Consider the following 57,671-nt stretch of genomic DNA (forward strand, 5'->3'; position numbering starts at 1 on the left):
CGTTTCGGGATCGATCAGCTCGTTCTTGAGATTGGAGATGGCGGTCGCGAGCAGTCGCGGCGAATACTTCTTCGGATCCAGATTCTGGTCGCGAATGATCATCGCCAGCAGGCGGCGCGAATCGTCGGCGTCGTAGATGGAGAAGTTGGAGTTCAACGCGCCGGGCAGCAGATTCGCCTGCATCCGCAGGATGCGCACACAGGAGGAGTGGAAGGTCGACACCCACATGGCGGCGGCGCGCGGACCGACCAGGTCCGTCACGCGCTCGCGCATCTCCGCCGCGGCCTTGTTGGTGAACGTGATGGCCAGGATCTGCCCGGGCGTGACGCCGCGTTCGGCCAGCAGATAGGCGATGCGCCGGGTGAGCACGGCGGTCTTCCCGGAGCCGGCGCCGGCCACGATCAGCAGGGGCGAACCCGCGTGCACAACCGCCGCCCGCTGCTGCGGATTCAGGCCCTCGAGCAGGCGCTGCGCCTGTTGATCGGCCTGCGCGGACCTGTCCGCACCTCGCGTTGCCGCCGTACCCACCGTTGCCGTCCCCGCCGCTGTTCCCGCCACCGTCGTCTCCATCGTCCATCCACGCTACCGGCGGCCACCGACATGCTGTAGTCCGGCGCGATCTCAGCGCATTCTCACCGACGAGAACTTTGCCTCACTTGCCCCACGTGGCAGACTGGCCACATGACCAGCGCGCTCACGACCTCTGCTGTTCAGGCGTACGAAGGTATTCGTAGTCGCCGATTTCGCACGTGAGCGCATACTCGACGGGGGACAATTCAAGGCCGAACAGGTCTGTTTCACGGTGGAGGAATCACATCGGTAACGGGGCAGGGCCGCACGCCGATCGAAGTTCTGACACGAGGAGAAGAAAGTATGAGCACCTCTACTGAGCCGATTGATCAGCCGGCGACCGGTTCCGATGCGACGTTGCCGAGTAGTGAGGCGGAGATCGAGAAGCTCCGCAAGGAGATCGATCGTCTCGACGCCGAGATTCTCGCGGCCATCAAGCGGCGCACCGAGGTCTCGCGCATCATCGGCCGCACCCGTATGGCCAACGGTGGCCCGCGCCTGGTGCACTCCCGCGAGATGAAGGTGCTGGAGCGGTTCAGCGAACTGGGTCAGGAAGGTCACACGCTGGCCATGCTGCTGCTCCGCCTCGGCCGCGGCCGGCTCGGCCACTGAATGCCGCATCGGCAGACTCACCGAGACCACGCGGCGATCGTCTCGACGAACTCCGCGACCCCAGGCCGCCCCGGGTGCTGATCCCCCGGGGCGGTCGTTTCGCATCCGGGGCCGGCCGGGTCAGGGCAGGGCGATGTACTTCGTCGACAGATACTCCTCGATCCCCTCGAAGCCGCCCTCGCGGCCGAATCCGGAGGCCTTGACCCCGCCGAACGGCGCCGCCGGATCGGAGATGACGCCGCGGTTGATGCCGACCATGCCGCTCTCCAGGCCCTCCGCGATACGCAGCGCACGATCCAGGTCGCGGGTGTAAACGTAAGCGACCAAACCGAATTCGGTGTCGTTGGCGGCGGCGAGGCCCTGCTCCTCGGTATCGAATCCGATGATCGGCGCGACCGGTCCGAACACCTCTTCGCTGAGAATCCGGGCCTGCTCGGGCACCTCGCACAGCACGGTCGCCGGGTAGTAGTACCCGGTCCCGCCCGGCGCTTTCCCGCCGATGCGCACCTCGGCGCCGCGTTCCACGGCGTCGTCGACCAGTTCGCTGACGGTGTCGAGCTGGTCCTGGTTGATCAGCGGGCCGAGGGTGGTCGACGGGTCGTCACCGGGGCCGAGTTTCACCTCCTGCATGGCGGCGACCAGTTTGTCGGTGAACTCCGCGCGCACCGAGTTGTGCACATGGAACCGGTTGGCGGCGGTACACGCCTCGCCGCCGTTGCGCAGCTTCGCCAGCATCGCGCCCTGCACCGCGGCATCGATGTCGGCGTCGTCGAAAACCACGAACGGGGCATTGCCGCCCAATTCCATCGAGGTGCGCAGCAGGCCGTTCGCGGACTTCTCCACCAGTTTCTTGCCGACCCCGGTCGAACCGGTGAAGGTGAGTTTGCGCAGCCGCGGATCGTTGATCAACGGCTCGGTCACCGCACCGGAACGGCTGGAGGTGATGACCGACAGCACCCCGTCCGGCAGCCCGGCCTCACTGCACAGTTTCGCCAGCAGCAGCATGGTCAGCGGCGTGGCCGAGGCCGGCTTGACGATCATCGTGCAGCCCGCGGCCAGGGCCGGGCCGATCTTACGGGTGCCCATCGCGAGCGGGAAATTCCAGGGTGTGATGGCCAGGCACGGCCCGACCGGCTGTTTGTGGACGACGATGCGGCCGGTCCCGGTGGGCGCGGTCTGGTAGCGCCCGTGCACCCGGACCGCTTCCTCGCTGAACCAGCGGAAGAATTCGGCGCCGTAGCGCACCTCGTTGCGGCTCTCCGGCAGCGCCTTACCCATTTCCAGGGTCATCAGCAGGGCGAAATCCTCGGTGCGCTCCACGATCCGCTCGTAGACCGCGCGCAGGATCTCGCCGCGTTCGCGGGCCGGGGTGGCGGCCCAGCTGTCCTGTGCGGCCACGGCCGCGTCGAGGGCGCGCACGGCGTCCTCGGGCGTGGCGTCGGCGACGTGCGCGAGGGGCTCTCCGGTCGCCGGATTCTCGACCGCGAAGATGGCGCCACCGGTGGCATTCACCGGCCCGCCGATCCAGAGTTGAGTGGGAACGGATTCGAGTAACTCGGTTTGCGACACCATGTGCTCAGGGTAGGCCGCGGTGGACGCGAGCGCGGGCAACTGCCGGTGGGCCGGGACTACCTGCGCGTAGCGGAACCGGTCTGTAATCTCGCGGGGGTGAGCAGCGACATCACCGCGACGGCGGCCTGGCGGAAACTGCACGATCACTATTCGGCCGTGGCCGACCGGCATCTTCGCGAGTTCTTCGCCGAGGATCCGGAGCGGGGACGCGAGCTGACCGTCGAAGTCGGCGATCTGCACATCGACTACAGCAAGCACCGCATCACCCGCGAAACCCTGGATCTGCTGCTCGATCTGGCGGAGACGGCGGGTGTGACGCGGCGCCGGGACGCGATGTTCGCGGGCGAGCACATCAACACCTCCGAGGACCGCGCGGTGGGCCATGTCGCACTGCGTCTGCCGCCCGGCGCCTCGATGACGATCGACGGCGCCGACGCGGGTGCGCAGGTGCACGAAGTGCTGCGCCGGATGGGCGATTTCACCGATGCGGTGCGCTCGGGGCAGTGGCGCGGCGCGAGCGGTGAACGCATCACCACGGTGGTGAACATCGGCATCGGCGGCTCGGATCTGGGACCCGCCATGCTGTATCAAGCCTTGCGCCACTACGCGGATGCCGGTATTTCGGCGCGATTCGTCTCCAATATCGACCCGGCGGATCTGACCGCGAAGCTCGACGGTCTCGATCCGGCGCACACCCTGTTCGTCGTTGCCTCCAAGACGTTTTCGACGCTGGAGACGCTCACCAATGCCACCGCGGCCCGACGCTGGCTGGTGGCGGCGCTCGGCGAGGACGCGGTCGCCAAACATTTCGTGGCGGTGTCCACCCATGCGCAGCGGGTGGCCGATTTCGGGATCGACACCGCGAACATGTTCGAGTTCTGGGATTGGGTCGGCGGCCGCTATTCGGTGGATTCCGCGATCGGGCTGTCGATGATGGCGGTGATCGGCAAGGAACGTTTCGCCGAATTCCTGGCCGGAATGCACAGTGTCGACGAACATTTCGTCTCCGCGCCGCCGGAGCGCAATGCGCCGATCCTGCTCGGACTGCTCGGGGTCTGGTACTCGAATTTCTTCGGCGCCCAGTCACGCGCGGTGCTGCCGTACTCCAACGATCTGGCGCGCTTCCCGGCCTATCTGCAGCAGCTGACCATGGAGTCGAACGGCAAATCGGTACGCCTGGACGGCAGTCCGGTGACGACCTCGACCGGCGAGATCTTCTGGGGTGAGCCCGGAACGAACGGCCAGCACGCGTTCTATCAGCTGCTGCATCAGGGCACCCGGCTGGTGCCGGCCGATTTCATCGGATTCGCCCGTCCCACCGACGATCTCGCGACGCGCGACGGATCCGGCAGCATGCACGACATTCTGATGAGCAATCTGTTCGCGCAGACGAAGGTGCTGGCCTTCGGCCGCACCGCGGCGGAGATCGAGGCCGAGGACGGTGGCACTCCCGATTTCGATCCGGCCCTCGTGCCGCATCGCGTGATGCCCGGTAACCGGCCTTCCACCGCGATCCTGGCGCCGCAGCTCACCCCGTCGGTGGTCGGACAGCTGATCGCGCTCTACGAGCATCAGGTCTTCGTCGAGGGCACCATCTGGGGGATCGACAGTTTCGATCAGTGGGGCGTGGAGCTGGGCAAACAGCAGGCGCTCGCGCTCGAGCCGCTGCTCACCTCCGCCGAAGATCCGGCACCGCAATCGGATTCGTCGACCGATGCGCTGATCCGGTGGTATCGCGGCCACCGCTGACCCGCCACCACGGAAAATACCTCGCCCGGACGCGTAATCGATCTCATGCCGGGAATGTGAGCAGGGCACTGCCATGGCCCGATGCCCCGTTGTAACGTCCGGAATATGACCTCGGTTGCACAACATCTGCTGTGGTTCCTGCCGATGCTGTGGCTCGGCATGGTGCTGGCCATCTCCTTCCTGGAAGCGCCGCTGAAGTTTCGCGCGCCGGGAGTGACGCTCGCCCTCGGGCTGGGTATCGGCCGGCTGGTGTTCAAGGCGCTGAACATCACCGAGGCCGTCTTGGCGGCGCTGTTGCTGATTTCGGCGGCCGTGGTAGGCCCGGACGGGGCGACCTGGGGATGGCTGATCGGCGCGGCGGTCGTGCTGGCGATACAGGTGGTGGCGGTCCGGCCGCCGCTGACCCGGCGTTCGAACCAGGTCCTGGCCGTGAGGACGGACCGCGCTCGACGGCGCACTACTGGTACATCGGGCTCGAGCTTCTGAAGGTGGTCGCGCTGATCGGCCTGGCCATCGCCGCCGCGCGCTGACATCGGCAATGACCACCGCGGCCGTATCTTGGCCTGCTCACCAGACCCGTTGACTTATGCAGGTAAATGCCTGCATAATTTTCCCGTGCAACCCGAACCGGATTTGGACGTGGCCTTCAAGGCGTTGGCCGACCCGACGCGGCGGCTGGTGCTGGATCGGCTTCGCGAGCAGAACGGGCAGACTCTGCGCGAACTGTGCGAGCGGGTGGAGATGGCGCGCCAGTCACTGACGCAGCATCTCGACATCCTGGTGCGAGCGGGACTGGTCACCGTGCTGCGACGCGGGCGGGAACGGGTGCACTACATCAATCCGGCACCTATCCACGACATCGAACAACGATGGATCTCCGTCTTCGACAGGCCGCGACTGGATGCGATCCGGGCCATCAGAAACCAGGCTGAGGAGTACGCCATGAGCACGACCGTGCCCACCTACGTCTACGTCACCTACATTCACGCCAGTGCCGAACAGGTCTGGAAGGCGCTGACCGACGCCGATCTCACCGCCCGCTACTGGGGACACGCGAATGTGTCCGACTGGCAACCGGGTTCGAGCTGGGAGCACCGCCGCGTCGACGGCTCGGGCGCCGTCGACGTCGTGGGCGAGGTGATCGAATCGGATCCGCCGCACCGCCTCGTGGTGACCTTCGAGGACATGCCGGATGCCGACCGGTCGCCGTCGCTGGTCACCTTCCTCGTCGAACCGCACCGCGATATCGTCCGGCTCACCGTCACCCACGAGAATCTGCCGAATCAGGAGATGCTGCAAGGCATTTCGAGCGGGTGGCCCGCCGTGCTGGCCAACCTCAAATCCCTCCTCGAGACCGGCGACGTACTGCCGCAGGCCCCGTGGGAGATGTCGAGCGAACCGGTGGGCTGAGCCGGATCGGGCGAATCCGGATCAGACGACGGCGCGCTGCAGGATCGCCTCGGTATCCACCCCGACCGGGAGGGTGCCGAAGGCGATCCCCCAGTCACCACCGAATCGGCTGGCGCAGAACGCATCCGCGACCGCGGCATGTCCGTGCCGCACCAACTGCGCGCCCTGCAGTACCAACGCCATCAGTTCGACCACGCGCCGGGCGCGGAACTCGATATCGCTGAGGTCGGTGAGCTCCTTGCCGATCCGGTCGATCGCGTCGTCGAGGTGGTGGTTCGCGCCGCGGGCCAGCGAAACCTCGTTGAAGTAGGCCTCGACCGTCTCCGGCTGACGGCCCATGGCGCGCAGGGCGTCCAGCGCCGCCACATTGCCCGAGCCCTCCCAGATCGACATCAGCGGCGCCTCCCGGTACAGCCGCGGCATACCCGATTCCTCGACGTAGCCGTTGCCGCCGAAGCATTCCAGCGCCTCGGCCGCGTGCGCCGGGGCACGCTTGCAGACCCAATATTTGGTGACCGCCAACGCGATTCGGCGCAGTGCCGCCTCGGCCGGGTCGGCCGCGGCGCGGTCGGTGGCACCGGCCAGCCGCATCATCACCGTCGTCGCGGCATCGGATTCGATTACGAGATCGGCCAGCACATTGCGCATGGCGGGCTGGTCGATCAGCTTGGCGCCGAACGCTTCCCGATGCCGTGCGTGGTGGGCGGCGTAGACCACACCGGTGCGCATGCCGGTCGCCGAACCGATCACACAGTCGAGCCGGGTCATGTTCACCATCTCGATGATGGTCTTCACACCCGCCCCCTCGGCGCCGACCAGCCAGCCGGTCGCGTTCTCGTACTCGATCTCCGACGACGCGTTGGACTTGTTGCCCAGCTTGTCCTTCAGGCGCTGCAGCCGCAGCGCGTTGCGGGTGCCGTCGGGCAGCACCCGCGGCAGCAGGAAGCAGGACAGGCCGCCGGGCGCCTGGGCCAGCGTCAGGAACATGTCCGACATCGGCGCGGAGGTGAACCACTTGTGCCCGACGATGCGGTAGGTGCCGTCGGATTGCGGTGTGGCCGTGGTGGTATTGGCGCGGACGTCGGAGCCGCCCTGCTTCTCCGTCATCGACATCCCGGCGATCAGCCCGGCCTTCGACGAGGGTTCGCGCAGGCCGAAATCGTAGGTGCGCGAACCGAGTAGCGGCTCGAAGCGGGCGGCCAGTTCGGGATTGTGACGCAATGCCGGAACCGCGGCATAGGTCATGGAGATGGGGCACATATGTCCGGCGTCGGCGATGCCCCAGGTGTAGAACTTCGCGGCGCGGGCGGCGTGCGCGCCGGGCCGCTCGTCGAGCCAGGGGCTGCCGTGCAGGCCGTGCCGCACCGCGACGTCCATCAGGTTGTGCCAGTAGGGGTGGAACTCCACCTCGTCGACCCGATTGCCGTAGCGATCGTGAGTGTGCAGCACCGGCGGGTACTCGTTGGCGAGCCTGCCCCACTCCTGCGCCTCGAAACTACCTGCCAGCGCGCCCAATTCGCGCACTTCGGCTTCCGCCCAGCCGGCGCCCTCGCGGTGCAGGCCCTCGATCAGGGCCGGATTGCGGGAGAAGTCGAACGGGGTGATCGGCGGGACCTGGTTGAACACTTCGTGGGTGGCCATATGAGTTCTCCTATTCGTGCGCGCCGAGGGCGCGCAGGGCGAAGGCGACGAGTTCGGGCACCACGGATTCGCTCTGCAACTGCTCGGCCAGCGGTCCGACCAGCACCTCACCGATGGCGCCCACCAAGGCGGTGGCGGTGGTGCGCGGATCCTGGGGCGGCAGTTGCCCGGCGCCGACACCGTCAGCGATCGCGGTCTCGAAGGTTTCGGCGAACGCCCTGCGGAAGCGCAGGCGTTCGGTGTCGACGCTCGCGTCCACGGGTTCGGCGAGCAGGACGTAGGCGAGTTTGGGATTCTTCAGCGCGCGCCCGGCGAAGGTCTCCACCGCGGCGGTGACGCGTTCGACCACACCACCCTCCGCCCCGGCCTGCGCGACCGCGGCGACCTCCCGGGTGACGACGTCCCGGAACACGGCGGTGACCAGTTCGGCCTTACCGCTGAAGCTCTTGTAGACGGTTCCGGTGGCGACCCCGGCCTCCGCGGCGACGGTGGCCATCGACAGCCCGGCGAAGCCCTGCTCCGAGAGCACCTTCATGGCCGCGTGCACGATGGCGCGCGACTGGGCGTCCAGTCGCGCCTGCACGGCGGGGGTTCTGCGGTACGCCACGCAAGAAGTGAATCACATATTCATTTCTTGACGCAAGGGCCGGGGCGGGCCGTATGGTCGAATTCGTGAGCGTACGAATCGAGCGCAGCGGGCCGGTCTTCACGGTGATCCTGGATCGTCCCGAGGCACGCAATGCCGTCGACGGACCGACCGCGCAGGCCCTGGCGGCGGCGTTCCGCGAATTCGATGCCGACGACACGGCGGCGGTCGCGGTGCTCTGGGGCGCGGGCGGCACCTTCTGCGCCGGGGCGGATCTGAAATCGCTGGGCACCGAGAAGTCCAACCGGGCGGCCGAGGACGGCGACGGGCCGATGGGCCCCACCCGCATGACGCTGTCCAAACCGGTGATCGCCGCGGTATCCGGCTATGCCGTAGCCGGTGGACTGGAACTGGCGCTGTGGTGCGATCTGCGAATCGCCGAGCAGGACAGCACATTCGGCGTGTTCTGCCGCCGCTGGGGCGTTCCCCTGATCGACGGTGGCACGGTGCGACTGCCGCGCATCGTCGGCCACGGCCGGGCGATGGACATGATCCTGACCGGCCGTGCGGTCACCGCACCCGAGGCACTGCAGATCGGACTGGTCAGCCAAGTCGTGGCCCCCGGCGAATCTCGGGCCGCCGCGGAGCGGCTCGCCACCGAACTGGCCGCGCTGCCGCAGACGTGCCTGCGGTCGGATCGGATGTCGGCACTGGAGCAGTGGGGGCTCGACGAATCGGAGGCGATGACTCGCGAGTTCCGCTACGGCTTCACCGCGCTGGCCGACGGCGCGCTCGAGGGTGCGCAACGGTTCGCCGGCGGCGCGGGCCGGCACGGATCGTCGGCCTGAGCGGCGATGGGCCGGCTCACCGTCGTCGACGAGATCTTCCTGCGCGCCCATCGCGGTCTGGGCACTCCCAGTGCGCTGCAAGGATTGTGGCGCACCGCCGATTCCATCGACCGCCGGCTGCTGGAACAGATCCACACCGCCCTGCGCGTCGGCCCGCTCGGCCGCCGTGTCGTCCGGCCGCGGGTGCCGGGGGCGCGGCCGTACTGGCGGCGCAACGACGGCGCTCATCCGTTGCGCATCGCCGGCGGCGGTATCACCACCGCTGATCTGCTGAGCTGGGCCGACGAACAGGGTTACGAGCTGGATCCGGAATTCGGACCGGGATGGCGGCTGTCCGCGGCGGCGCTGCGTGAGGGCGGTTCGGTGGTGGCGCTGACGTGTTCTCACGCCCTCGCCGACGGACGCGGCCTGGCACTGGCCGTCGACCACGCACTGTCCGGCACGCCGGTCACGGATTATGCCGCCCCACAGTCGGATTGGGCCGATGCCGCCCGGCAGTGGTCCACCGTGGCGTCCGGCACCGCGCGCGCCCTGCGCCACGGGGTACCGCGGGACTCCGGTGGCGGCACGGGCCGCAGCGCCGAGACGGCGGCGACCTCCGATGCGGTACTCCAATTTCCGGCGGCCGACTGGGAGCTGGCCGCGGCGGGGCGGGGCGGAACCGCCAACAGCCTTTTCCTTCATGTCGTCGCGAAAATACTGTGGGACAGCGGCTTTCCCGTTCCGACCATCACCGCCGCCGTGCCCGTCGACACCCGCGACGACCGCCGCGTCAACAACGACATGGCCATGACCGAAGTGACGGTCGAGCGCACCGACACACCCGCCACCCTCCGCGAGAAGTGCCGTGCGGCATACGAATACCGGATGTCCGGCCCGCCGGGCATGCCCGCGGAACTGCTCCAGGTGCTGCCCGCACGCGTGGCGCATCGGGTCTCCCGCGGCGCGGGCGAACGGGACATTTTGTGCTCGAATATCGGCACCCTCCCGGCCTCGCTGGCACAGCTGGGCTCCCATCGCTGCACCGGCGTCGCCGCCCGGGCCATCCATCCCGGACTGCAACCGACGGCGCTCCCCCGCACCCGACTCGCGGCCTATCTGTGCCGGATCGGGCACACGTACACCCTCGCACTGGTCGGCCTGGATCAGGAGCGGATGCGAACCTCCACTGCGCTGGCGGATTTCGCGCGCACGGTGATCGAGCGGCTGGAGGTGCCGGTCACCGTCTGGTGAGGACGGCGGACGTGAGCCCGAATCTCCTCACACCGACTGTGGAGCACGCTCGGTCCGTGCCGGATCCTCGCTCGGAGAATCCGTGCGCGCCCGCACGTGCGTGGGGATCCCACCCTCGCGTACGAGGTCGGGCGCCGGGATCGGGGTGCCGAAGGCATGGCGGACCGGAAGCAGACCCGCCCACGCGTCGCTGTTCAGGTCGGCGGGATCGTCGGAGGGATCGCCGGTACGGGTCTTCACCGAGGCTTCGGTGAGGTCGAGAGCCAGAACCAGGGTGGCCGCCAGTTCCTTCTTGTCGGGCGCACGCACGGTGTCCCAGGCGCCGGGGGCGGAATGTTCGACGATGGCGCGCAGCGCGCGCAACCGCTCCTCGGGATCGGTGACCTCGACCGGGCGCCCATGGATGACGGCCGAGCGGTAGTTCATCGAAAAGTGCATGGCCGCACGGGCGTACACGATCGCATCGACCAACGTCACCGCCACCGAGATCTCGCCGGTGAGGGCGGCGCGCATATTGCCGGCACCGGTCGATCCGTGCAGGTAGAGCGTGTCGTTCACCCGCCCGTAGGTGGTCGGCAGCACGACCGGGGCACCGTGCAGCAGCACGCCGATATGGCAGATCAGGCCGGCGTCGAGAACGTCGTCCAACGCCGCGCGGTCGGTCGCCGCGCGGTCCCGGTAACGACTGACCGTACTGCGGCGGGTGGGAGAAAGCGCAGGTCTGGGAACTGGCATGGCGGTCATGTGAACAGCATCGCGCGGCGAATGGCATGATGAAATGGCCAATACACCGGCTTTCGAGCAGTCCACTTCGAGCGGATCGGAGGGCAACCGTGGAGGAGCTGCCGCTCGCGATCGATCGATCGGACCGGCGTCCACTGTCGGTGCAGGTCGCCGACGAGCTGCGCAACGCCGCAACAGACGGACGACTCCGCGGCGGTGACCGAATGCCCTCCTCGCGAGCCCTCGCCGCCCGGCTCGGCGTCAGCCGCACCGTGGTCACCGCCGCCTACGACCAATTACATGCCGAGGGCTGGATCTGCGGGCGGCACGGATCCGGGACCTACCTCACCGCGGCACCCGATCCCGCCTCGAACCACGCGGCCGTTCAGGCGGATCCGGATTCCGCCGGGGAGCTGCTGGACCTCGCGCCCGGCGCCCCCTGCGCGGAGGCGATGGACACCGCCGCATGGCGGCGGGCCTGGCGCGCGGCCGGCGATCGTGGCCCCTCGGTGCGCAAAGAGCGCGCCGGCGATCCCGGCTATCGGGCCATGGTCGCCGAACATCTGCTGCGCCATCGCGGACTGCGCGTCGATCGACCGGCGCGAATCATCGCGACAGCCGGAACCAGTTCCGCCGTAGCCGAATTCGCTCGCGCGGTGCTGCGGCCCGGCGATGCCGTCGCCATCGAAGACCCCGGATACCAGCGCGCGGTCGGCGCCTTCCGTTCCGCCGGAGTCGAGGTGGTGCCGGTGCCGATGGACCGCGACGGAATCCTGGTCGAATCGATTCCCGCACATGTCCGCGCGGTGTATTGCACTCCGGCACACCAATTTCCACTCGGGGTACGGATGCCCGCCGGTCGCCGGGTCGAGCTCGTGGACTTCGCGCGGCGCACCGGCGCGGTGATCATCGAAGACGACTACGACGGGGAACTGCGCTACGACAGCGCACCGCTGCCCTTACTCGCCGGGCTCGCGCCCGACCTGGTCGTCCACCTCGGCACCACCTCGAAGATCCTTTCTCCCACACTGGGCGTCGGATGGCTGGTCGCCGCACCCTGGATCGTGGCGGCCGTACTGGAGCACCGCGAATCGACCGGCGCGTGGCCGGCCCCGGCCGGGCAGCTGGTGCTTGCCGAACTCGCCCGCCACGGCGATCTTGCCCGCCATCTGCGCCGATTGCGCCGGGAAGTGCCGCCCCGGCGCACCCTCACCGTCGCCGAACTCCGGCGCCACGGTCTCGATATCCGCGGTGACGACGCCGGATCACACCTGGTGGTTCCCCTCCCCGATGCGGTCGCCGAAAGCCGCGCGATCGAGCTCGCCCGCCGTCGCGGTGTCCTCCTCGACGGTCTGGCCCGCCACCACGCCGGACCTCGGCAGTCGTTCGGCATCGCGTTGGGATATACCGCCGTGCCCCGCGATGAACTGCCCCGCGCCCTCCGGATCGCCGCCGAATGCCTCGCGGCCGCCGCGCACGGAACGAACACCGATCCGAATCACTAGGCGAGTGCCCTCGGCGAACTCCGGATCCCGTGCGGCCCACTTACCAGGGCTGGCAATAGCAGCCCGGTTGCATGCGGGCCTCGGTTACGAAATTCTCGATCCGAATGCGGCCCTGACGAGCGATAGATCGAGGCGGTGGTGGGAATTGCTTCTGCTCCTCCCGAGGTCGAGGTGCGCAGCCGCGTACCGGTATTTCGTGGATCAGGGAGTGTGTGGTGATCGGGGCCGGGGCTGAGGATCTCGCGGACTCGGTGGACCGGATCACCGCGGGCTTGCGCGAGCTCGCGCCGCCGGGATGGCAACGGTTGGAGGCATCGTTCGCGGTGACCGTGGTCACCGAGTCGGCGTTGTTCCTGGTCGATGACGGTAGCGAACCGATCAGGTGTCAGGTGTCGGACGAGGTGTGGGCGTCGGTGCGGCGCCACCGGCAGATTTCGGCTGAGCTGACGAGCGAGCCGTGGTGGCGGATAGTGGTGCGCGCCGACGCGGAGGAAGCCGAGGTCGTCGTCGATCACGGGGCCGAGCCGTTTCCCGGTGAGCAACTGTTCGCACCCCAGGCGTATCTGGCCGACCTGGAACAACATCCGCGCCGTCGGCTGCCGGTGTGGTTGGCGGCGTACATCGGGCGCGGTGCGTCCCAGTCGAGGCCACCGCGCGCCGCCTGGGACGGAATGCGGGCGGACCGGAGTGCGAGCGTGCGGGCCGTGCCGGTCACCGGAGAGTTGCCGGACCTGCGAATACTGTGGGCACGGTGGGCGGTGCTGGCCGCGGCCTTCGTAGCGGTCGGCTCGGAACGGGGGCCACGAATCGGCCCGTCCGTGGGCATCTTCGAAAGCGCGGCCCACAGCGGCTCGACGTTGACGTTGCTTCCCGGGGATCGGGCGGTGCTGTCGGGCGGAGTATGGGAAGCCCCCGCTTTGGACGTCGCCTACAACGGGGGTGGCGCGATGCCGAATGTGTTTGCGGGAGCACCGGACTGGGTGGCCGACCCAGTGCTCAATCCGCGGGTGCTCACCGGCATGCTGTCGTTTTGTTACTGGTGGGAGGAGGGGCAGTGGTACCGGGGCGAATCCGCTCCGGTGCCGGAATGCGCGGCGGCGCTGCCCGCGGTGTGGACGGCCGACACGGTGGCGCGAGTAGTCGCCGATGTGGCGGAGAACCCGTCGCCGGATGCCGCCGAGTTGCTGGTATCGGCTGCGCAGGCCGGCGCGGTGACCCGTGAGGCGATCGTGCAGGTGGTCGGTGACGGCACCGGAGTCGACGTCGCCGGTGCGCTGTTCCAGTTCGTCCTCGCGGATCTGGTTGCCGGCGAGGTCGCCGGGATCGGCGAAGCGGAGGCGTTGAACCTGGTCCGCGATCACATCCGTGAGCGCGGGTACGACACTGCGGACTACCCCCTCTCGTCCTTGCGCGCCGACCGGGTCAGCGTGGGCTGGATGGTGCGATCGCCGGTGCCGGACAACGACATTGCCCTGGACCGCGCGGTCTTCTATGTCGCCGACGACGGTGTCGTGGAGCGCTCGAGTTCGTCCGTGCCCTTGTCGGTTTTCGTAACCGACTTCGAGCGACGGCTCCGCCTGCGGGTCGGCGGCCGGCGCTGACGGTTCGAGGCGGGATATGAGCGGCGAACTTCGGCTGGACCTGGCCGGCCTGCGCGAACGGGGTGCACGGCTGAGCGAACTCGCCGACCGGGTCGGGCAGACCTATGCGGGACTGCGGGATTGCCTGGATCAGGCTCGCGGTAGCTGGGGCGACGACTATATGGGCCGGCAATTCGCCGAGCAGTTCACACCGCACGCCGATCAGATGCTGGCCAATGTGCGGGCGATGGAGAAGGGCTTGCACAGCACGGCGTCCGGAATCATCGGTGTCGCAGATGAATTCGACGCCCAAGATGCCGGCAACGCCGCCCGGCTGACCGACGCGGCGGGTGATCAGGCTCCGGGAAGCGGGAGTTCGTCCACGCTTCGACCGGATGATGCGGCCGGCCCGCCGTCGCCGGCTGATACCGGCACCCAGGTCCCGTACGACCCCGCCGCGTCCTCCCCGGCGCGCAACCCCGCGGTCACCGACGGTCCCGCGCAGCGCGCCGGCGGGGCGCAGCGCGCCGAACAGCCTCCGGCCGGTGGCTCGCAGTCACCGAACGGTTCTCCGGGGCGGACCGTCCCGCAGGAGGGGGCGCAGTCCCGCTCGCCGTGGAATCAGGATCGGCCGACGTCCGATCCGTCCGGGCAGGACGGGCGGCGCCCGGCCGGTGACGCCGGTCGCCGGTCCTCCTCCGTTTCGGCGCCGCCGCCGTCCTCGTCGGCACCGCCTCCTGCCGACCGCCGCGCCGCGCCGCGAGCCACCGACGCCTCCTCCGGCGGCCGAGCGGCACCGACGAGAAGGGGCGACACCCCGTGGGGAGGGCAGCCGCCTCGCCCTTCCGGCACACCGGGAAGGACCGAATCTCCCGGAAAGCCCGGATCTCCCGGCCGGCCGGAGTCGAATCCCCGGCACGGTTCCCCGCCACGATCCGACCGTTCCTCCCGCGACAAGGAGCGTGGGAATGATCGGCGCCGCTCTCGCGAGCAGGGGGCGTCCGACCCGATGATCGGCTGGCTGGCGCGGACCGTGGCCGAGCGCCACGGTGTAGAGGTGACCGGGTTCGACACACCCGGCCTCCAGTTGTCGCCCATACGTGACTTTCTGGCAGCGGTGGACCGGGTTCTCACCGATTACCCGATGATCCAGCTGAATTCGGTCGCGGTGGCGGAGCTCGATGGTGAACACGGCACGGTGCGATGGAGTCGTGAACCGGGCGACGAGGGTGCCACCAGCTCGATGACGCTCGACCTGCGCACGGCGCAAGAGCCGGCGGCCGTCCCGGCCTCGGGACCCGGCGGCGAGCCGGTGCGATCGGACCTGTATCCGGCGACGCTCCGCGAGTTCGGCCGGGCCCTCGACGACGTCGGTGGCGGCGTGGCGCGCAAGCAGGCGCAGCGTGTCCTGATCGGGGAATACCTGCGCCGGGAGCCGCAGCCGGATCGCACGCTCGCGGAAGTGGTGAGCGGTTACCGGGACTGGCGAGCCGGTATAGCCGGGAAGTCGGCGGCCCCAGGCGAATTCGATGTGGGCCAGGCGCTCGGAACCGCGTTCGCCGAGGTGGTGCAGCACGGTGCGGAGGCGGGCATACAGGCGAGATTGCTGCATGCGGTGCTGGTCGCCGCGGCATCTCGACCGGCATAGGTGGTGCCGGTGGACGGTTCGTTGTTCAGCCCCGTCGTCGAGCTGCGGAACACTTTCGAAAGTCTGCCCGACATGCTGCGGCGCCCGATCGAGATGGTGGTCTTCGGCGGAGAACTCCCCCGCGCCGACATCTCCGAGATGCGCCGGATGGCCGCCGAGCTCCGGGCTCGCGGCGACGAGCTGGACGCGCATTCCAGGGAAATCAAAGCGGTTCTCGCGCAAGAAGATTCGGTGGGCGAGCTGGCCGACCGGCTGCGCGAGGCGTTGCATTCGTACGGAAAGGGCGCGGCCCAGCTCGGGAGCGACGCCGCCACCCTGGCCGACCAGGCGCAGGCGGCGGCCAACGACGCGGAGAAGTGGCTGTGCGTGATGTTCACGTTCGGTATCCACTTGGCGTGGCGCATCTTCGGTGTGGTGAGCAGCGCCGCGGCGGCGGGACCGGCCGGCTCGGCCGCCGCCGCGCCCACCGTGGATGCCATGCTCGTCGAGGGGCGCGGCGAAGTAACGGCCATGCGGGCGAGCCTGGAACGGGCGATCCAGGCCGGTGCGGCGAAGGCGGCTACTCGGCTGGCCGCGGCGGGACCGTTGCAGTTCGCCACCATGCTGGGCAAGGCGGCCGCGCTACCCGTGGGCGTGGACGCGGGGGTGCAGGCACTGCAGGTCGCCACCGGCGATCGCAGCGCCGACATCATCGGATCGGACGGTTCGAATCCGACCGGAATCGACCTGAAGTCGATCGAAGTCGCGGCCCTGGCGGGAATGGGTGGGGCGGCGGGCGGCATGCTCGCCGGAAAGTTCGCGCCGATGGTATTTCCCAAGATCGGCAGCAGTCGCCTGGCCATGGGCCTGGTGCACGGTACCGCCGGTGCGATATCGGGTCTGGGTGCGGCGTCGATGGTGGCCGGTTGGCCGCAGCATTACGACCAGGTACTCGCGCCGCTGCTCAACGGCGCGTTCGCCGGGGGCGTGTATTCCCGTGGCGGCGCCCCCGCGAGGACCGTCGACGGCGGCGGGGCCTTCACACCACCCGACGCGTTCTCGGCAGGCCGCGACGGGAACCCCGCGACGCCTCGACGGCCGGTCGAGGTGCCGGCGGAATCGAAACGGGCGTGGGAGGACGCGCAGAAGGCATGGGGCCCGGCCCCGGAGGCCACGAAGACCCCGGGTGAGCGCGGCGGGGCTCGCGCCGAGGTCAAAGAGGAGACCCCGGCAGCGGAACCACGCTCACGCAGCGAACGGGGTACGCCGACCGCAGCGGACGGAGCCGGTGGCCGCCAGTCCGGGCAGCAGGTCCGTCCCGCATCCTCCGACGCCGCCGCGGCCCGGTCGGGCTCGCATTCCGAGACCGCCGCTCAGGGCGAGCGGCCACCCGCCGAGAAAACGGCCGCCGCCGGGAAGGCGACCGCGCCCCGATCGGTGGAGGCGGTGGACGAAACCTCGCCGCCGCCCAAGCTCCCGGCAAGCCCCACGCCACGCCCGGTCGGCGAGGTCCACGAAAGGGCCGCCGCCCCAACCGAAAACCGTGCACCCGCGAAAGCCGGGCTGAACCCGACCGGAGAACACACCGCGGTCGCGGACGGCGCCGGCAACGAGACATCGGCACGACCCCATCCGGTAGCCGAGGGCGAAGCCGGTTCGCCGCCGGGCGCTCGCGACGAGCACGAATCCTCGGGTGGCGGAGAGCGTTCGGCCCCGCAGCGGGATGCGACCGCCGAGCAGTCCGGCGCGGAAAGTCCCGAGCACTCGGGCCGGACCGAGACGGACGGTGCCGAACCGCCAGTTGCGGAGGAACATTCGTCGTCGGTGCACGAGAAGCAGAGCGTTCCGACCGCCGATCACGACAACCCCTCCGATACCGCCGGTATGCCGCGCAGCGACCGCGACAAGGCGGTCGATCTGCTGATCGACTTCCACCAGGCCTCCGCCGAGCATGTTCCGGAGAGTCAACGCCTGTCCAACCTGCCGGACGACGTGCTGATGGCCGGCCTGCACAGCGGCGACGAGCACCAGTCGTTGCTGGCGACGATGGAGATCATCCGGCGCGGCACGATCAGCGAGAAGGTGCCCGGCGGCATGGTGCTGCGGGTCGAACAGGCCGAAGCCGTCTACGCGATGAAATCGCGTCCGGTGGAAATGAAACCAGGCCAGGGCAAATCGCTGGTATTCATGGCCGCCGCAATGCAACGGGCGGTGCAGCACAAATCGGTTCTGCTCGTCACCACGACCGATGGGCTGGCCAATCGCGAAGTCGACACGTATCGGAAGTTGCTGACCGACGATCGAGACGTCGCCGAAGTGCAGAAGTTGTTGGGCGACTTCGGGATCGACGTGTTCCGCGCCGATCAGCAGAACGGCTTCGGACCGATCACGGAGGGCCGGCCGGCGATCGTGGTCGCGACCGGCGAGACGGTCGGGCATCTGTGCAATGCCGGTATCAAGCCACCACGGCATGTGTTGATCGACGAGATGGACGGCATCATCGACCGCGGCGAGCGGCAGTTCCTCCGGTCGGAAGGTGCCGAGCAGGCGGCGCCGGAGGCAACCGCCAAGCAGGTATTCGATGCCCACGATTTCCTCACCGAGGCATTGGCGAAAGGGGCTCTGTCACACGAGGATTTCGGCCTCCGGCGCATCTCGGAGGAGATAGGACAGCATGCCGACGGGACACCGGAGGTCATGTACTGGTACGACGGTCAACCCGAACTCACGCCCGAGGGCCGGGCCAAGGTCGAGGCACTGCCCGGCGGAAAAGACTGGCTGGACGGAATGGGCGCCTCCCGGCTGGAGACCGCGGCCCACGCCGAATTTCTCGTCCGTGAAGGCGTCCACTACGAAATGGACGCGGGCAAGATCGTCATCATCGACCAAGCCGAACACGGTCTGCAACGAAACCCCAAGACCTCCAGCGAATCACGGTGGAGCGCGGAGCCGGGCAAGGCGAGTCTCGCCCAAGCCATCGAAGCCAAGGAGTTCCGGGCGGCCGAGGCCCGAGGAGAGAAGGCCGAGGCGCATCGGATCGTGGTGCGCGCGGATGCGGAGTCCGCCAAACGTATCGATTCGGTCGAAATCTACCGTGTCGGAGGCGAATCCTTCTTCGATGAAGTGACCGGTGCATCCGGCACGCTCACCGACCTGAACCCCGTACTGAACAAGATCTACGGTCTGCAGGAGGCCCACGAGGTCGCACGGTCGCAGACACATCGGCTGGTGGAGGGCCAGCATGATGTGGTCGAGAGCACCCATGCCAAACTGCGCGCGATCGCCGAATACGCGAACGAGATGCGGGCCGGAGGCGAGGGCCGGTTCCAGGAGATCCTGTGTCACCGCAACGATCTGGTTGCCCGGCAGGTCGAGGCACTGGTGCGCGCGGGAGTGCCCCGAGAGGCGATCGAAGCGGTCGACGCCAAGCGGATCATCGGCTGGGGCGCGGACTGGGAAGCCCAGTTGCAGAAGGTTTTCGACGAGGCCGGTGAGCAGGGCAAGATCCTGGTGATCAACCGGCAGGGCCAGCGCGGTGTCGACATCTCGGTGTCGGAGGCGGTGAAGGCCAAGGGCGGCATGCACGTCTGGATGACCGAGGCCCCCGAGCAGTCCTACATCCACGAACAGGCCAAGAATCGCACCGCGCGCAACGGCGACCGCGGTAGCGCGCAAGTGGTGATGTCGACGCAGGACGCCCTGATCCGCAATGCCATGCACCTGCGCGGGGTCCGTGAGGCGGTTGTTGTCTACGAACAGGCCGTGGCCGCCCATCAGGCCGATCCGACGCCCCAGACCCACGATGCGGTCGTCGCGGCGAGCCATGCCGTCCGTGAGATGGCGCCGGAACTGCAGCAGCGTGCGCTGCGGCACTCCACCGCGGAGTTCATCCGGCATCACGCCTTCTCGACCGGCAACGTCACCCTCACCCTCGCCGAAGCCGACACCGGGTCGTACGGCCAACCCGACTTCACCCGCCCGGATGAGTTGGCGGACCAGGCGACACGGCTGGCCGGATTGCTGGGAATCCCGGCTCCTGCCGTCACGAACCAGATTGCCGAACTCGAACGCAACGGTGTCACCGATCCGGTGCGCGAACTGCTGAATCGGGCCGGTATCGCGCCCGCCACGGCGGAGGCGCTGCAGCAACAAGTCGAGGCCACCGCCCCTGCGAAGGCGCGCGATCGTGCGGGCCTCAGCGATGTGGACGCGCTGATCGAGACGATGCCGTTGCGAAACCGGCTCGCCGACGAACTCCGTGTGCCGATCGCGGATATCAGCGGGGCCGAGGGCATGCGCGTGCTCGATCCGCTGCTGACCGAGGCGAGGGACACCCTCGCGGCAGCAGTGGGTTATCCGGCCGCCGGGATCACCCCCGTCATCGCCCGCGACATCCTGGGCGAAGCGGTCGCCGATCACTTGACTGCCACGAACGCCGGGCGATTCGCCGCCGGAAACGATATCGATTCCGCTGCGGCAGTTTCCGGACCCGTGAGCCGGGACGCCGAGAATACCGACACCCAAAGCGCGGACTCCCAGAATCCGGACATCCAAGCGACAGCCGTCCGGAATGCAGACGCCGCGAACGCGGATACCAGGGACGTCGCCGCAGGGACGGACGCCGACATCATCGCCGCCGCGTCACAGTATCTGGCCACCGCGGCCCTGCTCGATCTGGTGGTGCAGATCCACCGCCGCAGCCCTAACAGCTGCGTCAACAATGCGGTGACCGGCATGCGAGTGTTGTGTCCCGACAACGCCCGCCGTTTCGAAATGCCCGCCACCAGGCTGGGGGGCCACGGACGCGATGTGGTGCGAAAAGTGTTCGGCGCCGGCCTCGAGAAGGCCGAATCGCTGGAGCAGGTCGCCGAATCGTTGAAGTCCCGGCCGGGTGGGATCAGTGTCCTGGTCTACAAATGGAAGGACACCCGGGCGACCGGCAGCGCCGACGCCGACGACCATATGGTCTTGCTGGTCAACGACAGCGACTCGGTCGACGAACCGAACCTGGTCGTCGTCGACCTGGCGGTCTCACGGGACGGTGACACCGCAAACGACTACGGTCCCAGCGACCTGCGAAACCGCCGTGCGTTGCTGAACAAAGCCGTCGGATTCGATGAATGGCGCCGCGAGCAGAAGAAGTTCATCGATCGGATGCCGATGGAGAAGCGGCTGTTCGAAAGCATTGAGTTCGACCACGACGGCAACCTCGTCGCCGGTTCGCGCATGGGCGCCCCGGCCGCCGAGGCCCGACAGCCATCCCGGCAAGTCGTCGTTCCCGACACAACGATGGACGAATTCGATGCGATAGTCGCAGGGTTATCGGACCCGGGCGCGGCGATGCCGATCCGACTGGATGCCGCAGAGACCGTATCGAACGATCCGCGCCGCGACGAACGCGTAGAGGTCGGTCGTCGACCCTATGAGGGTCCGGACCCCATAGCTGCCGAAGACCAGACCGGTGCCGCACTGGGGAGCATCGGCAGCAGGCCGTCGGACAGCGCGGCAAATCAGCCGGCACCGAGCACCCGCAAGCAGTACATCGTGCGGGAGACCGGCACGGCAGTGGGCCCGTCCGGCCGAGAAGGCGAGCGATCCCGCACCAACGAAGTCGCAGCGGAACGTCACCGCCTCGAGGAACTGCTGAATCAATCGTTCGGCTGGCTGGACTCCGACGGCGTCGACATCGCGGTTATTCTGATGTCGGAACTGATGGCGAACTCCCTCGCCGATACCGACGGCAAGGTCGAGGTCGTCATCACCCAGACCGACACCGAGGCCGCGCGGAAACTGCGTTTCGAAGTTCTCGACGAGAGCACCTTCGCCCCTCAAATCGGCGATATGCCGGATGAATTCGCCGAACGCGGCCGCGGCCTGCCGATCATGGCGGCCGCCGCCGACGAGTCCGGCATCACCGTGTTCGACGACGGCTCAGGCAAATCGTCCTGGTTCGAACTACACCGGCCGCTACCGGCGAGTGATCAGGCCGCGCCGGCCGCCGGCACCGACACGAGCCGGACAGGGGCGGATCCGACCGACGACCGTATCGAGTCGATGGCCGACTGGCTCAGCGCCGACCGCGAACTTCGTGGTATCAGCCGACCGGATCTCGCGGCTCGCATGGGTCGTAGCAAGTACAGCGTGCAGAGCATCGAACTCGGGCGACGCCCTGTGACAGTTGCCTACCTGCGGGAATATGCTGCGGCTGTTGAAGTCCCGGAAGAGGTTTTGCGTTCCGCGGTTGCACGCTTCGAGCCCAGATTCGCAGACCATTTCGGTGAGTCGATCCCGCCACCGACCGACGACCGATTTCGGACCGTCGGCGAGTGGCTCGTCGCACTGCGCAACCACCGCGGGTGGACACCGCAGACGGTTGCGCAGCGTATCGGCTTCGAGGTCGAAACCGTTCGCAGGACGGAGAACGGGCGCTACCCGGTAACTCTCAATTATCTGCTTGCGGTGGGCACTGCATACGGATTGTCGAACGACGCACTGCGCACGGCTGCTCTTCGCTTTGCGCCCGACTTGGCGGACCATCTGGCCGATTCGGTTCCAGAACCGAACGATCCCCGATACCGCACGTTGAACGCGTGGATGACGGCGGCCCGGAAGCAACGGGGCTACACGAAAGGACAACTCGCCGAACGTATGAGTCGGTCCAGCGACACCGTACGAAAGGTTGAGGGCGGCGAGACGGTAACTCGGGACTATCTGCGTACGTTCGCGACTGCTCTTTCCCTGCCCGATGAGACGGTCCTGGTCGCCGAGCGGCGCTTCACGACCCCCGACCCGGCGGAGTTCGAGTCGATCGGCCACTGGCTCAGAGCTGTTCGGGAACGCCACGATCTGGATCAGCCACAGCTCGGCGCTCGTATGGGTCGCCATCGAACAGTGGTATCGATGGTGGAAACCGGAAATCGCCGCCCCGGTCTCGGTTATCTACGTGACGTAATCGATGTGCTCGGCATATCGGACGCCGAACTGTTATCCGCTCTCCTCCGTTTCGAACTCCCGCTGGCAGATCATTTCCGGGAACCTGTTCCAGATCCTGCCGAGCCGGAGTACCGGACACTGGGTGACTGGCTGCGCGCGGTGCGAGAACACCACGAGTGGACCCAGAAGAAGCTAGGCGCCCGAATGGGCTGGAGCCGTATAACAGTTTTGAAAGCAGAGAACCACCGTACGGTCGGGCCGAAGTATCTGCAGGACTTCGGCCGGGCGCTAGGAATTCCTCGCGTCACACTTCACGCAGCGGCACTTCGATTCGCGCCGCACCTAGCCGACGCAGTCAGCGCCGCCGCCCCTGACCCGAGAGACCAGCGGTTCGAGACGATCGGAGATTGGCTGACAGCCAACCGCCAGCGTCGAATCTGGACACAACAAGAAGTAGCCGACCGCGCCGGCGTTCACAAAACGCGTGTGTGGCGCGCAGAGCACAGTGAAAGCCTGCCCGAGGAGTTGTTGCGGCAGATCGCCGGCGCACTCGGCATTCCCGCGCAGATGATCGCGATCGCACAGCGGCGGTTCGCGGTGCCTGATCCGAACGATCCCGCATTCGATACCTTGGGCGACTGGCTCTGCGCCAACCGCGAGCGGCTCGGCTGGAACCGGCAGGAACTGGCGAACCGAACAAATGACCATCGCGTCGCAATTTGGGACGCGGAGGATACCAATCGCCCCATCGGTCCTCGGCTCCTGCGCGATCTGCGGGTAGCGCTGGGGATTCCGATCGAGACGATGCAAGCTGCCCTCCGCCGCTTTGCTCCCGAACTGCAAGACTATTTCGGCACATCGATACCTCGCACGCGCGACCGTGCATCGATCGGAGAATGGGTCACGGCGGTCCGGCAATATCACGGGCTGACCAAGAAGGACCTTGCCACCCGGATGGAACGTCATCAGCGGACGGTTGCCGACGTGGAAAACGGTGGTCGGGCAACGCTCGATTTCCTTCGAAGACTGCGCGATTCGGTCGGCATGCCACGGGAAATACTTCGCGAGGCGGTCGAGCAGTTCTTGGTTCGTGGCGCCCCGGAGGAAAAAGCGGAAGACACGCTCTTCTGGCAGCTGATAGACGCGCCGGTCGGGTCCTCGGATGAGATGCGGATCCGAAACGCGATCTTCGAGCAGTTCGACTGGATCGCCATCGCAGCCGCTCGACGCTGGAGTTCCCTGCCGGAATCTGCGGAGGATCTCACACAGCGGTTCCGAGAGGCGATACTCGGTGCGATCCGCAATCATGTGCCCGGTGGACCGCCGTTCGCCGCCCACGCCTGGGGCAGTGTCCGCGGCGCGATGCTTACTTCATACTTCGAATCCAGATTCCCCAACCTCGACAGACCGACACGACTATTGGTGGTCCGGGTCTACACGTTCGTCAATCGCCATGACGAAAAGACCAGTGGCCGTTTAGAAGTCGACCAGATCGCGGCGGCGCTGGATCTCGCACCCGCTGAGGTCAGAAGTGCACAGCAGCTCATCGCGGGAAAGACGTCATCGCTCGATGCCAACGCGCCTGGGCTGGATCGGCCGCGGCAGGTTGCCGACCCGACCCTTGCCACAGCCGACGTCGAGTTCGCGACCACCGTACGCGCGGCGCTGCAAGGCTTGCCGGACCCGGCAACCGCCGAACTCGTGGTGGGCGCTCTCATGCAAGGGCTTTCGCCCGACGAGGCGCAAGCACGACTGAACATCTCGCCCGAAGCTTTCCAGCAGCTGACGCTCGAAGTGAGTGAGGTACTCCGCACTGTCTTCGCCCGGCCCACCGAGGCGACCGGGGACGATCCGGTTGATCCGATCGGCAGTAGACCACACGACTCGGAAGGGGCGAACGCGGCCGGACCGGACATTTCCCGTTCCGCGACAACAGCACCCGACGGTTTCCGTACTGCGCTGATAACGAAGCTGTGGGGGCCGGGCTCGTCCATCTCGTCCGCCGACGCGGTGACGTCCGATTCGGAACCGGGCAACCATTCTCCGCGAGAGCGCAGCATGCTGGCGGTCCTCGACTACGTTGCCGGGGCAGCGTCCGGCTTCGTCGCCTCCGCAGTGAGCGAGGGTCTGGAAGCGTCGGCGCTCGAGGCGATTCGAGGGCTGGACCCGGCGGACCTCGAAGCCGTGCTTGTCGATCTCGGTGCGGCGCGCTCCGACGTCGAAGGCGTTGTGGCGCGGTTTATTCGGATCCAGATCCAGGGAGCGATCCCGGGCGCGGCACCGTCCACAGTGCCCGACGTCGACGACTATCTGGTGCGGGTCAGCGCCCCGGACGGTTCGGACAGCTGGCGAACCCGCCGGCTGGTGCGCCGGATCATGGAGAACTGGTCACACGCCGGCGAGGTGGGCTGGCCGGACTCCCGTCAGGTCGACTCGGCCGAGTTGCTGGTGTCGGAGTTGGCGGGCAACATCCCGCGTCACGCCGGAACTCACGGGTTCGTCATCGCGACGGTGACCGAAGACCCTGGCGGCCCGGTCATCCGGGTGGGAGTTCGCGACTACAACCGCACGCTCCCGGGGTGGCGCAACCCGGACGGTAATGCCGAGTCGGGCCGGGGTGGCCCGTTGTTGACGATGCTCGCGACCGAATACGGTGTCGTCGAGCATGTCGACGGGAAGACCGTGTGGTTCGAGATCCGCGGTGAGCGACCCGGCGGTGAAGACGGTCGAGCCGGCGACGATGACTTGGACCGTCTGAGCACACTGTTCCCCGACCTCGGCGACGATTCGCCAGACCCACCTTCCGGCGGCCCGGACGGCCGAATCGGGAGCGCGCCCCACAGCCCGCCCGCAACCAGGTTTCCGGCGCTTCTCACCGCGGGTCTGAACGCCGGTGTGGTCCGCCGGGAAGCGCTGACGAAAGCGCAAGGGGTCAGCGTCGAGCGGGTCACGTTCGGTAACGGCTACCGGAGCGACCGGGAGGTCTACGACAACGCCGGCGATGCCGCGAAACAATGGCTGACATCGCAGATCGGCGCTGCGATGGGCGCGCCGGTCACCGCCACCCACCCCGCGACCGACGACCCCCAGGTGCTGTACCGGGAAATCGTGCCCGGGGGCGCGGCGAATACCGTTCTGCCGCAGAGGATGTCACGTGCATACGATTTGGGATTGGTCGGCGACGATCCGGCGAGCGAAGGATTCGCGGCGTTCGGTCCGGTCGATCGCAGCTATCTGGATTCGGCTTCCGGGGAGCTGCTCGGCCTGCTGGATGCGGTAACCGGGACTCGGCGCAGCACACAGCACTGGAATATCGGCCCGGACGGCGAAGTGACAGGCGGGCGGACCGCACTCGACTCCGAGCAGGCCGTGCCGAGCCCGTTCGCCACCAAGTTCGTTCGGTATGTCGATGGTCGCCCGGTGTGGCAGGGCCACGGCTTCCCCCGCGCCGACATCACAGAGATGCGGGAACAGGTGTCCTACCTCGAAGACCGGCTGCGGGACTTCTCGAGTGAGCAGGAAGCCATGTTGCTCGACACGCACTCGCGGGTGATGACTGAGCTCGGCCGAGCCGAACGGTACGCGGTGCACACGCCGGAAGAAACCGCGCACATCGGCGGCTTGAGCGCTGACGCGCAGGCCAAAGCCCGGTTGGTCGAGGAGTTCAACCTCAACCATCCGTACTTCGTCATCGCCGGATTCGACCATCCCCGCGTCCCCGTCGACGCGGTGCGGGAAATTCTCGAGACACTGGACGACCTGCTCACCCGATACCGGCACGCCCCGGATCTGGTTGCGCACATGAGCAATATCCGTGAACTGCGCATCGATTTCCTGGCGGATCCCGGGGTCAACGCCGCGACCCTCAAACGGGGCACCCGGAGCAAGTGGATGACGCTGAACCTGTCCCGGGTGGCCGACCGAACTCAGGCACTCGAGGACGATCTGTACGACCGCTCGACCGGGTTTCACCCGGCCAGCGGACGGTCCTACCACGACGATGTCATCCATGAGTTCGGGCACGCGATCGACCACGCCGCGGGCAACCGGTTCAGCCAGGAAATCGAGGCCGTGCTGCGGCGCGCATGGAGGGCGCTGCGAATCACCGGCCTGATCGCCGAATCGTACGAAGAATGGCTACAGCGCCTTCCGGAGGCGGCCTTCACCGACGAAACGAAAACCACGCTCAGGCCGGCGGAGGCGGTCGCGGTGGGGTTCGCCGCTGTGGAGATCGACGGCCCCGACGTCGGCAGTCCGGAATGGGTGATCCATCACTATGTCACCACCGTGCGCCTACCGGAGATCTCACCGGACCTGGTCGTGAATCTTCCTCCCGGCGAAGCGAAATCGGGAACCGCCACCACAGCGGATCAGCCGGGATTCGGACCCGACGACGTCATCGGCAGCAGGCCCTCGGAGAACGAGGCAAATTCGCGATTCGACCCGATCGGCGCGAGACCGGCCGAAGCGGGGGCGGCATACGAGCGTTATCGGCATCGGCTCGGTGAGCAGTACCGGGACCTGGCCGGACAATTCGGTGCGGTGGCGGGCGGACGGCTGTGGACGGCCTTGCGGCCGGAGTTGCGGCCGGTGCTCGACCGCGCCGTCGATGTGAACGGGGACCCGAGTGTGCTGGCCGACGCCGACCGGCTCGTCCGGCTTGCCTGGCGTCTGCAATGCCTCGACGAGCTGGCGGGTCGCGTGTGGGCCGAGACGCGGGGCCGGTCCGGCGCCGACATTGCGGGCGCCGAGAGCCGACGAATACCGGTGCACCGCGTGGAATCGCTGACCGCGGCGCTGATCGCCCACGACGACGCATCGGCCGCGTTCGACAACGAATCCTCCGGGCTCACCGCACAACTGGACGATGAGCTGGCACAGCTCTTCGGTACGCCGCCCGGCTCACTGGCGACGGACTTTCCGCGCGACGCCACCGTCCGGGATATCGCGGGAATCGATATTCGCAGTGTGTCCGCCGTCCTGCCGCCCGACGCGGGCGCGCTGGTCAGGCATGTCGATGCGACCGGTGTCGAACGGTTTCTGATGGTGCGGGAATCTCCCCGTCCCAGTGGTATGCCGGGCGACTGGCGGTCGCCGACCGTAGCGGAGGCGGTGGCCTTGAATGTGCGGGCCACGGGGACTGCCGAATTCACCGATGCCGGCGTCGCGGTGATCGAAGCCGCCGTGCGTTTCGCCGCGGGGATCGGCGAGGGCCGGATCACCGACGCACGGTGGCTCACGGCCGGTGAACTGAAGTTCGAAGAAACCGAAGATCGGCTGCACTCGTGGTTCGTGGATACCTTCCCGGCCGCGCATCACGTATACGAGGAGGTGCCGCCACCGACCGATGCGGCCGACCGTATTGCGCGATCCGCCTCCCGGCTGTCGTTGGGCGCGAACGACATCGAACGCCTGGCCCGCATGGTGACCGCACGGCCGGTGACCGAGCACGACGATATCGTCGAGTTCTTCGATCAACTCGTCGAGTGGGTCGAGGCGATCAGGATGGCCGACGCGTCCGCGGCGACCGGCGATACCGAACTCCTCGACAGCCCGCACAAACAGCAGGTATGCATTACCCTCGCCACCCATCCGGACATCCTGGACGCGCTTTCCACGCCGATAGGCTACGAGACCGTGTCCGATTTCGTGCACACTCCCGGTTGGAGTATCGCCGGAATCGGTGCCAGAGTGGAGTTTTTGGCGAAGCCCGAGATCCGTGCCGCTCTGCGGCGTGTCGACGCGAATAATCCGGATTTCGCCCCCGTCACCCGCGGCAGTTTCGGACGCCCGCAGCTGGACGATCTCGACAGGCTCGGCCGGGAGTTGCGTCGCATCGCCGAAATACCGGCGGGGGTTCTGGATCAGAACTTGCTGAGCACGATCCGCCGATATGCGATGAAGAGTGCGGAATCCGAACCGACGAAAACAATTGATCCCCGCAGCGCGGCGATGGCTGCCGATTATCGAACCTGGAGTTATCTGGTCGCCCTCGACGACCATTCTTCGAGCGCAATCCGGCACAGCATTGCGAACGACTATCTGCGTTCGGGCCGGATCGCGGAATTTTCGAAGGAAATGCTCGGTGAAGTAACATTCACCGAGCAGCAGCTGCGCGCGGTCGAGGACCTCTACATCGACCGCGCGGAGGGTCTCGCTTTTTCCCGATATTTCACTCTGGCAGCTGCCCTGTCACCGAGGCACCGGCCGCCGACGATTCGCGCGGCCATGGAGTTGGTCGATGTAGTGCCAGTCGAACTCGCCCGATCGGTGCGAGCCATCATGGCCGATAACGGGTCCGATGGAGAGCGAGCAGTACTCGACTTGCAGGGCACCGGCGCGGCAGTGCTGCCGGAGTTGAAGGCTGTCGTCCGGGCCTTCGTGACCGAGGTGCAGGGGGCGCATCTCTCCCACGAGACGCTGGCGAAAGTGCAGTCGTCGGAGCTTCTCGCCGGTGTGCTCATGGCGCTTACCAATTTCACGACATCCGAGTGGCATCGCGGCGATATCGTGTCTTTGCGGACGTTGCTCGAGTATTTCGACCAGGCACAGACGGCGGGGCGTATCGCGGAGATGCCCGCGGCGTATAAGCCGAGCGAGGTAGTGAACGTCGCCAAACTGCGGACCGGAACCGCGCCGCAGTGGACCGAGGATCTGCTGACACGTTTTGCGCGGCTGGCGGCGAATCTACGCGAAGCGCATTCGGCGATGACGAGCACCCGGCGTCCGATCACCCATCTGCTCGGTGAGCTCGGGCATGGCATTGCCGAACACATCTCGGCATTGGAGCGGTCACTTGCCTCGGGCAGGCTTGCCAACGGTCTCGTCATGAACGACGTGGCGCGTCAGAAGATAAAAACTCTCACCGAGCAGCTGCGAAAGCTCGTCGCATCGGAGCCCGGCAGCGCCAACCCTTTTCCGGCGTTGCGTTCACTCGGGGACTTCGAGAACAATTTCCAGCTCCTGGCCGGAGTCGGTGAATTGCATGACCACTTGCGAACGATTTGTTTCGCTTGGGCGATGCAACAGTATCCGGAATGGATCGATCGACTGCGGGACATCGGCGCGGGAGAGCCGACTCTCGATGATATCGTTCTGGTCCGGGAATTTGTGGATCACATTACGAATCACGAGGTGTTCTCCCAGTATTTCTCGAGCAGGAAGGCAGCACGCGCGTTCCGTCGGATGACCAGCGCTATAGCACTGGAGGAGGCGATATCGCGCGCTCAGGGCGTCGGTGTCGCGAGCGAGACGACTCCGCTGCGGTTCATTCCGACACGAGGTCCGTTGCTCGAACTGTCCGGACATATCGCCAGCGCCTGCTGGGCAGGGAAATACCCCTCGGTCGCCGAAGCGATGCCGAATATGACGGCAGCTGTCATCGTCCGTAATCCCGACGAGCCGGGCCGTGCCAGGCTGGAGGGAGCCGGTCTGCTCATCGAAACCACCAGCACATCCGGTGTGCCGCTGCTCCTCATTCGCGGTCTCAACCCTTTGGAGACCTATATCAATCACGTGTCGGTCGATGATTTCTATCGAAAATTCATCGACTGGGCACAAGGCATTGCGGCAGCTCGCGGACGTCACCTCGCCATCGTCATCGACGGCCGCAGCGGCGCAGCCGCGACCAATCGCCCCGCCCTGTTCCGGTATCTGGACGAAATACGCGTGAAGCTGACTCCGGTCCAAGTGGAGATGGCCGACACGACTTTCAACGGCTACGACGTCAGCCGAGCGGCATACCTTGTCGGGCCGGCCGGTAGCGCCGACCAGCAGATGCCGTCCCAGCACGGCGACCGCATCGGCAGCAGACCGGCGGAGGAGCCCGGATCGCCGGACGGTGCTCTGCGATCGCTGTCGGAACCCGAGGCGGTTCTCGGATGGGTCCGATCCGCGCTGCCCGCCGCGGACAGCCGAAACTCCGATCGCCGGGCTCTCATCGATCACCTGCGCGACCGTGCCGCCTTCGCACATCCCGCCACCGGGCCGCGGGCACCGGACGGGTGGCTGACGGACAACCGGGACATGCGTCGCGACCACGCCGCGAAGGCGCGGGAACTCGCCGACCGATTGGAGTCCGATCCGTCGTATGGGTCGGCCGAGGCTCACGACGATGCTCGGTTGCACGCGGCCGAGATGCGCGAGGAGTACGACGGTTTCCGCTGGCAACTGGTCGTATCGGGCGCTGACGTATCGAATCCGGGCGCCCTGGCCGCCGCGGTCGCGTCCCGACTACCCGACGAGGACTCGAAGCCGACGCACCGGGACATCCTCGCCGCGGCGGCACGCCTGGCCGAACTCGCCCGGACCGCTGCCGGGGACGATGCCGCATTCGTTGTCACGTCGTCCCAGGACCCCGATGGCCGACACCGCTTGGTCGCCCAACTGGATTACACCCGAAGCGATCCCACCGATTCCGATCCCGGGCTGGCCGTCGAGGAGTTGCGTCGCGGACTGTCCGATGTGGACGGCCGTATCGATCTCGACACGGCCGAGCCCCTGCCGGAGGGGCAGGTCTGGCATCGGGCCCGGCTCGACCTCACCAGACAGCGAATTCTGGTGTGCTGCGCTCTGTGGGGGCGGGGCCGGACGGGTATGGGCACGTTGAACCTGGCGCTCTGCGAGGGCCTGGTAGCGGCCGGGCACGAAGTGACTGTCCTACCGGGACAGGTCGATTCCGAGTTCCGGGTTCCGGGTGTGCGGGTCTACCTCCGCGAGGAGTGGATGCGGGATCTGCACCCCGAGCACGTGAGAAGTTTGCCCGACTCGGTCGATATGGTGATCGTGCACGTCGAAGCCGGCGGCCTCCGGGCCGCGGTGAAGGCCGAGGAGGCTTATCCCGCAGCGAAAATCGTCGCTGTCCATCATCTGATTCCGATGCTGTGGGAGAGCCTCACGAGCGATCCTGCGCAGGGTCGCGGCAGCGTCGCGGCGGGCATCTATCTTTCGCGGCGGGCGCATCTGGTGACGGGCTTGGGCCCGGCATTGGCGACGGACGCACTGTTGCAGGCCGCCTTGGCGGGCCACGGTTCGGTGCACGAACTGCAGCCGGTCCTGGACATGGCCGAACAGCCGCCGCAGCCCGCGCCCGGCAGTCCGGTACGGGTTCTGCTCTTCGGCCGTGTGGACGACGCGTTGAAAGGTGGCGCGGAGATCGCCGAGGTGGTGTCGCGGCTGCGCGCGCACGGCCATGATGTCCGGTTGGTGGTCCGGGGTTTCGAGAACGACCTCAGGGCGGCCCACACCGAATTGACGCAGATCGTCGGTGACCCCGATGTGGTCGAGGTGCTGCCGCACACCAGGGATCCTGCTGAGATCCGGGCGGACATTCGCGCGGCTACCGTGGTCGTGATGCCCTCGCGGGCAGAGGGTTTCGGCAGCGTCGCTACCGAGGCGACCGAACAGGGCGTGCCGGTCGTCGTGCCGTCGACGAGCGGGGCGGGTAGATACCTCGCCGCACTTGCCGGTCACCGCGCCGCGGCGGAACGATTCAACCTGGTGAAGCAGGACCAGGGTGCGCCGGTGCCGATCGACGACTGGGTGGCCAAGCTGCAGGTCGTCATCGACGATATGCCCGGCGCATGGGCGGCGGCGCGTCGATTGCAGGAGCTCATGAGGCCCCTGACACGTGAGAACAGCGCCAGGATGCTCGTGCATGCCACGGTGAATACCGAACCGCACGCTCGTCCCGAGACCCGGCCGTCGCGGACGCGCGTGTCGTTGGCGCACGGGCGAGTCGTGGCTCGTGGGGAGGAAGAAGACTACCTGCGGATACTCGCCGTGGCGGACGCGATGGAAACCGATCCCGCCGTGCGCAGTGCGATCATCGGTCGCAAGGGCATCGAATTCGCGCCGTCCTGGGAGCCACTGTCGATCCGGCTCGCCGCGACGGATCCCGACGAGTGGATGTTCGCGCCTTGGACAAAACCGGCGCAGCAGGACGATTCGCTGGCCCGCATCCTGGGTGCGACGGTGGCGACGGTGGCCGAACAGGGATTCGCCGCAACGACGATCGACGAAATCTGCCGGCGTGCGGAAGTCACTCCGGAGGAGTTCGACGAAAGCTTCCCGCGCACCTACGACGCCTTCGCCGCAGCGCACAAGGCGGCGCTGGACGATCTGCGGCAACTGATCATCGACGAAGTGAGTACCACCGCCCGGGGAGCCGACCGTACCGCCCGCACGGCGACCGTGGTCCACACCTATGCGAGTGCCCTGGCCGCTCGACCGGTCACCGCACGAGTCGTACTGGTAGAGAGATCCGGCCTCGATCTGGTTCAGCGCGCTGCCCGCGCGATGACCGCCACGAAATCGATTGCCGCCACCCTGGCGGAGGCGCTCGACGAGCCGGCCATGTCCGTCGAGGGACTGCGCGCTCTGGGGGCCGCGGTCCATGGCTTACTGGCGAACTGGGCCGCGACCGGAGACATGGCCGCGGTACCGCGGCTGCGACAGGATCTCGCCGACCTCCTCCGCATCGGTACCACGTCACCGGAGGTGAAGCCCGTCGCCGTCGCGCGACCGCATTCGCCGGCGCCGGACGACGGCTCGACCGAGCAGGCGAAACCGGATGAGCGCGAACGAATTCTGACCGAGTTGCTCGCCGCCGCCGCCCGTGACGGTTACGCCAAGTTGTCGCTGGACATCGTCCGGCAGCGTGCCGGTGTGTCCGCCGAGACCTACCAGGAGTTGTTCTCCGACAAGGAGTCCGGCTTCGAAGCGGCATGCGCTGCGGCGATCGAGCGCCTGCGGACCTCCCTTCGAGCGGCGTTGCCCGACCCGGTCGCCGGTGAGCTGCGACCGCGGCTGGAGACCGCGTTGCGCACCTATCTGACGGTGCTGGCCGTACACGGGGACGAGACGCGGGTGCTGCACTTGGAGCTGCCCGCGACCGGCCCACTGCGCGATCGGTTCCTCGCGATGGTGGCCGATCATCTCGCCGAGGCCGTCGACGAGATCGATGCGCGCGCCGGCCGGACCCTCGCCGCTGCCGTCACGGGCATTGTCGCCGACCGGATCGCCGCACGGCAGTACGCCCGGTTTCATGGTCTGCCGTCGGCCGATGTCGCGGCCGGAGCGCTGACGCCGCTGCCGGGAGATGTTCCGATCGTGGCGGCGTGGGCGCACGCACTGGTAGCCGAGGGGCCCATCGGCTCGCGTCCAGGGCGTCCGAGTCGACCACGTGCCCCGCAACAGAATTCGGGCACCGAACGGGCACCCGACACACCGTGGCGCCGCGGCGGCACCTCCCGCCCCGGGACCGACCCCGCTGCCGCCGGCTTCGGCGAGGACGGCGATGACACGGCTATAGGGGCCACCCCGAAGCAGCGCCCCGACTCGACCCCGCCCGCCACCCCCTGGGCGCGACTCGCCGAATCACGCAGCGGTACAGCGAGTTCCGATTCGGGACAGCTCCTCGAACGGATCAGGGCGCATATCGATGAGGGGGCGCGCGATCGAGCGGTCGCACTCGTCCGCGCGGAGTTGGATACCGAATTACGCGCACTATCCACGCATTTCGGACTGCAGGCGGTCCCCGGTGTGCTCGACGAGATCTGCGATGCCGCGGTCGCGCGAATCGCCCAGATCGGAGACCGGAGCCTGGCCGAGTGGGTGGAGCTCGTCGCCCACAACGTTCTGTCGCAGCAACGCGGATTCGCCGACATGTGGTGGCGAATCCGCGAACTGCTCGTCAACGGCGCGCATCTGACGGAATCGGATCCGATGGTGCAGGCGTGGAACCACGCGCGGTTGTCCGAGGTACGCCGGGCGCTCGACGCGCTGCCGCCTCATCGCCGCGAGCGCCTGATCGCCGCCTTCAACCCTGCCCGCCGCGGCGTCGGGCGGGCGCCTGTCAATCCCCTTGCCACCCAGCCGCAGGCGCTGTGGTCCGCTGCCCGCCACCTGGGATCTGCGATCGCCGCGGCCGCTGGTGTACAGGCCGAACTCCCGGCCGAGCCCCGGACAGAGGTCGACGACGTCGGCGCGGACGAGATCGACATGTACGGCGCGTACACCCGCGCCCAGGGTGGGCCTCGTCACGAAGCGATCCATGCGCTGGCCGAGGCCATACGCAACGGCGAGATGGCCCCGCATCCCAATGCGGTCTCCGATATCACCACGGTGCTGACCCAACGACAGACGCAGATACTCCGGCTTGTCGCGAGCCGTAAGTCGCGCCAGGAAATTGCAGGACTGCTCGGCGTTACTCGAACAACCGTCAACGTCACCGTGCGGCAAATTCTGCTCGGACTCGGTGCCCGCAGCGACGCCGAGGCGGTGGCGATGACTCTCGGCGCGCTCGATCGCCTACCGGCGGAAACACCGGCCCGGGCACGAAAGTCCGCCGACGACGATGCGGTCTACATCGTCAATCCCGGCCGAATCACCGATGCGCTTCGATTGCTGCCCGGTCTCGAGCGGGAGTTCAACCGGGCAGGTTTGGCGGATCCGCTCGACGAGTTCGCCGCGGCCGGGGCCGATTACCTGCGCACCTTGATCACGGTCGCCGCCTACGAGCTCTCGCTCGGCCAATCCGCGACCGCACGCGCACACCTCTCGGCCGCATTCGACGCAGGTGTAGCACTACTCAACCGGTTCACTGCGGACACGGAGATCAAAGCCGTCCTGGCGCCGCTACATCGGCTGCGGCGCACGCTCATCGAAGACCCGGCGTCGGCCGTGACGCTGGCCGACGAGCTCGCGGACAACACTCCCACCCGCCGGATTCTCGACCGAACCGTGTCGCATCTGGAGACCATCGGCCGAGCCAACCCCGCCTACCGCCCCCTCGACACCACCGCGGCCGAACTTTCTCACACCGAGACTGCTTCGGCCGAGGAAGCTCCGGCACCGATCGATCGGAACGATCCGCAGCCGGCCCGCCCGCAGAATCCCGAGGCACACCCCGACGAGCCCGTGGGAGCCCGCCCCGCCGCCGACGGCGCGGTCGGGCCGGCCGCCCGGCAGGTTCTGGCCGAATTGCTTTCGGCGCCGGTGCCTGTCGTGGTCATGGGAGCGGTTCGCTCCGCCGTGGACGCCATCCGGCAGCGCATCGCCGAGGCCCCCGACGACGTTCTGGTGGCAGTGAACACCTCGGAGCTGATCGCCTGGATCGCGGAGTCGCTCGACCTGCACCGCCGCATCGAGGCGATGACCAGGAAATCCGCGAGCACCGATGACCTACCGGCGGACCAGCAGGATCAGCTCGACCACCTTCGGCGGGCGTTCGTCACAACGAGCGACGCGCTGGCCCGGCGGCTGGACCGGATGTTCGGCTCCGACCCGTCGGCACCGCTCGCCACGCCTGATGCCGACGATCCCCTGCGTGAGTTGCGACGGTTGGCCGACGTGTCGAACTCGGCGCATGCCGCCGCCCTCGTCGATGCGCTCACGCACTACTTCGCCAACGCTCGCGTCGGCGATTCCCTCACCGGCGAACTCGCGAATCCGGAATTGGCCGCTGCCGCAGCCCGATACCGCGACCTGCGGGCAGCCGGATTCACCGGACGAGCGGCCCAGAAAGATGTCGCGAAGGTCGCGGGAACGTCGCAGACGAAGGTCAGTGTGGTCCTGCGCCGACCGGCCACCGATATCACCGCCGACCAGCGAATCATCCTCATCGCCGCACGCTGGCTCGACTATCCGATGCCGGAGGATCTGGTACGCGCCGCCGCACAGTACGAATCGGAAATGCGCGACGGCAGTGACGGGACACAGCCCGGGTCGGCATCGGCGGACCGGGCAGCGGAGATTGTTCCTTTGCGCGACGAACTGGTTTCCGCATACCGAGAACTGGAGAATGCCGACGACTCGGACCCTCTCGTCGAATCGTTCTCCCGCGCCACCCCATCACAGTTCGATGAGCACTTCCGCGCCCTGAGTCCGATTCAGCGGCGCATCCTGAAGTTGCGCTACCAACAGGGCCTGGGGCCCACCGAGGCAGCGGCGGAGCTGAACGCGCGGGGCTGGGCAGCCTCGACAGTGACGCCCCAGATCGTGCGGGCGGCGGAGGCCGGTGCATTGCGCCGGCTGGCCGGATTGCTGGCCCCGAACGCACCGCAGACGGTCAGCGATCGTTCGCGTGAACGGCAGCAGACACTCCTCGGACTGATCGCCCGTGGGGTGTCATGGTCAGGAGTCCTCGAACAGACCGGCTGGTCGCGAGCCACGGGGCGCACAACCTACTCCCAGCTCCTGCGGACCCTCGACGTCACGAAGCGCACGTCGACGGTGCCGGAGGCGGTCCGCCGCGGCTTGCTGGACATCACCGAACTTCCGGCGGTACCCCGGCAGACTCCCGCCTTGTCCCCCGATGAGCGCGCCCTGCTGTTCCTGGTAGCCACCGGATTGTCGAACCGCGCGATCGCCGAGGCGCTCACTGCCATGCGTGGTGTGCCCGTGGGGAAGGACGCGGTGAACAAGCGCGTGCAAGCCCTCGGGCGGAGGATCGGAATCGGCGACCGCGCCGGGCTGGTGGCCGCCGCCATTCGTGCGGGATGGGTGGATGTCAATGCCGACGACTGGCCCTCCCACTCCGACATTCGCGGCACCGCTGTTCCCCTGAGCGCGCAGGAGCTGCGGACCCTCGGTCTGATCATCTCCGGTCTTACCGACGATCAGATCGCGGCCGAGCTGAACACGACTCGGCAGACGGCCGTGACCTATCGCAACCGGATTTTCGGCAAACTAGGTGTTCACTCCCGTGAGGACGCGGTCATCGCCACGTACACGATGCCGGAACTCGTGGCGGCACTGCCCGATTCGGGCGGCGCCGATCTTCGGGCGATAGTCGACATTCTGCGGATGGTCGAGCACGCTACCGAAGGCCGTGAAGCCGGCCAGCCACAGTGGCGTCGGACGCTCGTGCATCATCTGCGTGACGCGATCCTCTCGGGCGACGTAGCCGCAGGCCGGGCGCTGCCCTCGGCCCGTCTGCTGATGCGGCGGCTGGATCCGGAGAAGATACAGGCGTCCACGGTCCGAGCGGCGTACCGGCAACTACGTGATGAGGGCTATCTTGCCCTCGTCAGGGGGCGACCGACCGTCACCTCGCAAGACAGCTGGTCCATCACGACCGACACACTCCGAACCCACTTCGCCGACAAGGTTTCCGACCTGGCTACCAGAACTGTCGGGCCCGCCTCGGCATCGGCGATTGTGGCGGAAGTGTGCGCACGGGCGGTGCGCGGCGCCGTAAACGGTGGCCACACGGTGGCGGAATGGGTTGATTCCGTCGCACGCAATGTGATCGCCGAACACCGCCCGGCCGCCGAATTCCTGCGGCGGCTCGGTGATTTCGTGCTGCGCGGCGCCGGCTTGTCCGGTGACGACGGGCTCGCTCTGGTACTGGCGAATGTCTCCACCGACGAAGTGCGCCACCTACGCGCCGAACTCCCCCTCAATCGACAGCTACGGCTCGACAGGTTCTGGCCGGCGCGGCGCGGCTCGGCACCACGCGACGTTCCCGTCGATCCGCTCGAATTGTGGTCGACCGCAAGGGATTTCGTCCTCAGGCTGGCCGAACTCCACGGCGTCACCGTCACTCTGCCGGCGGAGCCCACGGGGCACCAGCCTTGGCGGATCCTCGATACCGGGGCACGCAAACCATCCGGCCGCCCGATCGCGGATCTCCGCCTGACGCCGAACCAACGGATACTCCTCCGTTTGCTGGCACAAGATCTGACGTATCGGGAGGTCGCTGCCGAGCTGGGCATTTCGGTGGACTCGTTGAAGTCACGAGTGGCCGATGTGACCCGCGAGCTCCACGGCGAAGGCCGCGCGGAGCTCGTCGAGATCGCCCGTCGCTCGGGCCTGCTCGACGACACGTCATCGGCTGCCGGCGCCGCGAAAGCCCCGCCGCGCCGCACCGCCTCTCCGGTCGCGGCCCCATCGGACATAGCGCGCCGGGCGGTTCTGTCGAATCGTGAGAGCCACGTGCTCGCGTTGTCGGAACAGGGTCTGTCCAAGCGGGAGATCGCCGCTAGGTTGGGCATCGCTCCGCATACCGCGGAGGACCACCTCGGCAGCGCACGCCGCAAGGTCCGGCGGACAGCCGACCTGGCGAATCCGAATACCGTTGTGGCCGAGAGCAACTCAGAACAGACCGCGGCGACGGACGACACAGGCCGCGAGAAGAGGATCGGCCGCACCGCCCCGGGGGCCATCGCGTCGGCCGACGAGCTGCCGGATACCGAGCGACCGGACCCGGGCGCGATCGGCGCGAAGCCGGCACCGACCACAACCGGGGATGGCTCGGAGATGAACTCCGCCGTCACCCCGGACCCTTTGTCGGCCGACACCGATCCCACCCCGTCCGAGAAGAGCCTCGCCGACGCGGCGCTGGCCGGACTGCAGGCGCACTTCGGCTCCGGCGCGGACGAACGCACACTGCTGCAGGAGGTCGACACCACCGACGTCGTCGGCACCTCCCGCGCCCACACCGGCAAGGTCGCGCCGTGGTGGCATGCGATGAGCACCGGCCTCCCCGACCGCCCGAACGTGCCGCCGCTCCAGGTCGAACTCGGACTCTCCGATCGGCAGTACGCGCTGCTGCGGGTCTATCCATACGCGATCGGCAACGCCGACGGTATTCCGTTCACGGTGCGGGACAAGGCGAACCGGCTCTCGATCGCCCGCGACATCCGGCGGTTCCTGCAACGGCGGCCCGAAGTCGCCCCGCATGCCGTCGCCGAGGGTGCGGTGGGTCTCGCGCGCGCTCGCACCCTGGTGCGCCGCGCCGGTGCCGAACTGCAGGCGAGGGTTCCCAATCCGGTTCTGACCAGAGCCGAATTCGAGGAACTGCGCAACCTGCTCGCGACGCGTCGGCAGCTGCGCGACATCGAGGCCGAGGCCGCGCGCCTCACCGGTCGACCGCCGGTACAACTGCTCGCATACGATGCCGCGGCGCACGACGGTAACGGCCGGGTGATCCTGTCCATCGGCGACGCCGACCGCGCGGCGATCGTGAACCGGATGACCAACGGTTTGGGTTCGACGATGCGGAGACTGCAACACCGCTCGCAATATGCGCAGAGCCTCTACGAGATCACCGCGCGGCGCGCGGACGGCGCCTCGGTGGCCGCGATCGTCGATATCGGCTATCACTGCCCCGTCGATCTGTCCGTCGCCTCACCGCAGATGGCCGAAGTCGGCGGCGACATCGTGGCCCGTGACATCACCGCCTTCAACGCCACCCGCGAGTTCTACGCGGAGCAACCCGGCGGGGCATCCGCGCCGCGATTGCGCAACGTCATCGGCCACAGTTACGGCTCGACCACGCTGTGCTACGCGGCGCAGGACATGCGGCTGGCCGGCGAGGTCGACCAGGTGATTCTCACCGGTTCCCCCGGAGCGGGCCGTCGGATGCGGCATGCCGACGATTTCGGTGTACCGGTGTTCGTATTGAGCGAAAAAGCCGACCCGGTCGCCAATCTGGGTGCCCACAAACAGGGGCGGAAGGGGCGCTACGCGAACGCGGGCCTGGGCATCAGCCCGGCGGCGGCCATCTTCGGCGCCACCGTGCTCACCACCGAGGTACCGGTGGGTGGCGGATACTTCGCGGAACGCCCGGGGCTGACCCACCGCCTGGTAGTGAAGCCGCACGCCTCCTACTATCTCTGGGCCGACGAGACCGAGCGGGTGCCGGGGCGCGGCCTCGACAATCTGGGTTGGGTACTCATCGGCCGCGCCGAGGCTGCCGAACGCGCCGAACGCCCTGTCGGGCCACGGCCGCGCGGTAAGCGATGGCGGCCGCGGGAGGGCGATGGGGCACACACAGTCGGACCCGACACCCCGATCGGGCGCCGTCCGGAAGACCTGTCCGCCACCATGTCCGGTGCGCCGGGCGCTCGAATCGTGCGTCTGACGGCAACCGATCCCGCGACCGGCCGGACCGATGAGTTCGAGGTTCGGGAGAAGTTCGCCCTGGCGGCGGCCGTCGTGGCGGAAGCCGGACGGCTCGGGTCGACCGGTCCGATCCAGCCGGGTGATCCCCGTTCGGGTCGGCCGGTCGCGTACCCCGATCGTGCGGCATTGGAGGCCGAGCTGCGGCGGACACGCGAATCCTGGGTGTGGGTGGTCGAGCATCGTGCCGACGGCCCGGTGGGATACGAGATCCATCGGCCGAACGGCATGCCGGTGCTGGTCGATTCCCGGACCGGTGCCACACAACGATTCAGGGACTACCCATCCTCGGATTCTTCGCGCTGGCACGCCATCTCGTTCGACAGTGCCGGCGAGCCCCTGCATCCGACCGCCGACTACGTCCGCGAGTTGCGGCAGCGACGCACGGCGATATGGGAGCGGCTCGGCTTGGAGACCCCGGACGACGCTTCCCGTGCCGCGTGGCGACGACTCGTCCGGACGCACCGCGAGATCGCCCGGACCGAAGTTGCCGAAATCGATGCTTCCCTCGCCGGGCTGCATTCCGACGATCCGGCCACTCAGGCCGCACTGGCCGAGCCGCTACTGGTTCGGCGTGGTGCGGCGACTGACCGGCTGAACGATCTGGCGGAACTGGACGCCCTGGTGGTGCGATACGACAGGGCAATGTCTCGCCTGATCATCCCGGCATCCGAAGAACTGTTCACGCGTGAGTTGGAACGCCGCGCAGGGACGGTCGTCACACCACAGGTGGTTCGCTTCGCGTCGAAACCTGGTGAACCGCAAGAAATATGGGTCGTCGCCAACGAGGGCGGGCACATGCGGGCGCTCGAAGCTGCGATCCAGGCCGACCGGAGTCTGGCTCCTGCGCTGTGGCGCGGCTGGCGAATCCGCTACATCGAATTGACCGCCGGGCCGTCGGGACTCGTGGATTCGACACTGGATCCCACGGATGTGGAACGCACCTACCGGGCGTCGTTCCGCCGGGAGCTGGAGAAGCATCTGATGGCCGCGTACCTGAAGTACCGGCGCGGAACCGAAGCGCCCGAACACATTTCGAAGTGGTTGAAGCCGCTGAGTCCGGACCTTTCCTCCGTCCCGGACGACGGGAACACGACTGATTCACCGGCACCGATCCGGGTTGCGGTCGACCTGATGCGAGCCGGGATCCCCGGCTGGGAAGACGCGGCACCGGTCACCGCGCCGGCGGCGAAGCAACAGGTGATTCCGATCCGCGCCGGCTGGTTGGAAACCGTTGTCGTCCCGGTGGAGTTCCAGGAAGGAAACGAGTTCGAGCCCAAGTCCGGGTGGCGAGTCGCCCAGCCCGGCGGCAACGAGATGGCCGACGTGTTGGCCCGGGAATTCACCCTGATGCGACCGTCCGAGCGCAAGTTGCGCTCGACCTTCCGGTCCACCGCACAGCTCAAACGTGCGATCGAGAAGACCCTGGCCGGCACCGGCCGACTCCCGATGGTGATGACCGGAAGCGCCCCCATCGAGCTCACGGCCCCGGACTCGACGTCCGAGTTGCCCACGGCCACAGCGGTGACGCGAGTTCACGGACTGCCCACCGTCGAGGAATTGGACCGCCACGAGGCCGAACGAAGCCATACCGTCCTGGGCTCGATGTTCGAGCTGTGGCAAGCGCACGCTCTGTGGCAACTGACCACGACGGGCCCGGCCCAGTCCACGCTCCGCGAGCTCCCGCTGTCGGCGCTGCGGCAGTTGCGGGAGCAGCTGACAGATTCGGGCCCGCGGATACGTGCCGCAGGTCTGGGCCACCGGTACGAGCGGATGAGCACGGCGCTCGATCGACTGCTGCGGGAGGTCGCAGCGTATTCGCCGTCGACCGTCGCGGATTCGGACGCCGACGCGGCGGTGGATTCCGCGGTGCGTTCGGCACTCGAAACCGCGTCCGTACGAGGCACTTTCACGCCGGCGAGCTGCGGAATCGGTGAGCTCGCTTTCATCCGTGCGCATTTCGGCACCACACCCGTCCAACTCCCCGATGCCGACACGCTCGCCATCCTCGAATACACCGGCTTCCATCCCCGTGAACTGGCCCAGTACGCCCACGGCCGGTGGACCGAAACCAGCCTCGACGGCCTCACCGCCCGCATCACCACCGCCGCGGACCCCGCTCGGCTGGCACTGGTCAGCATTCAGAAACCCGGTGCTCGCGAGGACCACATCGACGGGCACGTCTTCACGCTCACTACCGACAGCGACGGCGACCTCCTACTGCACGAACTGCGTCCCGGACCGAACGGCGAGATCGTCGAACACGACCTGCGCGGTGACCGAGCACGCGCACGCCTGGCACAGCTGGAGCAACAACAATCACAGGGCGCCGGCTTCCACTGCATCACCTATGACGCCGACGGCGCCGCCGAGAACCCACTCGGCCCGCAGGACCGGTGGATCGGCGAAGACGCGCAACGCGCGCCGTCCACCCGGCTGGGCCGGGCCGAGCCCGGCGGCGACTCCGACGTGAACACCTCCGCCGATTCCGATGGCGGTCAACCACACTCGCGTCCAACTCAGCAGTCGGCTGAATCGGGATCCGCGAAACCGGGCGCCTCACCCTCGCTCGCCCGGCTCGTGATCCCTGGACCGCGCCACACCGCGGCGTCCGCCACTACGGCCGAAACCCCCGGCGATATGGAACTGACGGCCGCCGTGCGCAACGGCGACGTCCAGGCCTTCGGCACACTGTTCGAACGACATATCGACGCCGTTCGACGATACGCGCGGACCCGCTTCCCGCACGCGGACGCAGAGGAACTGGTGTCGCACGCTTTCGAGGCAACGCTCGCCGCCCTCATGAATGGTTCCGGGCCGGAGTCCGCGTTCCGGGCATATGTGCTGACCGCACTGCGTCGCCGCGCGGCAGCGATGAATGCCTCGTACAACGAGCGAGTCACGTTGAGCGACGACATGACTCGCTACGACGATCCGGTCAACTTCGTCGATACGGCGCTCGAAAACCTGGACCGAGACCTCCTCGGACAGGCGCTGACCACCGTGACCGAACGCGCACGGTTGGTCCTGCGCAACATCGAGTTGCCGGCGACAGAACTGGCGGCGCTCATCGGTGCGCCCTCCGCCAATGCCGCGAATGTGGCCCGACACCGGGCAATGGAGGAACTGCGAGCGGCATACCTGCAGGCGCAGCTTCCGCAGGAACCGAACGAAACATGCCGCGGCACTGTCGAGCAGCTCGGAGCCTGGGTGCGAGGACCGCTGCGTAGCAAGCGCGCCGAAAACCGGGTCAACACCCATTTGCAGGACTGTGCTTCGTGTCGCGCCATGCTTCGGCAATTGATCGACGTGAATGGCGGGCTGGCCGTACGCAGCCGAATTCCGGCTCCGCGCACCGGCGGTCGAACCGACAATCCGGCAGACGAGCAGGGTTCAGCAGACAACGCCGCCGGCCGGCCGGCCGACGAAACCACCCCCCAGGGCACATCTGGGAGAGTTCGCCCGCAGCGACGTGGCTCCGCTGCGCGTGGCGAAGAAAGGTTCTACCGGCTCGGGGAGCTCGACCACGATCGGGCTCCCGCCGTCCTCCCCGGACAGCTGGGCAATCCCTGGCTGGTATTCGCCGACGATCCGCGGGGCGGCGAGAATATCAGCGCCGTCCGCCCGCAGGCCGATGGCCGGGTGTCGCCCACCCGGCCCGCCGCCCGGTCCGAGTCGCAGTCGCGGCTGTCGCGGATCCATGCGGCGATCACCGAAGAACTCCGTGAGGCCGACGATCCGCTGCGCGCACACCTCGCCACCATCCTCGCCCAGCTGGACAAACTGATGCCGGGTGCCGCGCCGGTCACGCCGGTCCAGCGCACCGAGTTGGAGACATTTGCCCGGGCGGTGGACCGCTGGCTGCGGGTCGCCCAGACCGATCTCGGTGACGATCTCCCCGCCGGACAGGTCGCTCACAGTGCCACCGCGCGACAACACCACCTTGCCGAAGCGATCGACAGATACCGGACCGCCACCGAGGCCCTCGCCTTCCATGCGGCGAACGTAGATGCCGCGCCGACGAATACGTCACCGTGGGCGCGGGACCCAGCGTTGCTCGACGGCGTCGACGTCGCCGATCTGGCACAGACCATAGCGGGACTCGCCGCCGAATCGGCTCGGCTGGAATCCGATTCGGCGCGGGCCGCCGAGGTCCAGCGGATCCGGCACGCCTGGACCGCCGCCTACGAGCTGTGGAATCTCGCGCAGAATCCGCGATCAGTGCCCGCCACTCCCCGCGTCGAAGCACTGGTCTCCTATGCCGATGCGGCACGGCACTGGCTGATGGCCCTGATGGACCGGAACAATTCCGCCAACATTTCGGCGCAGGAACAGCGAATCGCTCAGACTGTCGACGAGTTTCGCCAGGCCGATCGCCAGGTCCGCGAGCTCCTGGAAGCCTTGGAGGTGCAGGCGGCCGCGCCCAGCACACCGGGCGCATTCGCATCGGCCGACCGTCGAGAGCCGTGGCTCGACCTGCCGCCTCCGGCGCCGCACAAGGACATCGACCTCGGCCACGCGGCCGGTGTCACCGACGTCGGTCGCCGGAAAACGAACCAGGACGACTTCGCCATCGCGACCGCGGTGATCAACGGTGAACGGGTGACGCTTGCCGCGGTCTGTGACGGCGCCTCCGGGGAGGCGATCCGCAGCGACCGTGCTGCTGCCGTCGGCTCGGCCGCGGCATGTGCGGTCCTGGAACGGGAGGCCGCCGCTGTTACGACGGGACAGACCTGGGATCCGGCCACCGTACTGGCGAAGGCGAGCCAGGCGGCCCAGGATGCGGTGCTGGACCTGATCGCGCGGGAGTTCCCCGGCTGCGCTATGCCGCCGGTGAGCACGATCGTGCTGTCACTGGTCACTCCGACCCAGGTCTTCACCGAAGGCGCCGGCGACTCCCGGGCCTACTGGATTCCACTCGACGGCGGGCCCGCGATCCAGCTGACCACCGACGATTCGGCTCTGCAGAGCTATATGGACCTGATGGGCGTGAGTGCGGAGGAGGCCGCACGCATGCCGCGCGCGTCGTCGCTCACCCGTGGCCTCGGCATGAAATACGAATGGCGCGAACCGAATCCGACCGCCCACCAGATGACCGGCCGCGGCGTGGTCGCGCTCGTTTCCGACGGTCCGATCAAGAAGATCGGCTCGCCGGATGCGATCGCCGACCAGGTGCGGGCGCAACTCACGCGAACAGCGGGCAATCTCCTTGCCGCCGCGCAAGGATTTGCCACCGCCGCCGTCGAGGCCGGTACTCGCGACAACGTCACCGTGGTGCTGATCTCCGCGCCGGACCGCTCGGGACGAGGCGATATCGCGCCGGGTGCCGTGGAGGCTTCACCGTGGAAATCAGCGTCGGGCACGGACGTATCCACACCCGTGGACCCGCGCACTCTACCCTGGACCCGACGATCGCGACAGGGTCTCGCTCGCACGACGCCTTCCGGCGAATCGTGGATCGGAAAGCTTTCGGGCAACCGCTTCGCTCCCGAAATGGTCACCGCCGTCAACCCGGACGACCCTCACGGACCCAATGCGCGCATAGACCCCCACCGGAAATCCGGCCTGCCCACGCCGCCGGCGGCGGCCGATCGCGGCTCGGCGACCACGCTGGCCGCGAACCCGGTGCTGCGCGAAACCGACGAAGCGACCGGCCGAGCGGACCAGGGAGAGGGGAGCGTATCCGAGTCCCGATCCGAGGAGACGACCAGCGACGTTCCCGCCCCCCTTCCGCGTGCGCTGGTCGCCGGATCGGCGGCTCGAATGTACGCGGCAGCGGCCAGTGAACCACCCGGTGAAACCACCGGATACGGCGCGGCACTCGACACGACAACCGACCCGGCCTGGATCGAAGCGCACAACGGCAGCGACCGAATGTCGGCTTCCACCAATGCATTTCACGACCTTCCGAGCGATGTGCTGTCCGAACATCTGCGATTGGCGGACATCGCAGTGCGATTCGTGCATGCCGCGCTGGATTCCGGGACAGATATCTCGGCCGACGACTTCCTCGACGACCTGGCCGGCCGAATTCACAACGGCCGGCTCCAACGCCATTGGCGTATCGCCACCCCAGAACAGCGTCTGCCGTTCGACGATCCCGGCTACCCGGAGGAATTACGTGAGCAACATCGGCGTCTGGCGCGTGCGGCACGCGATTCGGTGGTCGCGGCCGGTGCTGTCGATCGGGCCGTGGCCGACCCGTTCGCATCCTGCACCACGGCCGCCGCGGTCGCCGCCGAGTTGTGGGACAGAGACGCCGTCCACATGTTCGGAATCGACTTACCCGGCGTAACAGTCGAGCTCGTTCGCGATCTAGCCCGGGCGATACACCGACTGCTGACGAAATACCCGCACGTCCAATTGCTTCAGATCGGATTCGGCCCCATTCCGCAGACGCATCTGCTCGCCGTCAGCGACCAGGTCGCCGGAACCGGCACCGGTTACCCCTTCACGCGGTCGATCACGGTGTCCGACACCGTCGCAGCCCATCGAGGGCAATTCGCTGCGGAATGGGCCGCGATGATAGACAGCGGGCGAGCTGTGGGTGCCGTCGAGGAGCCGGTGCTCGGGCTCGTCCGCCGTGAGTTCGGCTACGCCCTCGATGTAGCGACTCGGCGGACCGCACAACGAGATGCCAAGACAACGCTCATCGACCACCATGCGGCCAGTCATGAGGGGCCGACGCCGTGGTTTCCGCGTGACGCATACGCCTGGTCGACAAGCCAGTTCCGCGCTTACGGACCCGACGCACACGGAAGATTGGATAGTGCCGACGCACTGGCGGGAGCCTTCGCGGCCATGGAACACGCTCCCCAGGACACATCGGTCGGAGAGCAGGTGCTTCATCACCTGCTGACCACGCTCGCGCCGCAGCGCCGGGTCGGGAGGGACCGGCTCCGGCAGCAACTCACGGCCGAGTACCGCCCGGTGACGCCGGCGGAACAACAGGCCAAGGCGGCCATGGCCGCGGCGCTACTGGCCGACCACGACATCGCGATCATCGGTCTCGACAACCCCGGCATCACTGCGGCCACCGCTGGTGAGCTCATTGCGGGCATACGGCACATGATCGCCCGATTCCCGATCCTCGCAGACGTGCCCGAAATCAAGATCGTTCCTGAGGACATCGGTATATTCGGCCAAACTTCCATCACCGGCATCGAATTCAACGAATTGTGGTTTACCGCACCGGCGCGAATGCACGCCGACGCGATAGAGCAGGTGGCTGCCCGACGGCTGCGAGTCGATCTCGATCGGGTGTACTTCTGCCTGGCTGTTCACGAATTGGCGCATCTGCTGCGCAGGCACCTGCCCGACGACGCGCCGGGACCGTACGAGGTGGTCAAACAGTACTTTCGAGAGAGTTACGGTTCCAACGACATTCCAGCTTTGCGGGCTTGGATGGCAGAGCAATTCAGCTCGTACGGCATCCGCCAGGAGGACGGCGCCCTCGATACGCAGGAGGCCGAGGCGGAATCGGTAGTGGCTGCCGAGGTCGACACCCTGACACCGACCGAGGGTGAAGCGGTGCTTCACAACAAGATCAGCGAGCTGGCCGCAGCCGAGGCCGAACGACGCGGCCTGGCATCGACCGAACCCACGATCGGGGCGCGGCCGTCGTCCGCCCCTGCAGGTTCAGCCGGACCCGCCAATGCCGAAACAACAACGGCTGCGAGGGAAGGCACCGACGAGGAGAACACCGCACCGAATACGGCCCGGCCCAGCGCGACTGCGGCCGAACCGGCGTACCCGGCCATAGAAAACAGCCGGGTCTACCACCACCTCATGGCCCAACTCGGCGACCCCCGCACAGCCCGCGACCTCGCCGCCAAAACCCACGCCCGCGCCGAGCAACAACAACCCACCGACCCCGGCATTGCCGCAGAACACCTGCTCCAGATCGCCGACACCATCCTCGCCGAACACCGGGCAGCCATGGCACAGCTCACCGACGTTGTCGGCGACCACCCCGCACTCCGCCCACAACGCCTCACCCGCTTCCAACACGGCGGCGTCTTCTTCCACAACCAACCCGACAACCCGAACGAACCAGCGGCGCCGGCTCCCAAGGGCGACGCGGCCCCCACAGCGGGCTCGACCGCTGAGGAGATCGCCGCTTCGAGGCGACGGGAGTTTCTGCGCTGGATTCGCAAGCGCCGTCCTCAGTCGGCAACCGAGCCGGCACCGCAAGAAGGCCGGACGGACGCGACGGTGTCGAAACGCGAACTGCTCACCGTCAACAAGCCGTTCACGAAGTTGTTGTTCGGCGAGAAATTCTTGCCGGGCGAGTTCGTGAACCAAATCGGCACCGCCGCAGCGTCCTCGGGACTCACCTATGTCTTGCTGGGCCGGGGGGAATCGACGACGACCACCGCCATGGCCGCCGCCGCGCTATGGGTCCCGGGCGCACTCGAACTGCTGGCCGGCTATGGAGCCGACTTCTGGGATCCGAAGAAGGTGGCGACTTCCGCGCTGTGGGTCGGCTCGGCAGCCGCGACCACTGCTACCGGGCTGGTGCTGGCCAATGCTCCCCATCTCGGCGCCGCTTTGACCGCGGCGACACTGGTCGAAGCCACCGCGGCCACCTTCTACGCAAGCACCTTCCTCAACGAAATGCGGAATCTTCTCACCAAATCACAGCTCGATTCCGGAAACCGCCTGATAACCAGCACCGGATCCGCCGCGGGTATCTCCGGCGCAGCACTGGGCGCGGGGCTGGCCGACGTCGCGCCCGCAGCCCCGTTCGGCCTGAACGCTCTCAGTTATTGGGGGAACCTGGCGAACATTCGGGGGTTCGATTTCCCCCCTCGGGCACGAAGGGATCCACGCAACCTTTTCCAGGAAATCGGCGAAGGAGTACGCGCCCTGCGGCGGGAGAAATTCCTCACCCAGCACACCGCTTTCGCCACGATCAACAATGCCGCGGTTGCCATGATGGGGCTCCGCACCGCCACCGTTCTGACCGACGCGGGCCTGCCGGGTTGGGCGAAGAGCGCGGCGGTTACCGCGCCTGCTGTCGGCGGGATACTCAGCGGCTTCCTGCCGAAAGCGCTCGACCGGATAGACGCCACCACCTTCTATCCGGCTGCACTCGCCAGTATGGCCGGCTTCTTCACGCTGATGGCATCGACGACCGATCCTGCTGTGATCGCGTCCGCGTCGCTCGTGGACGCGATGGTGATGGCGGCGGCGGGCAACCGGGTCACGAAATACGCACAAGACGCCTTCCCCGAGGACCTTCAAGGCCGGGCGATGTCAGCGCGCCGGCTGTTCCTGAAAAGCGGACCGGCCCTCGGCTTCTTGGGGGCTGCCGCCGTGGCGAACGCGCACGGAGGCCAGGGCGGTGACGCCATCGCCGGTATCGCCGCGGCCGCTACCGCGCTCACCGCCACGGGTTACAGCGCTCTTCTTCTCGTCAGGCGGGGCCGCGTCTCCCTTCGGGTCATCACACGAGGTCGCGGCTGGCTCGGACGGTTGTCCGGCGCGCATCGAGCCGAACCTACTCAGGAAACGGTGGGTCCAGGTTCAGCCGGACCCACCAATGCCGAAACAACAACGGCTGCGAGGGAAGGCACCGACGAGGAGAACACCGCACCGAATACGGCCCGGCCCAGCGCGACTGCGGCCGAACCGGCGTACCCGGCCATAGAAAACAGCCGGGTCTACCACCACCTCATGGCCCAACTCGGCGACCCCCGCACAGCCCGCGACCTCGCCGCCAAAACCCACGCCCGCGCCGAGCAACAACAACCCACCGACCCCGACGCCGCCGCAGAACACCTGCTCCAGATCGCCGACACCATCCTCGCCGAACATCGCGCAGCCATGGCACAACTAGACGACGCCATGGACCACAAACCCGCCCCCACAAGGCAACGACGCCTTACCCCCTTCCAACACGGCGGCGTGTTCTTCCACAACCAACCCGATGAGCCCCGGGCCGGTGTGGGCTCGGACGATGTTCCGGCGGAACCGAATCCAGGCCGCCCGACCGGCCGCGAGATCGAAATAGAGCACGAACGGAGCGAAACCGACCGTGCGCGTGTGGATCTCGCGAGGGCACTCGGAGTGGACCCACGCATAGTGGGAATGCGAGGGGCGTTGTTACAGGTCCTCGATCAGGTGCAAATGGAGTTGCGCCTCCTCGACGACGAGGACTGGCCTCGGGTCCGCGCCGAGAAGCTTCCCAGCTGGCTGGGACGAGCTCTCGACCGTGAGTACCGCGCCCAGCGCGCAATGAGCGATGGAGCCACCGCGGAAGAACTCGCCCGGTTGGATGCGGATACCCGCCAACTCGAAGCAGATCTCCCCGCGATTCTCGGACAAGATCAATCAACCCCCGGTTGGCGCGCCGCCGACAGCGACGACAAGCTACACGAACTTCGGCGACTGGCCACGCGCGCCAACGCTCCACAGGAGATCGCGGATCTCGTCGATGCCGCCGCACGCTTCCTCGGCCTGGCCCGGCCGACACCGCCTGCCACGGATTCGCCGGCCTTGGCAGCAGCGCGAGCGAGCGCGATCCGTGCCGATGGCGCTGTGACGACCCCGTCACGGTGGACGAAGCGAGCGGTCGGGAGTGCTGCCGACCACGATCTTGCCGCTCGCTCGCCGAGAGATCACGCCGATACGGATGCGCAAGCGGAGGCTGAAATACAACGCGCAGCCCGGACCGAGACAAAGTCCGAGCGCACTTACCCGGGCGCCGTTTCGTCGGCCGACGAGGTACTGGTTACCGAGCAACCGGACCCGGGCGCGATCGGCGCAAAGCCGGCACCTACCACAAGCGGGGAAGAACAGGCGGGCAGCGCGACCCCGTGGGCCTCGAGCGGCGCCACACCGGCAGCCGGGCGATCGGAGCGCACGGCGGAAGCGGAGATTCTGCGCAGGTCCGCGGCGGGAGCGCCGAATGCCGCCGGACAAATCCCCGAGATCGAGGATGCCCTCGACCTGCCTCGCGGTACGACCGCTCGCGCCGACCGCACCGGACTCGTCGCACACCTGAGCAAAGACCCCACCATCGTCTTCGCCGACGATCCGCGGGCCGGCGACGATGGCCACGCCAATCCGGCACGCCGGAAGGGCGAGCAGCCGAACCCCGGCACCGGCGCCGCCGAGCGAGCGACAGCCGCTGCCGAAGCGAACGGATCGCTGCTCCGCCTGGTCCGCAACAGTGCCGAGGCGCGAACCCTCTTCTCCGGCCAACTGGTAGCCGGGATAGGAACCTCGGCGTCCCAGAACGCCCTGACTCTGCTGATGATGGGCATCGATCCGCAAACCGCGGCCATCGTCGCAGGGCTGTCGGATGTGCCGAGGCTCGTTCTGGCCCCCTACATGGGCTACCTCGCCGACACCATAGAACCCACCAGGATGATGAAGAGGGCCAAGTGGGTCATGTTCGGCGCCTCCGCCGTAGCCGCTGCCACATCCGGATTCCACACGCCGTACCTGGTTCCGACCCTGATCGGCGCGAATCTTGTGAACACCGCCGCCGACACGCTGTACGGTCCGGCCGCATCCCGGGTGAACCGCGCGATCATCGGGTCCGACGACCGGTTGCAGCAGGGATTGAGCCAATACAACTCCTTCGTGACCCAGCTCTCCCGGACGATCGGCAACAGTTTCGCGGGGGCGTTGGAACCGTGGTTGCTCTTCGGATTCGACTCGGCGGCCTCGGGCGTCAACGTGGCAGGGATGCGTAGGGTTCGCGAGCTGCCGCCCGCGCCGAAACAGACTGAGCCGCAATCGTTTCGAGACCGACTGCGCAAGGTGTTCGTACCCGGCTTCGAAGCGCTGAACCAAGACAAGGTCCTGCGCAACTACACCTGGAATCTCGTCGTCACCAACGGATACCTGGGCGCACAACATTTCTTCTTCATCCACTCGCTGACCGCGGCCGGACTTTCCGGCGCGCAGACCTCCGCCGCATTCATCCTGCCGTCGATCGGCGGCATCATCGGCAATTTCTTCCCCAAACGATGGTTGAGCAAGGTCGACATCCACAAACTGCTGGCCGCCAGGTACGTCGGTTTGACCGGCATGGCGGCCAGCGCCTTGATCACCGCGGTCACGAACGACCCGTACATCGGCGGGGCCGGTTACGCGGCGGGCTGGGTGGCCCTGGGAGCCACCGGCGTGCGGACCAACGCCTACTTCAACCAGAACGTGCCCGAGGACCGGCTCGGGCGCGCGAGTGCCTTCCTCAACGTCAGCCGAATCGCCGCCTACTCCCTGGCCGGTCTCGCGGGCGGCACGCTCATCGCCAACCAAGGAGCGACACCCACCGCGATCGGAATGACGGCGGCCATGGGCACCATCACCGCCGGATCGGTGGTCACACGCCGATTCGATGTACTGGGCAGGGCGAGGTACCTGGCCGCATCGCTGGGGGGCACCTACGAGACACCGGCTCCACCGATCCACCACCAAGTCCCGACCCGACTCGCCGCCGAACAAGGCACACGAGAACTACTCGGCCGAGCGCACGTCCGGGCCGTCGACGGCACATTCGTGGTGGATCCGGCAGGCCGACCCGCCATCCCGGACGGCACCTACACGGTGACCTTCCCCGCCGGTGAGTCGCCCGAACGCCAACCGCTCGAGGCCGCGCCGGGCCCGAGGACACCGAGGAGATCACGCTCGGCCACAACTGATTCCGACGATCACACCCACCGGTCGGACGAGACCGCGCATCCGGCCGAGGACAGCCGGGTCTACCACCACCTGCTGGCCCAACTCGGCAACCCACGCACAGCACGCGACCTCGCCGCCAAAACCCACGCCCGCGCCGAACGAGAACAACAACCCACCGACCCCGGCACCGCCACACGACACCTCCTCCACATCGCCGACACCATCCTCGCCGAACACCGCACCGCCATGGCACAACTCGACGACGCCATGGACCACAAACCCACCCCGACACGACAACGCCTCACCTCGCTTCAACACGGCGGCGTGTTCTTCCACAACCAACCGGACATACCCGAGGACCCCGACGAACCAGCCACACCCGACACCGCGGGTGTGGCCACACCTGAAAACTCGGGTTCGGCACCAGCGCCCCGCGACGAAAACCCGCCTTCAGCCCGGAACCCTGACGAAAGCCCCTCGCACGCGGTCTCCCGTGAAGAATGGGCGACTGGGCAGTGCGATATCGAGGCCCTCCTGCCTGGACACTGGCCCCTCGCGGCTCGTAAGCCGCTCGCGATGCGGTTGATCTCCGCATTGCTGGACGATGCATTCGACACCGGCGGCGCCACGCGGGCCACGATCGCCCTGTCGTCGGAACTCGGCTCGCTGGTCTGCACCGTCACCGCCGCGGACGCCGCAGGGCGGCTGCCGGGTGTGCCTGCGCCACAAGATCCTTGGGTCGTGGAGGTGAACCGGGCGGCGGTGTCGTGGAGCTTCACATTGCACCAGAATCCACCCAGCCGGGAAGTCCGTTTCAAGCTGTGGGATGCCGAGGAGGTGCCGCGGCCGGCGCCCGATATGTGGGTTGTGCCGCAGACCGAGGGTTTCGAAGAGAACGAACCGGCAGACCTGGCGACCGGCGTACGCATCAGGCGAGGCCAAACCGAGCTGATCGCGGCCACCCGTGCTGCCATCGTCCAGCTTGCGGGCGCAGGTCCGAGCCAGACGCTGCTACCGGAATTGGCTTTCTCGGCGCTGCTCGACGCGATATTCCGGACCACAGAGGCACACGCACGAGTACGCGCAGAGATATCGGAGCAGAGCACCCTTCGGGTCGAAATCACCGACCCCAGCCGCCGCCTCCTACCGCTGGACGCCACGCGGTTTCCGACCCACGGGCTCGCCGCGATCTATGGGACCGCCGATCGCTGGGGCGTGGCACTGGACCAGCGCGGAAAGACGGTCTGGTTCGAATACACCATCGATCCGGCAGCCGCTACGCCCGAGTCCGATGTGCGCGCCACTTCCCTGATGCAGGTTCTGGACGAATCTCACGACTGGCCGGTGGAACTGCTGCGCGGCTCTACGGTCGAGGAAGTTACGGGATGGACGAACCATACCTGGCACGCCGAAATGGCCGGCTTCACCGACCCGGACTCGGCTTGGTACGTGTCGCGGGCCCTGCACGACATGCTCATCGAGCACCCCGCAATCGGAATACGGAATGGAGCCGCCATCACCGTCGGCAAGGTGGCCGGCGGAAATGGCGTCGCTGTCGTGGCACGCGGCGACAAGCACGGTCGTGTGCTGATCGAATCCATCACAGTGGATCGGCGGCTGCTCGCCGCGGCTGCCGCGACTACAACCGAACTCCTGTACGCAGCGACGGCCGGCGCGATCGGTGCCGCCGCCGACGTCGGTGTCGGCGTCGTTGCGGCGCGTGGATTCCAGTACCTCTTCGCACACTTCCTCGGCTCTCTGCCCGAACCGGTCGACGACGCCGAGGCTGCGTTCGAACAGTGGATCGGCGATCAACTCGGCGACGGAGTGATCCGGCCGCGCACGGTGTTTCGACGTACGAAATTGTCGAAGCGCTTCGACGCGGAGCGGGCCGCTCGTGCGGCGGTAGCCGACGTGCAGGTCAACGGATGGGATAACGCATCGGAGGCGGCGCGGACGCTGTACCGGCTGCTGTTCGCCCAAGTACGCATCGATCCGGAGTCGCGAGATGTTCTCGACCACGTCGAACCGCAAATCCACCTGGAGGGGTGGTCCCGGGACGATGACGACCCGAATGATTTGCCGGGCATGGCGAAAGCTTTCGAGCGACAGCACGGTATTCCCGTAGTAGGGACCGATATCCCGGATATCGAGCAGCGCGACGTCCTCGCATTCCTGCGCGGAGTCAAGGCCATGTGCAATCTGTTTCCGGATATCCGGATCAGCGCGGCGGGTGCGCGGCGGATGGACGAATCGATAAAAGCTGTGCCGGACGAGAACGGCGCAGATGGCGCGACCGAAGTAATACTCAACGCGCATTACACGGGCCGTGATTTTTCCACGTTCTATGTCAACGATTTCAGGTTCGGCGGCACAAACCATTACCACGAGGCCCAATACCGCTTCGCGTTGGCCATGGTGGCCGCCGCCGGCCCCGCTCTTCTGGACGATGTCTTTCCCGCTCTGCTCGCCCGTTGGCTCCGCGGCAGGGCCAACCGCGAGTATCGGTACGACGAGGAATTCGGAAGATGGCTGGGAAGTCAGTTCACCACGCATGCTCGTCCGAAAATCTATGGGCCGATATCGCCGGAGCAACGACTGCAGTTCGATGAGAAGGCGGCCGTCGCAGAATCATTTCTCAGGGTCATCGGCGGCCACATAACCTCAGGCCGGGGAGATACGGGCGACCGTCGACTCACCGATGGCCAGCGAGTGCTCGCTTCGCTGTTGATGAAACATCGAAATACGCTCTCCGGCGACCGACTCGAGGAAAGCGTTGGAGCGCGAGAGTCGATTCCGGACCTGCCTGGACAACTCGCTGTCGCAGCAGCTGCAGGCCGGGAGTCCGGCCGTGCCGAAGCGATCGCGGCTCCAGCGCCGGCCGCCGACGAGAAACGTCCCGCCACAGATTCCGACGATCACACCCACCGGTCGGACGAATCCACGCACCCGGCCGAGGACAGCCGGGTCTACCACCACCTCATGGCCCAACTCGGCAACCCACGCACAGCACGCGACCTCGCCGCCAAAACCCACACCCGCGCCGAACGAGAACAACAACCCACCGACCCCGACACCGCCACACGACACCTACTCCACATCGCCGACACCATCCTCGCCGAACACCGCACCGCCATGGCACAACTCGACGACGCCATGGACAACAAACCCACCCCTGGAAGACGACAGCGTTTCACCCTCTTCCAGCATGGTGACGTCTTCTTCCACAACCTCCCCGACGAGCCCCGGCAAACGTCCCGAATCGAGGAAGCTGAGCCACCGGCAAACCCGTATGGGAGTACTCCGAGGTCCGAGCCGGCCGCACACACGGTCGACATCGGATCGCGTCCGACAGACCCCATCGGCAGCAAGCCGACCCTGTATGTGCCCGAACCCGACCGGCTCGCAGCGGAACTACTCGGTTTCGGGCCGAGCTTCGCATACATCGAGGACCTGATGCGGATCGCGGCAGGCGAACAGCATGGTCCCGACTGGATCGACAGCCAGGATTACTCGGATTGGCAACTGAACTGGGTGGCCGAGCGTGGGCCCCGGCTGAGTGTGCTCGCCGCCTTCTCCGCCGCCGCCCTCGAAGCCGAAGCCGTTCTCGGTCTTCCCAATACGAGTGGCCGAGCGTTGTTGCTCGCACAACCGCGGCCCCGGACACCGGGCGAGATGAAGGCGATCTACAAACTCGAAACGATGCGGGCAGACGAGCCGGACCGGCCGAGTGGCCCGGAGACCGCGGCGCACGCCAGCGCCATCGGCCGTGTCGAACGCGAGCTGTCGCTGGACGAGCTTCCGCAGTATGCGTACCTCGCGATCGTGGCGGCGCGACCGATCCTCCAGGTCGATCGCGACCTGACCAGGAAGTACCAGACACTCGCCGAGTTCGAATATTTCGATCCGATCCCGCGAGAGGGGGTGTTCGGGGCGAACTACCCGGGCTGCCGGGCCCTGGACCGACAGTCACCGGCGTACCACCGAGCACGTTACGCGGGCGACAGCCTGCTTCCGATGATCGCTTGCCGCGCGGTCTACGACCGCTTCCTGAACCACTGGATCGAGCCGTATCAGCTGCGTCACGCCATGCGGTTGCGCGACGGATTCCAGGGCACGACCTCGGCGGAGGGGCGAATCGCCCAGTGGTTCACATCGGTCGTCGCGGATGTGCTGGCCGCCCCACCGGATGCCGCTCCCGAGATACTCGACGACGCCCTGCGCACGCACCTGCGCCGAACCCGTCCGTCCACACCCGACAACGAGAGGCTGCGGCTGTTCGCGGGGACAGTGCACGAGTTACTGGGCGAAGACTACGACTTCGGCCACTACCTGCGGCGCCGCGATCATCCGGAGACCGAAGGGTATATCCGGACCGTGCGCGAGACCGTCCTGCGCCGCCATCGCGCGGCGGCGGTCGCCCGAGTTCCGTTCCTCGCCAATATCATCGGGGTGGCCGGTACCGGCGCGGCTCTCGGCGCACCGGAGGGTGGCCCCGCGCCTGCCACACTCATAGGAGCACGCCCCGGCCCAGCAAGGCAT

14 protein-coding genes and 1 pseudogene (2 of these 15 only partly in view) are annotated in these 57,671 nt (G+C 67.4%); 10 read left to right on the forward strand and 5 right to left on the reverse strand.

Annotated features, from left to right (window positions below):
• Window positions 1-570: the beginning of a DNA helicase PcrA gene (gene pcrA, locus NMI01S_RS09975; RefSeq protein ID WP_084512838.1), read on the reverse strand. It extends 1,980 nt beyond the left edge of the window; only the first 570 of its 2,550 coding nucleotides appear in the window; the start codon lies at window positions 568-570; its stop codon lies beyond the left edge, outside the window.
• Window positions 571-873: 303 nt separating this feature from the next.
• Between pcrA and NMI01S_RS09980 the strand changes: the two genes are divergently transcribed.
• Window positions 874-1,182, forward strand: a complete 309-nt coding sequence (locus NMI01S_RS09980; protein WP_036505489.1) for a chorismate mutase — start codon at window positions 874-876, stop codon at window positions 1,180-1,182.
• A 120-nt stretch (window positions 1,183-1,302) separates the two neighbouring features.
• Here the strand turns inward: NMI01S_RS09980 and NMI01S_RS09985 are convergent, their stop codons facing one another.
• Window positions 1,303-2,754 carry an NAD-dependent succinate-semialdehyde dehydrogenase gene (locus tag NMI01S_RS09985; protein ID WP_062995861.1) on the reverse strand — a complete coding sequence of 484 codons (1,452 nt, stop codon included), beginning with the start codon at window positions 2,752-2,754 and terminating at the stop codon, window positions 1,303-1,305.
• Between the two features lie 96 nt (window positions 2,755-2,850).
• Between NMI01S_RS09985 and pgi the strand changes: the two genes are divergently transcribed.
• The 3 genes and pseudogenes from pgi to NMI01S_RS10000 all read left to right on the forward strand — a co-directional run bounded on the left by pgi (window position 2,851) and on the right by NMI01S_RS10000 (window position 5,913).
• Entirely contained in the window at window positions 2,851-4,503 is a 1,653-nt protein-coding gene (gene pgi / locus NMI01S_RS09990; RefSeq protein WP_062996066.1) for a glucose-6-phosphate isomerase, read from the forward strand.
• A gap of 105 nt (window positions 4,504-4,608) precedes the next feature.
• Window positions 4,609-5,033 (forward strand): annotated as a pseudogene (locus NMI01S_RS09995) (hypothetical protein).
• Window positions 5,034-5,142: 109 nt separating this feature from the next.
• Window positions 5,143-5,913: an ArsR/SmtB family transcription factor gene (locus tag NMI01S_RS10000; RefSeq protein ID WP_218020973.1), complete on the forward strand. Its 771-nt coding sequence runs from the start codon at window positions 5,143-5,145 to the stop codon at window positions 5,911-5,913.
• 21 nt (window positions 5,914-5,934) lie between these two features.
• Here NMI01S_RS10000 and NMI01S_RS10005 read toward each other — a convergent pair whose 3' ends face one another.
• Window positions 5,935-7,554: an acyl-CoA dehydrogenase family protein gene (locus tag NMI01S_RS10005; protein WP_062995863.1), complete on the reverse strand. Its 1,620-nt coding sequence runs from the start codon at window positions 7,552-7,554 to the stop codon at window positions 5,935-5,937.
• 10 nt (window positions 7,555-7,564) lie between these two features.
• Window positions 7,565-8,161, reverse strand: coding sequence for a TetR/AcrR family transcriptional regulator (locus NMI01S_RS10010; protein ID WP_062964864.1), 597 nt, complete (start codon window positions 8,159-8,161; stop codon window positions 7,565-7,567).
• Window positions 8,162-8,214: 53 nt separating this feature from the next.
• Here NMI01S_RS10010 and NMI01S_RS10015 point away from each other — a divergent pair, with 53 nt between their 5' ends.
• Together NMI01S_RS10015 and NMI01S_RS10020 are read left to right on the forward strand one after the other, a co-directional pair.
• On the forward strand, window positions 8,215-8,988 hold the full coding sequence (locus NMI01S_RS10015) for a crotonase/enoyl-CoA hydratase family protein (RefSeq protein WP_062995865.1): 774 nt from the start codon (window positions 8,215-8,217) through the stop codon (window positions 8,986-8,988).
• Between the two features lie 6 nt (window positions 8,989-8,994).
• Complete coding sequence (locus NMI01S_RS10020; protein WP_062995867.1) at window positions 8,995-10,221, forward strand: hypothetical protein; 1,227 nt, start codon at window positions 8,995-8,997, stop codon at window positions 10,219-10,221.
• Between the two features lie 27 nt (window positions 10,222-10,248).
• On the opposite strand, the gene NMI01S_RS10025 is transcribed toward NMI01S_RS10020, so the two are convergent.
• A complete protein-coding gene (locus NMI01S_RS10025; RefSeq protein WP_062995870.1) occupies window positions 10,249-10,965 on the reverse strand; it encodes a pyridoxamine 5'-phosphate oxidase family protein in 717 nt (238 codons plus the stop codon).
• 89 nt (window positions 10,966-11,054) lie between these two features.
• On the opposite strand from NMI01S_RS10025, the gene pdxR reads away from it, so the two are divergent.
• The 4 genes from pdxR to NMI01S_RS10045 form a co-directional block, all read left to right on the forward strand.
• The gene (gene pdxR / locus NMI01S_RS10030; protein ID WP_245716805.1) at window positions 11,055-12,449 is read left to right on the forward strand and encodes a MocR-like pyridoxine biosynthesis transcription factor PdxR; all 1,395 of its coding nucleotides are present in this window, start codon (window positions 11,055-11,057) and stop codon (window positions 12,447-12,449) included.
• Between the two features lie 215 nt (window positions 12,450-12,664).
• A complete protein-coding gene (locus NMI01S_RS10035) occupies window positions 12,665-14,050 on the forward strand; it encodes a hypothetical protein (protein WP_063920703.1) in 1,386 nt (461 codons plus the stop codon).
• Between the two features lie 16 nt (window positions 14,051-14,066).
• A complete protein-coding gene (locus NMI01S_RS10040; protein ID WP_062995872.1) occupies window positions 14,067-15,677 on the forward strand; it encodes a hypothetical protein in 1,611 nt (536 codons plus the stop codon).
• A gap of 9 nt (window positions 15,678-15,686) precedes the next feature.
• Window positions 15,687-57,671: the 5' portion of an MFS transporter gene (locus tag NMI01S_RS10045; RefSeq protein WP_157126117.1), read on the forward strand. Its footprint extends 6,003 nt past the window's final position; 41,985 of the gene's 47,988 nt are visible here — the first part of the coding sequence; the start codon lies at window positions 15,687-15,689; its stop codon lies off the right edge, out of view.

Origin of the sequence: Nocardia mikamii NBRC 108933, from assembly GCF_001613505.1 — a bacterium.
In the GTDB taxonomy this organism is placed as follows: Bacteria; Actinomycetota; Actinomycetes; order Mycobacteriales; family Mycobacteriaceae; genus Nocardia; species Nocardia mikamii.

Bases quoted from the DNA above. Each gene is read 5' to 3' on its own strand.
- NMI01S_RS09980 (WP_036505489.1), top strand. From the start codon at position 874: ATGAGCACCTCTACTGAGCCGATTGATCAGCCGGCGACCGGTTCCGAT.
- NMI01S_RS09985 (WP_062995861.1), bottom strand. From the start codon at position 2,754: ATGGTGTCGCAAACCGAGTTACTCGAATCCGTTCCCACTCAACTCTGG.
- NMI01S_RS10005 (WP_062995863.1), bottom strand. From the start codon at position 7,554: ATGGCCACCCACGAAGTGTTCAACCAGGTCCCGCCGATCACCCCGTTC.
- NMI01S_RS10015 (WP_062995865.1), top strand. From the start codon at position 8,215: ATGGTCGAATTCGTGAGCGTACGAATCGAGCGCAGCGGGCCGGTCTTC.
- NMI01S_RS10020 (WP_062995867.1), top strand. From the start codon at position 8,995: ATGGGCCGGCTCACCGTCGTCGACGAGATCTTCCTGCGCGCCCATCGC.
- NMI01S_RS10025 (WP_062995870.1), bottom strand. From the start codon at position 10,965: ATGACCGCCATGCCAGTTCCCAGACCTGCGCTTTCTCCCACCCGCCGC.
- NMI01S_RS10040 (WP_062995872.1), top strand. From the start codon at position 14,067: ATGAGCGGCGAACTTCGGCTGGACCTGGCCGGCCTGCGCGAACGGGGT.